The following is a 57,671-nucleotide window of genomic DNA, read 5'->3' on the forward strand; positions in this document are numbered from 1 at the left end:
GCTCCCATAGCTTTGGCTTCATCAATCGGCTTGTTCTCAATGACAACATCGAGGCCGCGCCAGATCTGGGCGTTCACGCGTTGTTCGATATCGCTGAGCTCCTCCGGAGTGATGGCTCCGAAATGCGAGAAGTCAAAGCGCAGGCGTGAGCCTTCTACTAAAGAACCTGCCTGGTTGACATGGCCGCCAAGCACTTCCTTCAGCGCTTTATGCAGCAGGTGGGTTGCCGTATGGTTCTTCACGATATCCTCACGCTCGGCACGGTTCACTTCCGCACGGACTGTATCTCCAACCTTCAGGTCCCCGGCTTCGACAGTAACCAGATGCACATGCTGGCCATGCGGAGCTTTGAAGAGTCCGGTAACCTTGGCAGTCACAGAGCCGCCGGTCAAAAGTCCGGTATCGCTCACCTGACCGCCGCTTTCAGCGTAGAATGGAGTCGTTTCAAGGATAACCTGGCACTGGGCGCCTTCACTGACGACATCAGCAAGTGCGCCGTCAACTACAATCGCCAGCACTTTAGACTCGGTTACCGTGTCATTATATCCAACAAATTCACTTTTAACCGTCAGCTCGGCAAGTGCTCCGCCCTGGATCTTCATGCTGGCGCTGTCCTGGCGGGCTGCTCTGGCGCGGTCACGCTGCTCCTGCATCGCAGTATCGAAGCCTTCACGGTCTACCGTAAGCCCCTGCTCGGAAGCGAAGTCCTCTGTCAGGTCGAACGGGAATCCGTAAGTGTCATAGAGCTTGAACGCATCAGCACCTGCAATAGCACTTAGGCCGTCAGCCTTTGCTTTGGCACTGATCTCGCCCAAGATAGCAAGACCATCGGACAATGTTTCGTGGAACCGTTCTTCTTCCAGGCGGATGATTTTGGCAATATATTCACGGTTCTCCACTACGGAAGGATAGTATACACCCATAACTTCGCCAACCGTCTCCGTCAGCTCGTGCAGGAACGGACGATCAAGTCCAAGTGTCTTGCCGTAACGGACTGCACGGCGGAGCAGACGGCGGATGATGTAGCCGCGTCCTTCATTGGAAGGAAGCACGCCGTCACCTACCGCAAAAGTAACGGTACGCACATGGTCGGCAATGACTTTGAGCGCAATATCCTGTTCAACATTATCCTTGTAGGTTACACCGGCAAGACCGGCAGTCTTCTGGATAATCGGCTGGAACAGGTCGGTGTCGAAGTTGGAGTCCACATCCTGCAGAATAGAAGCGAAGCGCTCCAGACCTGCGCCGGTATCAATATTCTTGTTAGGAAGCGGTGTGTAGCTGCCGTCCTTGTTATGATTGAACTGCGAGAACACGAGGTTCCACACTTCCAGCCAGCGTTCATTCTCGCCGCCCGGATACATCTCAGGATCACTCATATCACTGCCGTAAGCCTCGCCGCGGTCATAGAAGATCTCCGAGCAAGGGCCGCAAGGTCCTTCACCGATGTCCCAGAAGTTCTCGTCGCCCAGCTTGATGATGCGTTCTGCAGGCAGACCGACTTTTTCATTCCACAGCTTGAACGCTTCTTCGTCCTCTGCATACACGGTAACGGAAATCCGGTCGCCATCAAAGCCGATCCATTCCTTGCCGGTAAGGAATTCCCAAGCCCAGGTAATCGCTTCTTCCTTGAAGTAATCGCCGATGGAGAAGTTACCCAGCATCTCGAAGAACGTGTGGTGACGGCGCGTCTTGCCTACGTTCTCAATATCATTGGTACGGATACATTTCTGTGAGTTGGTCAGGCGGGGATTCTCAGGAATCTCCCGGCCGTCGAAGTAAGCCTTCAGCGGCGCCATGCCTGCGTTAATCCATAGCAGCGATGGATCGTTGTGGGGCACGAGCGAGGCGCTCGGCTCAATGCGGTGACCTTTACTCTCAAAAAACTGCAGCCATTTGGAACGGATTTCACTTGCTTTCATCATGTACAGCTCCCGTCTCATCATTTAATGCGGCACTTTGGCCGGAAAACTCATTGTTGCCCCAAAAAGTTACCCGAAAAATCAAAAACAAAAAACGCCCCTGAATTAGATTCAGGGACGATGATTATCGCGGTACCACCCTGGTTATCGTCTTGTTCCGTGAGAACACGGACTATTGCAGACGATCGCCTTGTGCGGCTGTTAACGGGTGCCCCCCGGCGGGATTATCCCCGCACTCCGAAACTAGCTTTCTGCCGGCCTGCCTTCAAGGTTCTCACAGCCAATTGCGGGGAATCCGCAAAGGAACCTGTTCTCTGATGGAGCCATTCTCCGGCGTACTTGTTTTCATCAACGTTTTATCCGATTTACATTTTAACATTTCAAGTATAGCCAGCGGCCTGATATCTGTCAATCTCGGGCAGGAAAATTGCCTGAGCGGGGCCGGTAAGCTGTGCCAAAAAGAATATTTACAGCGCTTACATACAGGCGTATAATTCAATTTGTTCAGTACGTCGAGACGTAGCTCAGCTTGGTAGAGCGCTTGCTTCGGGAGTAAGAGGCCGCAGGTTCGAATCCTGTCGTCTCGACCATAACTAATCTGCCAGCCCCCTTGATTGTCAAGGGGTTTTTTGCACGAATATCAGGGTCCTTCCCGGCATTCTTTCTCGGCAAGTGCCACCTTCTTGATGCCCATTCTGATCTGATTCTCGGATAAATTCGAATATCCCAGAATAAATGTAGGCTTCTGAGGCATATGCTCAAGAAAGTAATCGGATGCCGGATATATCTTCACTCCAAGCCCTAGAGCCTTCGCGGCAATCCACTGCTCATTCACCATTGTATCCAGCTCAATGAGCAGATGTAATCCAGCTTCGTCTCCGAAAACCTTGACCCGGCTGCCAAACTCATGTTGCAGCGCATTTACCAGACAGGAGCGGCGGGTAGCATATAATTTCCCCATTCGGCTTACATGCTTGGCATATTGTCCTGACTGGATGAAATCCGCAAGCGCTTCCTGCTCCAGCGTAGGGGTCATCCGATCCGTAATCCATTTGATTGCCAGAAAGGGCTTTATCAAGGAAGGTGGAAGAATGGTATAGCCAATCCGCAGTGCAGGAAACAGAATTTTGCTGAAGCTTCCCACATATACGACCCGTCCAGAGTTATCCAGCCCTGCGAGTGCAGATACCTTCTGCCCTACATACCGGTATTCACTGTCATAATCGTCTTCAATAATGAGTGCTCCAGACCTTCTTGCCCACTCCAGAAGCTGAATTCTCCGGTTAAATGACATCGTCACCCCCACCGGAAACTGATGCGAAGGGGTTACATAGATCAGCTTGGGGGTTGTTGACTGTCTTTTACTGTGAAGCGCTAGACATTCATCCATCTCCTGAACACATATTCCTTCCTGATCAACCCGTACGGGAATCACTTCACCCCCTGAGTAGCTGAATATTTCCCTGAGCACGTTATGGGTTGGGTCTTCAACCAGCACCTGATCTCCTTTACTCAGGCAAAGCCTGGCGAGAATATCCAGAGCTTGCGTAGCCCCTGTCGTAATCACAATTTGCTCCGGAAGCGCCGGAATGGAGCGGGTAGAACGAACTAGCCTGGCAATCTCCTCCCGAAGTGCCAGGGTGCCTTCTGCCGGTCCGTATGTAAGCATATCAGGCGTGGCCCTCCGGCAGACCTCCGTCAAGGCACGCTGCCACCGGTCCATCGGAAACATATCCCAAGCTGGCACACCATGACGGAAATCATAAGGAACCGTTGACGGTGAGGGAAGAGCCGATACGAATTTCGGTGCTTTGGTCGACACAGCGCAATAATTGCCCGTCATACTGCCGGGGTCTGTATCTGCGCCCGCTGCGTTGACGGCAACAAACGTTCCCGCTCCTCTCCTCATCTCCAGATAACCTTCCGCCCGTAGCTGCTCATAGGATTGAAGAATGACACTGCGGGAAACCAGAATCTGCTCTGACAACAATCGCGTGGCGGGAAGCTGGTCTCCGGCTCGCAAGCACCCGCTGTTGATTGCCTGCAAGATTTGCTCAAACACCTGTCTGGATAAGGATGTATCCAAAGTCTTATCTATTGTAATTAACAATTCAGATCCCAAGTATATCCCCCTCTATCCCCTATGCGATCTTTCTCTATAAATGGATTTAAGCCTCCGGGTTTTGAAACACCGAAGGCTTGCTGTATATAGCTCTTCCTATACTTCTTGCAGTGCCGGGCGATCCTGGAGCATTTCATAGACTTGAGCAACATCCTTGTCCCCGCGGCCAGAAAGACTAACCACAATAATTTCATCCCTGCTCATGGCTCCTGCAACCTTCATCGCATAGGCGACAGCGTGGGAGCTTTCCAGGGCCGGGATAATTCCTTCCGTCTTAGATAGGGTCAAGAAGGCATTCAACGCTTCTTCATCGGTAACCGAGACATATTCCGCACGCTTAATCTGCTTGTAATAGCTATGTTCCGGGCCCACACCAGGGTAATCCAACCCGGCTGCAATGGAATGGCAGTTCTCGGCATCGTTCATCACGTAGCATCTGAACCCGTGAATAATGTCCGGCTTGCCTGTACTAAGCGGAGCCGCATGGATTCCGGTCTCGATCCCTTTTCCTGCAGGCTCTACGCCCACTATCGTGACACCAGGATCATCCACGAAGGGATGAAACAGCCCAATCGCATTGGATCCCCCGCCTACACAAGCAGTGATCAGATCAGGAAGGCGCCCTTCCTTCTGCAGAATCTGCTGTTTGGCCTCTCTTCCAATGATAGCCTGAAAATGACGGACCATCAGCGGAAACGGATGCGGTCCAACAACAGAGCCGATGAGATAGTAGGTATCTTCATAGTTCTGTGCGAAATCATTCAGCGCTTCATCCACGGCTTCCTTCAGTGTTCTGTTACCGGACTTCGCAGCCACAACCTCTGCTCCCAGCATCTGCATACGGAATACATTGAGAGCCTGTCGTTCAATATCCACCTCACCCATATAAATGGTGCAAGGGATATTAAACAAGGCACATACGGTAGCAGTCGCTACACCATGTTGCCCTGCGCCAGTCTCTGCAATAATTCTTTTGGCCTTCATCCGGTGGGCAAGCAGAATCTGGCCGATAGTATTATTGATCTTATGCGCTCCGGTATGATTTAAATCTTCACGCTTGAGGTAAATTTTGGCCCCGCCCAATTTATCCGTCAGCCGCTGCGCATAATACAACAGACTTGGCCTGCCCACATATTCATTCAGGTAGTACTGGAACTCCCGCTCGAACTCTTCGTCGTCCTTATAACGCTGAAAAGCTTCGTCCAGTTTATTAAGCGCCGCCTTTAGCTCTTCCGGAACATAGCTTCCGCCAAACTGCTCCTGATCTTCTTCGCCAAATATACCATCCGCAGTTACCTTAATAATACTCATAGAGTAACCCCCTATATATTTTTAGGTGTGCCAAAAGAAGTTCTTATAAACGAGTCTCTCATTCTATACGGTACTGTGCAATCAAACACGACTTTTGTGGTCATGCCAGGCTTCGTAATCTGTGGGGACATGCCTGGCATTTGCGACGGGTCCAGATGGAAGCCTTCAAGTCCCGGGAAGGTAATAATGTCCACATCCGCCTGAAAACGGGTCGTCATGGCCCACCACACCTCCTCTTCACTGAACAGGTTCACATCCTCATCAACCAGGATCACCTGTTTGATCATACGAAAAGACCGAAGAATCATCGTTCCCGCGCGCCTGACAGCGAGATCGTCCTCGTCATTCATTTTATGAAATTGAGCAAATAACAGCAGTTGGCCTCCCCCGGCAGAGCTGCAATAAGCATTGGTAATCCGGGAGGTCACTTGATTGCGTACATACTGGAGGACTCCGGCTTCCATCCCCACCGCTAAAAGATTGGATTGCTCGTACCCTGGACCAATCACGGTTTGAAATATGGGATGAGCTGAGGATGTGATTCCCGAAATCTTCACAACAGGCAAATGGGGATGCGCCTGGCCGTCATATCCCAGAAACTCCGGCATGGAATGGCCCCCAGGCTCTCCTTCAGGAGCATACTCATGGGTGATTGCACCTTCCAGTACATACTCCGCTTCGGACAAGCAGTCTGCGGCAACAGATAAACAGGAGGAAACCTTGACTGGCTGTCCCCGTAATCCGCCTGCAATAGCCAGCTCATTGAACCCCTCGGGCGCTACAGCACCCGTGCAGCAGGAGGCAATGTATATAGCAGGGTCCAGACCGATATTGATGGAGATCGGAAGCGGCACGCCCATTTCTTGTGCTGCCAGGTAGAAGCCCTCCAAGTGGCGGCCCGGGACCATCCAGATTGTCAGCTCGTTGTTGCTTTTCACCCATAGCCTATGAATGGAAATATTACTGTCACCAGTGACAGGATGCTTAGCGATTACTAACCCGAGTGTAATATAGGGTCCCGCATCCTTCATACTCATGGTGGGGATTGGCAGCCGGGTGAGGTCAACATCCTGATGGATCACTTCCTGACAGGGCGGCTTCTCGCATTTTACGGGCTCAATTGGATGCTGTGCGGCATCCAGCAGGAAGTCCGCTATATATTGTTCTTGCGCCGCGAGAAGCATTGCACACCGTTTCCGGGTTCCAAAGATTCCCGCCAGCACCGTCTTGTTCACAGGCATCACATGTTCGAATAACATCGGTACTCCCGGGCCGGTTGGTGAAGAGACAGGAACCCCGCCTCCCTGGGCTGCATATAGAGCGGCTAACTCATATTTAGCGTCCACAGGCACCGTATACCGCTGGACTCCTTCACCATGTTCTTCCAAGTATACAAGGGCCGACTTCAGATCATGAACCGCGGTGCTCACACCGCTGGCTCGTCTGACTGCTCACGGCTGTGCAGATATTCAAGCTGCATATCCGTCAGAACCGTAATTAAAGTCTTGTAAGTAGCCGTAGCGATCTGTGGTTCAAGACCTGCATCCTCTGCCAGCCTGGCTACCTTATCTAGTACCTGCTGAACCCGGTCACAGGAACGGACAGACTCTTCATCCGTCTTCAAGACCATAATTTTCTTAACGACCCGGGTTCTTTCAGCGAGCAAAGCCACAATCTGCCGGTCGATGATATCAATCTCTTGACGATGAAGCGCAAGGTTCTCATTCAACATTACAAATCCTCCCTAGATAATTTGAGATTCATATGAGTATGATACATAGGTCGAAATGAAATTATGAAATATTTGATATCCGCTTTCAGTGCATACACTTTCAGGATGAAATTGAATAGATTCGATTGGAAATTCCCTATGCCGTACCCCCATAATATATCCATCATCCGCAGATTCTGCAGTGACTTCCAGACAATCCGGCAGCCCCTCCCGGCTCACGATCAGGGAATGATAACGCGTAGCCCGGAACGGATTATGGAGTTCTGTAAAACAGCCTTTACCATCGTGGATAATCTCACTGGTTTTGCCATGCATCAGATGTTTCGCCCCTATCACTTTGCCGCCAAAAGCAAGTCCAATCGCCTGGTGGCCCAGACATACGCCAAGGATCGGAAGACAGGCTCCATATTGCCGGATCAGCTCGATATACCGCGCATCAGCCGGATGGCCCGGACCTGGACCCAGAACTACAAAATCTGGAGCCATCAGCTCCACAAGACCCGAACTTAACTGATCGTTACGCACCACTTCAAGCTCTACTCCGGCTTTCATCAGATATTGGCAAATAATATATACAAAGCTATCATATGCGTCAACGACTAATGCTCTCATGCAGTACCTCCCTGCCTGTGACCGCCCAGAATAATGCACCCATTTTATGAAAAGTTTCACTCCATTCCTTCTCCGGCACAGAATCAGCCACCACTCCCGCAGAGGCGCGGATGGAATACGAATCAGGCTTCCGATGAACCGCTGTCCGAATGCACAGTGCCATATTTACATATCCGTTGAAATCAATGAATCCCATAGCCCCCGCATATGCCCCGCGGCGCGTGGTTTCAAGCTCTTCAATGATTTCCATGGCCCGAATCTTGGGGGCTCCAGTCATTGTGCCTGCCGGAAAAGTAGCCGCAATAATGTCATACATGTCCTTTGAGGCCTTCTGCGTTCCTCCTACACTTGATACCAGATGGTTCAAATGTGAGTACTTCTCGATCACCATCAGTTCGTCTACCTCCAGAGTCCCTGTTTCACAGACCCGGCCAATATCATTACGGCATAAATCTACCAGCATAATGTGCTCCGCTACTTCCTTTTCATCCCGCTTCAGAGCTTGTATGAGTCTCTCATTCTCCTCTGGAGTGGAACCCTTGGGGCAAGTACCCGCAATAGGCCTCATTGTGATGTTCCCACCCTGGATTTTAATATACAGCTCTGGACTGGCGCCGATCAGCGTCATCCTTCCAAAAGTGGCCAAATACATATATGGCGATGGATTACGCACCCGTAGTCTCCGATAAACGTCAACTGGAGTCATAAGACTATTAATATTAATTTGATTGCCTAGCTGGACTTGATAGATATCTCCGGCCGAAATATATGAGAGAGCTTTCTTCACATTATTCTGATACACCTGACGGTCTATCGTATATTCCACGGATAACGGCTCTACAGCATCTGCTAACGTCCGGTTTACCTGCAATTCACCCTTGTGGAGCATACGGCCAATCTCCGCCTTGGACAGGTCATCCCAGCCCTCAGCAGATTGGTTAAGAATCAGCCTGACTGTCTTGTCAACCAGACTATATTCAATTAACCCTTGGTAAATGGACAAGGCAAGATCCGGGACCGTTCCATCATTCGGAATCTGACTCGGCAGACTTTCAACAGACCACGCCGTATCATAGCCCAAGTATCCAAAAAATCCGAAATAGAAGGCTTCGCCCTGGTCCGGGACAGAAACGGTGAACTGGGACTGAACGAACCGCAGGAAATCCCACAAGCCCTTGCGGTCCCGCAAATGCAAAACCCCATCCCGTGAGACAAGCAGCCCTGCCTTCAGCCCTCCCTGGCTTACCCGCTCCATAATGGACTCTAGTCCTGTCAGTTGTATTTCTGTTGAGAACGCTGTAATCGTAAAAAGCGGTTTGAACCCTATAAAAGTACTCTGGGCACTCTTGGAAGACCCCGATAAGGTTTCCAGAAAGTAGGTGTTTTGCTCCCCCAGCTGTTCCCGTAAGGATAAATAGGTCTCAAAGGAATCGTGAAACGGAATATCATACACTTCAGTGTCTACTTGAATCGGATGCAAGATTCTTCACACTCCCCATCTGTATTAGTCCATTTCATCAAGAACAAACACCAGAGTCGGGTTACCTTCCATCCCCTGTGACCGATGCGGATCCCCATCAGGAATTACAAAACCCATTCCGGGACTGCAGGATACCTTTCTGTCCTCATAATGTATTGTGAATTCTCCCTGCAGCACATAACCCACATGCCCTTTCAGGCACCAATGCTCTTCATTGAATCCCGGAGGAAGCTCCAGCAACCGAAGCCGCTTATTGCCGATATAACTGATTTTCACACGCCCGTTAGCACCTGGCTTTTCCCAGCTTGTCCATTCCATGTTAGGAAAATCAATCCCTCCGAGAGCCTCCAGTTCCTTATTCGTCACAGCCATCAACCTCCACTTTTTATTTTTTAGTATATGAAAACCAATGATGGGTGAATCTTTTACACTAGCGGTGCTTGCAGACGACGAAGCTCGTTCTCGCATATTCTCCGCTCATTCTCTTCCTCACACTGCAAAAAGGAATGATTCGTAATCTGCGAATAATGCTTCATAGCTGAGATCATATCAATCATCCGGTTGATCATTCTCCGCACAGAATCCAGCCCCTCTAAATCACTGAATACCTCGCTTGCTTGTCCGGCATGCAGAAGGGCGGGGAAACCGCTCCCTACCAGGATCATGCGATTCAGCAGAATATTGTTCACAATCTGAGAATGAACATGCTGGTGATTGTAGCGCCGGCCTGTAATGATAGCTCCCCCGACCTTGTTCGTAAGGGGCCGCTCAAACCGGAGATAGCATACCCCTGAGCGTTCAATAAACATTTGCATCAGATGCCCCATGCCAAAACCATGAACAGGAACTGCATAAATGATCCCTTCGGCCTTCTGCATCATCTGTACAATGTACAGCATGTCGTCCGTCAGCCCGCAGGCCTTCTCCCGGTAGTTACAATCCCCGCAGGTCCCGGAAGGTGAGATATTATACTCTCTTAAATTAAGTACTGAGAGATTTGCTCCTCTGTGGATAGCTATTTCATTGCTATACTGCAGGATCTGGTCTGTATTCCCACCAATGCGGGTTGATCCGCATATCGCTAGCAGTTCTACCGGCTTAATATCCATAGGCGCATTTTCCTCCCATTCTTAATGGATTATAGAATTTCAACCAAAACAGCAACAGCGACAGAAGCAATGATGACACCAAACAATGGCACCTTTTTAGCGAGTACAAGAACAATAGCAACCACACCCGCTGCAATCCCGACCATCGGCGCCTCTTGATCCACCTGAAATATACCGGGAATAATTAACGCGCTGAGTACAGCCAGAGGAAGATTCTCCAGAAACCAGTTCTTTCGCTCCTCCATCTCTGCCTTACGCACAAGCAGCAGCGGCGCAATGCGGAATAAGAAGGTAAGCATGCCCATTCCCAGGATCACAATGATTGTCACATGACTTCACTCCTGACCTTTTCTTCTTTGGAAGGAAATATTCCGCCGACACATGCTCCTATGATCATCGCAGCCACTACAGTAGCTGTTCCTAACAAGGGCTGCAGCAACCAGGAGGAAGCAGCGGCTGAAATACAGATCGCCAGGTTTCTTTTGCTGAGCCGGATCTGGGGTATTACTAGTGCAATAAGCAAAGCGTACAGGGAAGTATTCAGCGCCGGCAAAATATTGGCGGGAATATAGTCTGCTAGCATAATCCCTGCATACGTTGCGATTAGAGTGACGGCATAGGGCGGGACCTCCAGCCCCAGCAGATAAGGAAGGGAATGATTCCCTGCTTCTCTGCGGTTTTTGTCGGACATCATACTGACCGCATACACCTCTTCTGTCAGCCCGAATCCAACAAATCCTTTGTAGAAGGGGCGTGTATTCCGGTTCATTCTGGAAGAGAATGACATGCTGATGAAAAAGTATCTTAAATTGATGACGAACGTGAGCAGCAAAATAATAGGGGCAGCGGTTCCCGCTGCGAGCAGCTTGGCTGCGATAAACTGGCTTGCTCCGGCGTAGACCACAGCGGATAGAAGGAAGACCTCCAGGTCGCTTAAGGAAAGGGCTTTGCCGACCAGGCCGAAGGTGATGCATGCCGGGATATACCCGATAACAATGGGAATGGAGTCAATAATACCTTTCTTCACTTGCCTCATGGGCTCTGTCACGATCCGCAAAAACCTCCCCGGTATGTAATTGAAAGGTATGCACAGGAGAATCCTTATGAATAAACGCCCATTCCGATCTCCCTGCTCCGGTAAATGGCTGCAGCAATTCATTTAAAAGAAACGTAGTGGCCTCTACAAGTACTCTAGCTTCTTTATGGACCGCTTCAATCGTAAACAGCATTTGTGAGGATTCGGCGGTTGTCTTAATATGATCGCTCTGTCTCCAGTTCCAGCGCCGGGAGTGTGCTCTCCCGGCATCATCTGCATAAATAATCTCACCGGCTGAAGGAAGCTCGCACTCATCCACTTTCCCAATCGGCAAGAACGGTTCATTCCCCGCAGCTCTTCTGATAACGAATTCTTGTATATCAGAGATATCGCAGGAAGCTATCGGTGTGCGGCATTTCAAAGAGATCGCATTGCATAAATTCACGAGCGTATGGATTCGGGCCAATGCCCCCTGTTCAACTACACGTCTTATGAGCGATTCTGCAGCGCAAGGATACCTTGCGGGCTTGACACCAAATTGACTATAGACCTTTCGCCAGGCTGCAATGGTCGGAATTTCACTTATTGATTCTTTTTGCAATCCTGAGTTCATGATTTCCTGTTCCATATGAGCAAGCAGCGCGTTCACTTCAGAATCCCTGTCTAAGTTTGCAATATGAGAGGTCGCGATCAACCCGACATGTAAATCAGGGGCTATCTCAAAAACGTCCTCCGAAAATTCCACTTTAAACGCTCTGCTGCTTTCTTCTTTCCCGGTATGGACTTGATTCATCTTAATCCTCCTTCGGAGCATTTCACTTCACCGCATTGCAGCGGTACATGGAATATTATACCTTATATACATTTTATTTATATACTACCAATTTTCGGACAATCCACCATACCAATTTTCTTTTTTGAACTGAAACGGTTTCTATACACAGAAACGGTACCGTCCTTAAATCGAACGGTACCCGTTAATGAAATCGACCTATATAATAGGCGTATAATGCGGATTGTTAAATCCTGTCGTCTCGACCATAACAATGAGTTAGATTGAGTGTCACTCTTTATCCAGCGGATGGCGGATATCATCCTTATAGAAATCGAAAATGAGTTGCTGCTGCGTTCCTCTCACTGCATAGAACACGTCGGAGATACATTTTCCTTTACGTCTTAGCTCGTTCTCCAGCCATTGTGTCGTAAGTCCGTAATTCTTCAGGTTATCCTCCATCACAATGCCATCCATAATTAATTCTACCGGGAAGGCTTGCGGGTGAGACGGCAGTTTCATATCCTTCTTCTGTACTCCCTGATATGCCTCCTTTTTCAGTACGGACAACCTTCCGTTATCTTCAAGAATGGCATAATCCACCTCTTCTATATTGAAAATATCCTTCTCCCGCAGCGACTGAGCGAGTGAATCCAGCGTATATTTCAGCTTGCGCATGTTGCCCTCCAATATCTTTCCTCCCTCAATCAGTACCGTGGGTGAACCGGAAATCCAAGCCCTCCACTTATGGCTCTTCAGCGCGATCAGCGACAGCAGAAACGACAAGGCGGCAACAACGACCAGTGCCAAAATCAAATAGACCGATTTCAGGCTCTCGTTAAACGCCAGATTGGCGGCTATCGACCCCAGCATAATGCTGGTGACGAAGTTATGTGCGGTCATGTTCGATATCATCTGCTTGCCCAGCAGCTTAGGGATAAACAGAAGTAGGATGACGGAAATTATCGTGCGGACCAGAATATCCATATAAGCATGCATAGCGCAATCCCTCCTCCCCCCATTCTTTCCAATACGATCCGAAACAAACTATTGGAACAGAGGCAAAGAGCCGGAAGCGGCGATCCGTGAACGCGTGCCCGTCTTTCCCAAAAATCTCAGAGCAAAAAACTTCCCGGCCGCCTTTCAAAATAGAAAAGCGAGAGGAGATACGTAACAGTAAGTACCGCCGCGCGTCTCACTCTCGCCTGATTAAAAAAACACACCTGATGAGCCCGCCTGCCAGCTCTTCATCATCTCTTGCGTTTTGTGCCGATGATGATTAATATCGCCCGGGCGAAGGGCTTCGCCGCCTACATCGGTGACGGAAGCAACCGTTGGCCAGCAGTTCATCGCCTGGATGCAGCGGTGCTGTACCGCCTGGCGCTGGAGTCTGCCCCGGCAGGCTCACGGCTGCTCGGCGCTGGCGATGAAGGCATTCCGCTCCGCGAGATCGCAGAGGTCATCGGGCGGCAATTGAGTGTGCTGGAGGTCAGCATAACAGCTGAAGCCGCCGCCGCCCACTTCGGCTTCCTTGGTGCCATCGCGGCAATCGACATCACAAGCTTGTACAACACTGCGCAGGCAAGCCTGGCAACAAGGGAGCTTCTGGGCTGGCAACCGGTTCAACCCCGACTGGTCGCCGATCTGGAAAACGGGCATTATTTCGTATAGATTGTTGCAGAAACTGCAAGAGTTCTCCCGTTAGGCCGCTTGGAGGCGCGAAAAATGCTGTCTCTCATACAACAATTCAGCGGAAATCGTTGATATAATGAAGAGAATGTTGTAAGCAGGACTAGAACCCGAGGAGGATACTGAATTGGACAAAATCATTCACTGGGGCATTATCGGCTGCGGGGATGTAACCGAGGTTAAGAGCGGTCCGGCCTTGCAAAAGGCCAGAGGATCGCAGCTCGCGGCCGTTATGAGGCGCAGCGGAGAACTTGCAGCCGACTATGCGCGGCGGCATGGGGTACCCCGCTGGTACGACGGGGCAGCCGGTCTGATAGCCGACCCCGGCGTGGATGCCGTGTATATCGCTACACCGCCGTCCACCCATATGGAGTACACCTTAGCGGCAGCGCAGGCCGGAAAGCCAGTCTATGTGGAGAAGCCTATGGGTCTTAATACGGCAGAATGCGAAGCCATGATTGCTGCCTGCGGACAGGCGGGGGTTCCGCTGTACGTCGCTTATTACCGCAGAGGGCTTCCGCGCTTTCGCAAGGTTAAGGAGTGGCTGGACACGGGAGCGATCGGCGAACCCAGGTTTGTGCGCACCCTGCATATGACTAAGCCGCTCGCAGCGGTAAGTGAGGAGAATTGGCGGGTGGACCCGGAAATTTCCGGCGGCGGGTTATTGCTGGATGTGGGCAGCCATACGCTGGATCTGCTCGATTTCCTGCTTGGCCCGATTGAAGATGTCAACGGACATGCGTCCAACTTTGGAAGCCCCTACAAACCTGAGGATACCGTATCCGGTAGATACCGCTTTGAGACAGGCGTTCATGGGACGGGCATCTGGTGCTTTAATGCCTTTACTAACGAAGACGTTACTGAAATCATCGGCAGCCGTGGCAGTATCACCTTCTCCACCTTTGCGGAGCAGCCGGTTATTCTCAGGACCGAAGATGGGGAGTACCCTGAATTCATTGCCCACCCGCCCCATATCCAGCAGCCGCTGATCCAGTCCATTGTAGATGAGCTTCTGGGATGCGGCACCGCTCTCAGCACCGGCAATACCGCTATCCGTACCAGCCGCGTGATGGATGAACTTGTGCGGAATTACAATGGACGCTGATTGCCAGCATATTTAAGAAGAACAATAAACCTGCAACATAAACAGCCAGCTTCCGGAAATCCGCCCGGCGGCTGGCTGTTGCTGCGCTCAATCAGAAAGAAAACTCTACGTACGAATTACAGCTTCCAGATCCGGTACAGAATGACCGCTGCTTCCGCACGGGTAAGAGTATCGTCCGGGGCAAGCCTGCCGTTTTTACCGTTCACAACTCCGTATTTCAGCAGAGCTTCCAGACTGTCCTTGGCGTAAGCGGAGATTCGCTCTGCATCCGCGTAAGCATCCAGAGTTCCGCTGCCGTGCGCCGCTATCCCGGCTGACTTCAGCGCGCGGGCAGCGATTACCATCATCTCCTGCCGTGAAATCGTGCTGTCCGGCTTAAAGGAGTTATCTGCATAGCCGGTGACAATGCCGAGCTGCTTCGCGGCGGCAAGCTCCTTGAAATGCTCAGCATGATTCCCGACATCGCTGAATCCAGCACCTGATTCTGCAGTAGCTTTGAGTTCAAGCACCTTCAGAAGGGATGCGGTGAGATCTGCTCTGCTCATTGGAACCGCCGGGGAGAAATTGTCGCTGGAGGTTCCCTGGACAAGATCACGCGCCGCCATGGCAGCGACAGCCTGCTTAGCCCAAGACAGATTCCCCAGATCCGTGAATGTCAATGGAGCATACGCCGCTGCAAAAGTGCCAAACTCTGATGTCTGGAACACAAGTGATCCGTTCGCCGCATCATAACGGCTGTTCACGACAGCAGTCCTATGGCCATCCTCACGGAGATAGCGCACCAGCAGTGAATCTGAGTAACCCAGCTCTTCCACTGCCGGCTTGTAAGGAATAGAAACTGTTATTGGCATATCCGCGTTGCTCCAGGCCATCTCCCGGCCTCCGGCCGACAACTTCAGCTCCACCACCGGACGACTGCCGGCTGCCGCATCCGGACTGGCCGCCGGGGACGCTTTTACACGAATGGAGATGTATTCAGTGTTTGCTGTAATGCCTGCCAGCTGCCCGCTTGGAATTGAGAGCGTTGCATGGTCGGTCTTGATCACAAGCACGAAGTTTGCCTGCCCCTTCAGGCTTTGCAGCGGCAGTTCAACTTCATATGAGGCTGCACCCGTCTGCTTCGGCAGGTCGATCACGATTTGTTTCATGCCGTCTGCTGCCGGGACTGCCTGCTCCAGCGCTTTGCGCAGAATATCGCCCGTAACCGCGGCCTTTGCCTCTCCTCCCTGATTCTTGACCTCCGGTCTGATCGTAACCACGCCGTCCTTGCTGTCCAGATTCACAGGCTTCGGCGTAGGGGTGCTATTGACATAGTTTGTTCCGCCAGATACCGGTGCCGGGGTCGGGGTTGGTGTAGCTGTTGGTTCCGCTGTTGGTTCTGTTGTTGCTGCCGGTGTCGGCGTTGGTGCCGTTGTCGGTTCCGGTTGTTCATCCCTGCTCTTGAGAGTCAATACGCCGTATACAGAGGTGTCCTGATAACCGTTCCCGGTGGTATCATTCCAGGCGGCAACACTTTGCCGGACGCCGCTCTTGGCATCGTTAATCTGAGTGTCGAAGCCGACCTTGGTGCCGCCGGCCGGGGTGATTTTTTTGAACGGAATCTTCATTTCAAGGGTATAGCTTGTTCCGGCTACCTTGGTTGCCGACACGAAGCCTGCACTGATGTCTGCCGGACTGAAGGAGGCTTCATTGTCATAATTGACCCGGAACTGTCCGTCATCGTCCTGATAGAAGGTGGTCCGGCCCAGATTCTCATCCAGGAAGACCTCGACAGAGTCTTGCTCCCACACATTCGTATTACTCTTGTCCAGCTGGGCATCGCTGACCTGGACCAGTACATATAGATTCTGGTCATCCCACAGCGCGCGTGCCGTTCCGCTTGCACCCTGCCAGGCCATCTGATACCGGTTCACTGCCATCTCAGGCGCCAAGGACCAGATTGCATCCGCGGTTCCGTCAATGACCGGTGTGCCGTAAACGGCCTCAGACACCTTAGCCTCTGTCGTGTTCGGTTGATGCTCTGCCATATATTTTGCCGGATCGATGACGCCGTAATATGCCGGTTTGGCCTGCAAATCCCTGTCGAACAGCAGCGGGCTTGAGGAGGCTCTCCAGCTCGTACGGTCATCCATTCCCCAGAAGGTAACACGTGCGATATTGGCGGCATGCGTCTTGTAGATATCCATCAATCTCGCATACAGATAGCCCTGGTCGACCAATTCCTTCTCCGTTTGCTTATTGTCGCTTCCGGCTTGAATATCGAGCTCGGTAATGCTCACCTCTACCCCAAGCGAGATGAATTTCTCCAGCGACAGCTTGACGTTATCGGGATTCGTGTTGATATTGTAATGTGCCTGCATCCCCACACCGTCAATCAGCAGCTTCCCGGGGTGGGCAAGCGCGTACCGGTCGTTAATCTCCTTGACCATACTGTATATGGCCTGGGCTTTGTTCTGGTTATCATCGTTATAATCATTATAATACAGCTTGATATCCCACTCTGGATGATCGTCCAGCACCTCTCTGGCCGCCAGGAAAGCCTGCTCTACATAGTCCGCTCCGATGGCATCCTGCCAGGGAGCTTGACGCAGAGCTGCTTGCCAGTTAGACGGATTGGACGGGTTATCATTCATCGCTTCATTGACCACATCCCAGGAAATTACCCTGCCGCCGAAATGCTCCATGACTCCCTGGATGTGGGTTCTCAGATTCGTTAGAGCTTCGGCACGCCCCAGAGGAACTTTATTGCCTGCTGCATCCGTGGTCAGGTTCATCCAGTCAGGCGACTGCTGATACCATACCAGTACATGCCCATGCATCTTCATCCCTTCAGCCAGCACCTTGTTCACCATGGCATCTGCCGCTGTAAAAGTGAAATTCCCCTTAGTCGGCTGCAGCGCATCCGGCTTCATGGCATTGCCTGCGGTAGCAACGTTGTGGTGCATCTTCAGCAGATCCAGCCGGACACCTTCCAGATCCTCGGCGGATAATGCGTTGCCGATCAGGAAGTCATTCTGATAGGCTGCTTTTAGAGGAACCAGATCCCTTTGAATATCCACCGGGCCGGTGCCTGTATGCTCAAAAGTGATATCGTCGATATAAAAGGAGGCTGCTGTGTTGTTGGAGCTCTCAATATAAAGAGTCAGATATTCGCCGCCCACACTGTTATAGCGGTAGCTGCCCTCAAATTTCACCCAGCCGTCAGCGGTGCTGATCGTCTTGGGGGACAGGGCCACATAACTCGCACCGCTGTCATTGCCCACCTGCGTAGACAGCTGGAGCTGCGCGCTTGCCGGATCGATCAGCTTCACCCAGGCAGAGAGGGTATATTCGCTGCCCTTGTCCACGTACTTCTCCACACGCAGGGAAGGCCCGTGCCAGGTAGATGTCCTGCCTTCCACCTTCAGTGCGTAGGCACCATCAGCCGTATGATTCTCTTCATTGGTCACCGTAAGCAGCTCGGTTCCCGCTCTGCCAGTGAAGCCGCCTGCTGTCTGGTCTTCAAAGGTGATCGTATTGAATGGTAAAGCCGGGTCCCGGACAGGTTCCTCCCCGCCGCCTGGAGCGCCCTCTTCAGTGAACAGAATATCTCCAAGGTAGAATGGCACTGCGGCCCCGGCCTCGTTGGAGTTGATGCGTAAGGCATAATCCTTCTTGCTGGTATCGACCGTAAATTTCTTAGTCAGGATTACGGATTCCCCTGCTTTATAAGGTACTGCTGCATCGTTGGTATAGTCGTCTACCGTCTGCAGAGCTGCATTGGCACCGCTGGGGAGCGCAACATTGGCGTCAACGTAGACGACCGCAGTGACGGTGTACGTTTGCCCGTTCTTGAGGCCGACATCCGAGAACTTAAAATCGACCGCATCCCAGTTATTTACCCGGTTGCTTACGTATAACGCTGCCCCATCGGCATTTCCGTCAAAAGGAACTCCCGTGACTGCACTAAGGCTGGCGCCTCCGGATTGGACAGCCTTGCCTATGCCGCCCCCAAAGGTTTCGTGATAAACCATGGCCGGGGCCTCTGCTGCCTGAGCAGCGGGAATATACCCGCCTGCCGGAAGAAGCAGGACGGCCGCCAGTAATACGAGAGAGACTTGCTTGATTATTCGCTTCATGCATTGCACTCCTCTGTATGAATTTGGATTTCTTTTGAGTTAAGCGCTTACAGTTGTATGAAAGCTGCCCCCTTCTCAACCCAAATCGTAGCACAATGCCAAAACCGCGTCTTACCCGAAACTAAAGATTGTACCGTGCTTTTTATAGTTCATTTCCTGGAGTGTCACAACTAAGAAGGACCGATCTATCACGTTATAAGTCGGATGCTATAGAGACCGGATTAATAGCAGTTGGATTTACTACACTTGCTGATAGGCGAATGTCCTCTGCTTAATCAACAGCAGTTGGATAAACAGCACTTAAATCATTCCATACCATTCAAAGTAGTGAAAACCAACCATGTTAGATGCTGTTTTTCCACTTGCTTCAGCACATTGCTTAGAAGTTGACGAATTAAGATACGTTTATCCACTTGCTTGCCTGAAGAAGCCGCTCCTACCGGAGAACACTTGGACCGCCTAACGTAGCTCGGCATCGTATCGTGCAGCCTTCATTACACCACCTGCAGGGAGTCTGTACACTATGCGAAAAACACAAAGCAGCGCTGCCTGGTACCGGGAGCAGCACTGCTCTGTTGTCTGTTTCATATATGGGAGATACGCCAGGGGACAGCCTTATCACCAGCAGCTATCATATCAGCTTGTGCGCAAACCATTTCTCGCCTCTGAAGCGCCATAGAAAAACAGCTCCGCGGACCGCCCACTCGCAGTTCATCGCCAGCCAGACCCCCAGCACACCGTAGCCGAGGACGATCCCGAGTATGTAACCGAATATAACCCGGAACAGCCACATCGACAGCATGGAGGTAATAGAGGTGAAGCGGGAATCCCCCGCTGCCCGCAGCGCGGACGGCAGAATGAAGCTGACCGCCCACAGCGGAATCTGGGCAATGGCATTCACCAGCAGGACTATAAACAAGTCGTCAATGATCTCAGGAGGCGGAGAGAAGATCGACACTAGCGGATGGAACAGCGGCATCAGGATCAGGGCGACCAAGGCATACGAGGCTGAACCGATCCAGAGGAAGGACTTGATGAATTTTCTGGCATCTGCCACATCCCCCCGTCCGATGCTTTGGCCGACCACCGTTACGATCGTCAGCGACAACGCACTGGCCGGAATCTGAAACACCATCGCCAGCGAGCCGGCAATAGCATTGGTCGCAATAGCATAGGTGCCCATACTAACAATAAATATCTGGGTCAGCAGCTTGCCGCCATTGAAGAACATCTGCTCTGCTGCAAATGGAACACCGATGAACATAATTCTGCGCAGCATGGAGAGCGGAACATGGAACAGGTCGCGGACCCGCACACGCAGTACCGTGTCAATCTTGAACAGGTACACCAGGGCAAAGATCATGCCCGCATACCGCGCGATGTTGACCGCCAGTGTCATCCCCAGCACACCCATATGCAGCAGGTTAATGAAGACTACGTTCAGGAGTACGTATAACAGATTCATGATCAGCGACAGCATCAGCGAAGCCCGCGTCCTGCCGACGCCACGCAGCGCACCGCACACAGCCTGAACCACCGCGATCCCCAGATAAGAAATACTGCTGCCGATCATGTAGATCCGGGCATTATCCAGCACATCGGCGGAAGCTGTTCCGAACAGCAGGTTCAGTATCGGCGTGTGGAAGCCCATAAGCAGAATTCCGATTCCCACGGCGATCAGCGATACCGAGGTGACCGAACCCGCCGTAGCCTGGGATACCATCCGGTCGTTGCCGCTGCCTTTGTACTGCGCAACGACCACTGTCCCGCCGGTAGCAATGGCAACGAACACGTTGATCAGGAAAATATTCAGTGAATCTACCATATTCACCGCACTGACCGCCGCCATGCCGGATGAGCTGATCATCGCAGTGTTTACCAGATTTAGCCCGATGATGAAAGCCTGGTCAATCAGGATCGGAATAAATAAAGCTATAATTTGCCGGTAATCCATCCCTTCCCCGGAAAGATACTTCTCCAGCCATTTTTTGGCCGGCAGTCGAGCCTGAAGCTGCATAAACATATCACATTCTTTTCTGTAGAATAATTGCGGGCAGACTGTACATTCCTTCCAGTTTACTACAAATCTAACTTCACGTCTGTAACCAGTGAGAGAAACCCGGAATACAAAAAAGCAATAAATCCGCAATTCTCCATTAACGAAAGAACGGCGGCTTTATTGCTGCTGTATATGAATTACTGCTCTTTATCCCGGCCAAGCAGTCCGCTGAGCGCTTCGGTCACATTCATACCGGTAAGCGTCTGGGTCAACTCAGGAACCTGGGCCATTATTTTGGCAATATCGCCGGTAATTTTGTTCACGCCTGAGGTAGCTCCATCCTGGGAAATCACTGTAATCTTATCCACCTTGGCGAGCGGGGAAGCAATTTTCTCAGCCAGCTCCGGCAGTATTTTCAGGAATTCCACGGTAAGCGCAGCTTGTGTGAACTGTTTGTACGCTTCGGCTTTCTTCTCCAGGGCTCCCGCTTCCGCCGCTCCGGCCAGCTGGACAATCTCCGCATTCGCTCTCCCTTTCGCCAGCTCAGCTTCTGCCGTGGCCAGTCCGCGCTTGGTGGTTGTCGCTGCCTCGGCTTCCGCCTCAAGAATCTGCCGCTGCTTGGCGGCTTCGGCTCTCATGATCGTAGCCTGGTTCTCCGCCTGGGCAGGCTTGATCACCGTTGCCTCCAGCTCCCGCTGTCTCAGCTCGACTTCGATTTCCCTGACTGTCCGGTTGGCCTCCGCTTCCATCTGCGTGATTTTGACCTGTTCGGTAACGAGCGATTGCTTAATTTTGTTCTGCTGCAATTCATACGCAAGATCCGCCTGAGCCTTCTTCACTTCTGTCTCCAGCTTGAAATCCGCCTGCTTAATGTTCAGTTCCTTCTCGTACAGGGACTCCTTCGCGCGGGCGGCGGTTCCCGCTTCAATGGTGGCCTGATGTGCATTGGCTTTGGCAATGGAGGATTCCTTCTCCGCCTCGGCCTGCTTGATCTGAATATCGCGTTCCGCTTCCGCCTTGGCAATGCTGGCATCGCGGCGGATGCGCTCAATTTCCGGAACCCCCATATTGTCGATGTACCCTTTGTCATCCGTAATTTTTTTGATGGTGAAGCTGACGACCTCAAGCCCCATCTTGTCGAGGTCCTCCGAGCAGGTCTCCCTCATCTTGCTGTTGATTTCATCAGGCGTCTTGAGGATGGATTCCACCGTCAATTGCCCGATTAAGCCGCGCAGGTGGCCCTCCACCGAATGCAGGATAATTGTCTCGCGGTCTTCTTCGGGCCGGTCGATGAACTGCTCACTGGCCGTCAGAATAGCGGTGGGATCGCTTTTGATTTTTATCTGGGCGACCGCCTCCAGGTTGAGCTTGATGCCCTGCCGGGAGAACATCGCCTGCGCTGGAATGACATCGAAGCTCATCAGCATCATCGAGATGGTCTTATTGTTCTGGAAGCCCGGGATGACGAACGTCCCGCCGCCCTGCACCACTCTTTTACCGCCGAGACCGTATACAATCATCGCCTGATTGGGCGGGACTTTTTTATAAGCGGTCACGATACTGAACAAAGCCAGCAGAATAACAACAACAATGCCCGAGATTAAATAAAGAATAACCATTTGGTCCGACACTCCCCGTCATTTATAATTCTCCGAATTCCCTCTCGAAGAGGGTTACTTCCGCCATTCCCTTATCCACCTTCAAAATAATCACCCTGTCGCCCTTCACGAGCTGCTGGCCGATTGCTGCCCGCACTCCAATGGAGCGCATCGTTCCGTGCAGCACATATTTCATTTCCCCGGCTGCCCCATCCGCTGCAGGTACACTGACGTATCCAAGCTGCCCTGCCTGCTCATAATCCAATTCATTCATGCTGCTGTCATACCGGGTCATCACCCGGGCCAGCACTGCATACATCAGACACCCTGTCAGCAAGGCTATCATGGTGCAGATCAGCACTACTGCAAGCACGCTCATTCCGCTGAAGCGGCTAAGCATATAACCAGCGCCGCCCCAGACTGTGACAAACACCATCAGCGGGAGTATAGGCACAAAGCCCGGCCCCCCGGCGTCACCGCCCCCCGCATGCAGATGACCCGCCAGGCCATGCCCATGAAGTCCGCCGCTGAGGAGCAGGAGCAGTCCGACCCAGAAGCACACGATAAATGTAGTTAAGATAACGATCACCTCCTTAGGCAGTTCTGATCACAATATAAATAAACTTTTCCCGTTGTTATATGAATTATCCGTCTTAATTCAGACCGTCTCCCCCTGCTGCCTGCACAGCAAAAAGACCACAGCAGCAGCAGGGCTCTCCGTGGTCGGTTAATCGATCATGGCGCTCATCCTCTCTCTTCGAGGCTTACGGGGTTAGCTGACGGATTCGGGCAGCGAGATTGCCCTACCTTGCCGGAGCACCGTTATACAGCATGCAGCAAGGATTCACCCCAGGTGTGCGGCCGCTATCTGAGCCTAAGCCGTAATCACCGTTGGTTCCCCCGTTCCCATTACTGGAATTCAGCCATTTGAGAACAGTTAAATTTCATTCGGTTGTTGATTTGAATCTTACGCCTGCAGCCATTTAATGTAAAACGCTGCGGTTGACAAAAGAAGCCAAAAATGCCGTTCCTGCACGAATGAAGGCGTATACTTTGCTTTCGCTCTTAAGCGGCCGATGATTTACTCCTTTTTGCTCCGTTTCTCTGGAGCAGTGCTGTTACATAGCAAAGAGGCTGACCACCTGCATTCCCTCTGCCGGGTGTAGTCTTTTTTATCGGATACTCGCTTCTGCTTATACGCCAGTCTTCTGTGCTTCATCCAGCTGCTGCAGCTGCTCTATCTGATGCAAATGATTAAGCAGCTGCTGATAGTGGTCGGCTTTTTGCTGGACGGTAAGCACCATCTTCTGGAACTGCCCTGCATCCTGTCCCGATTTCTCCAGAATACGCAGCAGATCGCCATTGATCTGCTCCACATCCTCCATGCTGCTCTCCTGCGATTCCTGAATCTTCTCCAGATGCTGGAATACCTCTTCCTCCGCTTCCACGATCTCGTTCATGTATACCGTGGACTGGCTGATCTTCGCATTCGTCTCTGTCATCGCCGTTGTCCCGTCACCGGACTTGCTGTGAAGCTGCTCCATCACCTGGGTCATCCCCGAAAGGGAGCCCATGATCTCCTTCACATGACTGCGCGTGCTGTCGGCCAGCTTGCGGATTTCTGTGGCAACCACCGAGAAGCCCCGTCCGTGCTCTCCGGCCCGCGCCGCCTCGATCGCTGCATTCAGCGACAACAGATTCGTCTGCTCAGCAATATCCGTAATGATCTTTGCCAGCTGCTCGATGCTCCGGAAATGCCCCCGCAGGTCCTCATTCAAGCTGACAAATTCAGTAAATACCGCCGAAGCCTTCTGCATTTCCGCCGAGATCTGGATATTGGCCTCTTTGGCGAATTCAATTTTATTGGAGGAAAAAGAGAGGCTGCCATACATTTCATTGATGAGATCTTCGGTCTGTCCGCTGTTGGTCTTCAGATGCTCCAGAAGCTGCTGGGTCCCGCAGATCTGGCTGATCAGCTCACCGCTGCCCGCCCGTAAAGCCGCAAACTCCTCTACCAGCTGGGCCTCTTCCTTAAGAATCTCGTCAGTTTCGCGGCGGATCTGTCCGGCCAGGGTATAGGCGTGCATCCCATAGGATTCAGTGGCTGAAGCGTCGTTAGCGGCAGCTGTCCTGCCAGTATTCTCTGGAGGCTCAGTAGCATTAGCCGCTGCTCCAGCTGTCTTTAGCGTCCCGGCTGATTGTCCGGAGCTGTCCGTTTTTTCAAGAACGGCTAATGTATTATGACTTTGAACAGCTCCGGCAGAGATGCTTTTGCCCCATGAAGTGCGTAATCTGGTTATCCACTGCATAATCAATCTACTCTCCCTTATTCAACCAGCAGCAGAATCATGGTCTGGTTGGCATGCTTTTTATAATATTGCTCTCCGTAGCTGATGAAACCTGTAGTGTTGCCGCAGAATCCGAGCATAGTCCTGTCAAAATCCGCCCACAGACCGTCCCGGATGAAGAGCTGGTCCCGCAGCGTACAGTTAATGTTAAGCACAAAGGAAGGCTTGTACGGGCTCCCGCCCAGCGTCTCCCCCAGCACAGCAAGCGGATCTGCTGCACTCAGCACCTCTACATAAGTACTAGACATAACCTGGCTGTAAAATGTGACAGAGCCATCCGGATTAATGGTCATCGGTGAGGCGATGATCAGATCGTCTTCGTATCTTTTGCCCAGCGGGCTGCTCAGGAAATGCTCTGCCAGCTCCGCCTCCGGGACACCAAGCACGCGCGCGTATTCTTCCGCAGCAGGACGTCCGTTGAAGGAATACACCGTTCTGCCGAACACATCGGCTTCTGTCACCAGCAGCGTTGTCCCGGTGGGAACATAAATATTTTCTTTAACCAGTGCAGTACGACCCGGCATATTGAAGAAAATCCCCAGGTTCTGCACCCGGCGGCTTCCTATGTAAATATAAGTCTCTCCATGCTCATCATCCGCTGCACTTCCCCCAATAATCTTGAACTCCGGGGCAATGAAAAATAGCGAGGAGAGGATCGTCTCCTCCATCGCGCCTGTACCGTCACATAGCAGCAGCAGAAAGGCATTAGAGTTGCCTTGTACTTTGTGATATGAGGCACTTAGCACATTGCCTCTAAGCACGGGCGGATGCAGGATCTCCACAATATCGGCTATCCCTGATTCGTATTCGAACCCAGTGACTACGCCGCTGCGGTAGCCCTGCGGGGTATATTCGCCTTTGGTTGAGCACAATACCGCCCGGGAGGGTGCATGCCGGGACAATTCGCTGACTGCCGCAGCGGAAGCGAACAGCACCAAGCCTCTGCTGCTATCCAGTTGTTCCAGATGCCGCTTGGCTTCGCCCAATGTGTTAAAAGATAAAGCTTTCATTATGTATATCAACCTTCCTCCGCGGGAGTTCCCCCTGCAAACGTTACTGAAAAATTAAGCTTTAATTTTCAATACTTCTTATGGTAAAACCAGAACCGGGCCTACTGTCTGTGAATAATGTCGCAATCCCCTCGCCAAAGCCTTATTTCCGGCGCAAAAATACGGCTGTCACGGGTGACTAAGGTTGAGCGGCTTACAGAAAGGCTGTATCATGAACATACTGTAGATGCGATGGATGCGATGGATACGATGGATACGATGCTCAGAGCCGGGCATCACATTAATAACAGAAAGGAAGTGTGAGGCCATGACTTATTCACAGCGTTCCAGTCACCCTGCTGCCGCATCGGACTACACCTATCTGGAATACCAGATCGAATTAGCTGCAGAAGAATTGGCTGTGGCAGTAAAGGCGCAAGACGAAGCGCGGGCAAAGGCCATCCGCGAGCAGATTGCCAAACTCGAAGACGAGCTGGCGCTGCTTGAGGATTAAGCCGGATTACACCTGATTAAGCCGATTAGTGTAGTACCCTCACTTCTCGATTCGATTCTATCTCTAACAATAGATCATGTGATAATGATTATCAATGACAAAAAGATGTAGATTCCAGCAGCGCCGCAGGAGCCAACTGTTTTCTCAAGCACCGATATTCATTCGGTGCAGGGCCGGGCTTCCGGCTGCTGTGGGGAATATGAGGCTGTGCTGGTATGTGCTGGGTGTGTGCTGGTATGTGCTGGGTGTGTGCTGGGTGTGTGCTGGGTGTGTGCTGGGTGTGTGCTGGGTGTGTGCTGAGCGTTCTGCCCGGCAGCGAATGAGTTTTTTGAACAAAGATTAAGCTTTACTGCCCGTCCAGGCAGAAATGTTGTACGGATTACAACTCTGCCCCCCTAGTTTACACGGAGTTTGAGGGGATTGTTGTATGAAATACAACAATTGTCAGGATAATCCGCTTGAAAGAGGGTAAATGTTGTATTTCACACAACAATTCACAATTATATACGGATATAGGAGAATCCCCCCACAAGAGTGGGGCTTGTGCTCGCTGACTACCACGCTGACTACTGGTTACCTCCTCCTTACCACGCTGAACACTGATTACTTCGCACCACGCTGACTACTGTTCACTTCGCTCACTACCACGCTGACCACACATCAACTCACTCACTACCACACTGCTGGTTACCTCATCCCTACCTCGCTGACCACTGATCACCTCGCTCACCAGCACATTCACTTCCTTGCGACTACTGATCACCTCGCTCACTACCACTCTCACTTCCTTGCGACTGCTGATCACCTAGCCCACCACCACACTCACTTCCTTGCGACTATTGATTACCTCCTCACAGCCACGCTGATCACTTAGGTACTTTGCAGGCACCCCAAAACAATAAATCACCTTATAAAAAAGAGGTTATCCCCGTCATTGCTGACACAGCGGGATAGCCTCTTATGGTTTATCTGTTTACCTTTTTACCTATGGACTTCCCAACCAGAAGCTATAGCTTAGCCCAACTTCACCAGGCTGTAGTTCTTCTTGCCTTTGCGGACGATGATGAATTTGCCGCCGATGGCAAGCTCAGCGGTAATCTCCGTCTCCAGCTCGTTGACGCGCTCGCCGTTAATGGAGATTGCACCTTTGGTAATATCCTCACGCGCCTGGCGTTTGGATGGCTCGATGCCCAGATCGACCAGCCAGTCGACAATGTTCTTCAACTCCTTAGTGGCGGTGAAGGTCGGCATTTCCTTGAAGCCTTCTTCGATTTCATCGGCAGTCAGAGAACTGATATCGCCGCTGAACAGCGCAGCGCTGATGCGTTTAGCCTGCTCCAGCAGCTCTTCGCTGTGGACGAAGCGGGTCATCTCTTCGGCCAGTGTTTTTTGTGCCTCGCGTTTATGCGGCTCCGTCGCCACCTTCTCAGCAAGCGCCTCAATTTCCTCCTTGCTCAGGAAGGTGAAGTATTTCAGGTATTTCACCACATCTCGGTCATCGGTGTTTGCCCAGAACTGGTAGAACTCGTAAGGTGTGGTCTGCTTCGGATCCAGCCAGATGGCGCCGCCGGCGGATTTGCCGAACTTGGTACCGTCTGCCTTGAGCATAAGCGGGATGGTCAGGCCGAAGGCTTTGGCTTCGTTGCCTTCTTTCTTACGGATCAGATCCAGGCCGCTGGTGATATTGCCCCACTGGTCCGAACCGCCGATCTGCAGCTGCACATCCTCATGCTGGTATAGATGCAGGTAATCCATGGACTGCAGGATCTGGTAGGAGAACTCGGTGAACGAGATTCCGCTGTCCAAGCGGCTGGAGACTACGTCCTTAGCCAGCATCGTGTTGATGCTGAAGTTCTTGCCGATGTCGCGCAGGAATTCGATGACGTTCATGTCCTTGGTCCAGTCGTAGTTGTTAACCATCCGCACCTGATTGTCGCCTTCAGTAATGAACAGCTTCTTCATCTGGGCCGTCAGCGCATCCACATTCTCCTGTACCTGCTCCAGCGTCTGCAGGGAGCGCTCGCTCTGGCGTCCGCTCGGATCACCAATCGTTCCGGTAGCCCCGCCAATCAGAATGACCGGACGGTGTCCCGCCAGCTGGAAGCGTCTAAGCATCATAAAAGGAATCAGGTGGCCGATATGCATAGTGTTGCCTGTAGGGTCCACGCCGCAGTACAGCGATACAGCCTTACTCTCTGTTAATTCGCGCAGTCCGTCCGCATCTGTCTGCTGGTTAATGGCGTCGCGCCACAGCAACTCGTCGATAATGTTCAACATGTACAGCCCCTTTGGTATGTTTTATGTGTAATTGGTATGCATTGATAAACAGCCAGCTTACCGGGTAACTCTGCAATTCCCGAATTTGGGCAACAAAAAATCGCCCCTTGTCTATATAGACACAGGGACGATTATAATTAACCGTGTTACCACCCAAATTGCACAGACATCACATTCAAACATGTCCGTACCACTCTTCCGCGAGTTATCGTTCGCTTAGCTCCGCTTGGCATTACCCAAGATACTCCCGAGGTGTAATTCGCAGTCCATTGTATATACCAAGGTTCCATCAACCCCCGGCTTTCTGGGAACAGGGACAAAGTCTGCTACTGGCTCGTTCAACGTATACCAACTATAAGATTACAGAAAGTATAGCCGCTTCTAAAATTGTTGTCAATGCGGAAGGCAGCACCAGCCAGGAGCTGCCTACTCCAAATCCGCTCCATTGCTGGCAATTGCCTTCTTGTACCAGTAAAAGCTCTTCTTCTTCTTCCGGTCAAGCGTTCCGTTTCCGTCATCCTCCTGGTCCACATAGATCACGCCGTAACGCTTGGACATCTCCGAAGTCGACGCGCTGATAATATCAATCGCCCCCCAGGCGGTGTAGCCCATGACTTCGACCCCGTCCAGAACCGCTTCCTTGACCTGAGTGATATGCTTGCGTAAATAATCGATCCGGTAATCATCCTGGATGGAACCATCCTCTTCGACCTTATCCTTCGCACCCAGCCCGTTCTCCACCACAAACAGCGGAAGCTGGTAACGGTCGTACAGCTCTTTCAGGACAATCCGCAGGCCAACCGGATCCAGCTGCCAGCCCCATTCAGTAATTTTCAGGTTCGGATTCTTCACGGTGCTGAACAGATTGCCGCCGGTCACGCCGTATTTCTCCGGGGTAACTGTGGATATAAGCGATGTATAGTAGCTGAAGGAGATGAAGTCCACCGTGTTCTCACGCAGGAGCTGCTGATCGCCAGGCTCAGTGGCTACCACAATATTATTCTCGGCAAAATAACGCTTCATGAATGGAGGATAACTTCCCCGTGCCTGCACATCGGTATGCATCAGGTTAAACTGATTATCGATCTGGGCCTGCAGCACATCCTCCGGATCACTGGTCGCCGGATAATGGATCATACGCGCAAGCATGCAGCCAATGCGGAATTCCGGATGAATCCGCTCGATCGTTTCACTGGTGACATGCATCAGCTCTTTGAGGTTGGTGTAATCTTTTTTCTTATAGTATGGCACCATATCTGCCGTAGATAATCCTTTACCGTCTGCGTCAAAAGCACCCTCTGCCTGGTTTGCGGCGATTGCTCCGCCCCATAGGAAGCCATGTGGAAAAGTCGTCATTTTGTCATCTCCTATTGTTCGTTATAAAAGGCAGGCCGTAACTGCGGGATGTTGGGACTTCCGGCCACTGTTATGTTTGGATTTCCTGAATTTATTCTGCTGTCAGCGGTAGAAATCCAAACATAGCTTATGCTTCCGATGCGAGCTTTCCTGCGGAAAGCTTTCAGGCGGACGCTATCGCTCCTACTAATAGCCTTTTGTTTGGATGAAGCGGATTCTGTAACCTTATAGCTCAGCGTTCAGCACCGGTTCGCCGAATGTTACTTCGCCCAGCTTAAGCGGCAGAATCTGCTTATAATCAGCCGTATTGGTAACGACCATAGCGGTTGTAATATCATAATTCTGTGCAATTTGCGCCAGATCGAAGGTGAGCAGCTTGTCGCCAGCCTGAATCGGATCACCGGCCTGCACATGCGCTTCGAAGAATTGGCCGCGCAGCTTCACGGTGTTGATCCCGACGTGGATCAGGAGTTCCATGTCGTCAGTGCCCCGGATAACCATAGCATGCTTGGTTCTGAAGACATTCATTACGGTACCGCTGCAGCCAGTTAATACCGCCGGACAATCCGTCTCCGACGAAGGTTCCCAGAGGTCCAATCGCGATCAGCTTATGCCCATAGCAGCGCTCTGTTTATGACTGGCAGGATGATGGCAGTGCAGCGGTGTGACCTCAATGACGTCTGTGACTGTTGTGACTTCTGTGACAGTGAATCCATTGCATAGCCAATATAGTAATAGAGAGGGATTTACTGGTAAATATTTCTTCATCCAAAGGAGTGTTACTTATATGCAGCTTAAGACAGGGGAAAATGCAGGGATTTTTACAGGAAAACGTATTTCAGCCAGGTTTATCGTTGGCCTTATTATTCTGGAGATTATTTTCGCGATGACGGTGAACCTCCTTTTCTTTGAAAAGGGGACCTTCGATGACATTAACCGGCTGACACACGGGTGGATAAATGCCACGTTATGCGCGGGACTGCTTGGTCTCATGGTAATTGTCATTATTTATTTATGGGCAATGGTCCGGATTCCGCTGCGGGATCTGGGACTGAGACGGGAGAAGCTGCTGGCCGGATGCCTATGGACATTTGTGTTCTGGCTGGCTGTCAATGTAATGAGTACCTGCATCAATCTCATTGCCGGTACAGCACTTACATGGAATCAGGACCTTGCCGACATTCCGAATCTGTTTCTGGGCGCTTTGCTTGGACAATTGTTCGGCAATGCCTTGCTGGAGGAGATCATCTTCCGCGGCTTCCTTTTTGTGCAGATCCATCATTGGTTGTCAGGAACGGGTAAGCCTTCCTCCCGCATAGTTAAGGCGATGCTCATCTCGCAAACAGTCTTTGCCCTCATGCATATTCCGAACCGGATTTACGGCGGACTTCACGGAATGGAGTTTGTGTATGATTTTATCCAGCTGGTTATTCTCGGGATGCTGTTTGCACTCCTCTATGTCCTGACCCGGAATCTGTTCATCGTAGTGGGCGTCCACTCGCTGCTGAATGTGAATCTGGTAATCTGGACGGGCAGCTACGCCACAACGGCTTCGCTTACCTGTATGGGCTTTGCTGTCGGAATTCTTCTGCTGCTGCGGAGAAAGAAGGTACATAGCCGGAAATCCGTGATACATTATTGAAGGTTTAATGTAAAAAAGCAAGACCTTTGCAGAAGAAGCCGCAGAGTCTTGCTTAATGGGTTCTAATTACCCGGGCGAACAGGCTCTAGTGCATTTATCTGGGATACCGCGTAAGTCAGCTAGGATTTGCCCCGTACGGCTTGTAAAGCTCCGTTCATCCGGTTCCCTAGATCTCGCTCCAGTTTCTCATCCTGCTGAGCAATGTATTCTTTGTAGCGGTCCTTTATAGTCTGAGGATTGTCACCAGAAATTCCACGCATTCCTTTGTACTGCTGATTCAAGAATATCCACATAAAAACGGATTTGATTGTACGTATCCAGAAGATACTTGATATTTTGCGATTCCACTTTCGGCTATCCCGACACTTGTGCAGACTTTTGGGTCAGGTGATTGCATTCACTTACCGGACGCTCCATATGGCCCTGGTCATCTGTGCACCAGGATTGCGACTGGAAGGCGAGGAACAGGCCGAGCCATTTGTCCTCCTGCTCAAAATGAATCACAATTCCGCCATCCTGCCAGATGCCGTCGTCTGCTCTGTATTTTTTAACGTTCCCTTGATTCATGTGGATATTGTGAATACCGCCCGGGAAAGGTTCGCCGTATACATAGATTTTGGCTGTTTCATCCTTGATGGCACGTTGCAGATAAGCATCCACTTTCTCATTCAAGTCATTATCCGGACCGTCTTCATTGTATCGAAGTGCGATCATCTTGGAGGGGTCAAACAGTCCGCCACGGATGTAGTCCAAGGCAAATTCATCACGGTTGGATTTACCAATTTTAGTAACCCCGTCCTTTAAACTCTGCAGGTGGGTAATCTGCTCAGAATTAAATTTATCTCCGACCAGATAGAGCAGCTCTGAAGGCTCCTCAGTGGATTGAACGTTGATGGCCAATTTGTATTCTCTGCCGGCAGCCTCGACTACTGCATGATAATGCGGGGTGCTGTCACCTGTGGGTGGTGCAGGTATTCCTCTGATGATCTTTCCTTTTAACACTCCGTATGGATTCAACGGCATAATAATCGCTCCTTTTTAGTGTGTAGTTTGTGTTGTATGTGCTTGCTTCAATCGGTCAAGTGCCCATTTGGTTTTGGACATATCCTGCTCGAGCAGCAGATTAGCCTCTTTGAATAGGGTCAAGGAAAAGCTTGAATTCAAAAGACATTCCTTCGGGCATGATTGAACCTCCTTGTCAGGGTGCGGATTATGACTATGGTTCAAATCCGGTTTATTGTTTCTCCAATACTCAGCCAGCAGCTCCGGTGCGGTCAGAAAGAGCAAGCCATTGCCTTCAGTTGCTTTGGAACTGCCCGGCGGCAAAGTACATCTGACAATCTGCGAATATAACTCACCTTCAGTTAACTTGCGGTTGAATTGGGATTCACTTTGATAATAGTTAAGCACAAGGGCTAATGCCTCGGCAACATAGGGAGAAGACATCGAGGTACCTGACCCATAAGAACTTCAAATCGGGCCCGTCCATTAAAACCATCCGCAAAGGAGCGGTTAAACATTGAGCATATCCTTCTACCACACGATATCGTGTGGTATCTTGGATGTAGATACACTGGTGCAACATCGTCACAAAGTTATTTTCAGATACTTAGGCAAAGGAGAGTCAGCATTATATGAAGAGTATCGCTGTTTTTTGCGGTTCGAATGACGGCGCTTCGCCCGTCTACAAAGAGTACGCTGTTGCTCTGGGCAAAGAGCTGGCTGCACGGGGCATCACGCTGATCTATGGCGGAGCTACTGTCGGCTTAATGGGCGCTATTGCAGATAGCGTCATGCAGGCGGGGGGACGCGTGATCGGGGTTCTGCCCTATTTTCTCAAGAAAAGAGAAATCGAGCATACCCGTCTGACCGAACTGATTATGGTGGACTCCATGCACGAACGGAAGCTGAAGATGTCTGAGCTTGCCGATGGATTCATTGCCATGCCGGGCGGGCCGGGCACGATGGAGGAATATTTCGAGATCTTTACGTGGGCGCAGCTCGGTCTGCATCAGAAGCCCTGCGGGCTGCTGAACGTCAACGGTTACTACGATCCGCTGATTGCCCTGTTCGGCAACATGGTCCAGGAGAAGTTCATGCAGGAGAAACAGCATTCCATCATGCTGAACGATACGACTGCGGAGGGAATTCTGCAGCAATTGGCTGACTATACCCCCTCTCCGGTGAAGAACTATCTCACGGATGAGCGGACTTGATTGTTTCCTTCCAGCTGCGGGCTTACCGCGCACCATATGGATTCATCAGAATTACAGCAGCTCCTTCACCGTCCAGGAGCTTGCTGATGCCCATAATATGAGCGTGTCCGGCTTGCATCATAAGTTCAAAGCCATTACGGCAATGGGACCGTTGCAGTATCAGAAGCAGTTGCGCCTCCAGGAAGCCAGACGGCTCATGCTGAGCGGTTCCATGGGTGCCACGGCTGCTGCCATGGAAGTAGGCTATGAGAGTGCCTCGCAGTTCAGCCGCGAATACCGCAGACTGTTCGGCCTCCCGCCGCTCAAGGATATCCAGGTTGTGCGAAGAAGCATCGACCCAGGTGAATTCTAGCAGACCATTGGGAAGTCTGGCGCTCCCGAAGTATACTAGAGAAGCTGGTCCCGTCTATTCTCATTATCCGCAGAAGCATCTATAGCGATATAGCCTGCACATCCTGCCAGAAAGAGGTTATTCACATGTCGTTGTCTTCTTATTCCGCTTATGATGCTCTAGGGCTTGCCGCTCTTGTCAAGGCACGCGAAGTCTCACCCCGCGAGCTCGTGGAAACCGCCTTCACCCGGCTCGATGAAATGAATCCGCTGCTGAATGCGGTGGTGCGTACCCGCCGGGAGGCAGCGCTGAAGGAAGCGGATGAGATGCCGGTCCCTGATGGCGACACTTCCCGGCCGTTTGCCGGCGTACCCTATCTGCTGAAGGATATCTCCCAGGCGATTGGCGGAGAACCGCTGACCTCGGGCGCCATGCTCATGAAGGACAATATTCCCAAGCGGGACTCTAATTACGTCGCCCGTATCCGCCGCGGCGGCTTCATCCCGCTGGGACACACGAATACGCCGGAATTCGGCCTCAAAAATATTACCGAGCCGCTGCTTCACGGCCCGGCACGCAACCCGTGGAACCCCGCCTATTCCCCCGGCGGTTCCAGCGGCGGGGCTGCGGCGGCCGTAGCCGCAGGGATTGTTCCGGCGGCCGGAGCCAGTGACGGCGGCGGCTCCATCCGCATACCGGCTTCGTTCACCGGCCTGTTCGGACTGAAGCCGACGCGCGGGCGCACGCCGGTCGGCCCTGGCGTCGGCCGCCAGTGGCAGGGCGCGTCGATCGACTTCGCCCTGACGCGGACTGTGCGCGACAGTGCCGCGATGCTTGATCTGCTGCAGGTGGTGCAGCCGGAAGCTGCTTTTCAGACCCCGCTGTATCCGGGGGTCTATCTGGATGATCTGCTGAAGCCTGCGCAGCAGAAGCTGCGGATTGCGTACACTACAGCTTCACCGGTGGGCACACCGGTATCAGAAGAAGCTGTACATGCTGTGATGAACACTGTAAAGTGGCTGGAATCGGAAGGCTATGCGGTCGAGGAGAAGCTGAGTCCGGTTAACGGGGTCAGACTGATGGATAACTACTATACGATGAATGCCGGTGAGGTATCGGCGATGTTCCTGTCGCTCGAGAGCGGTATGGGCCGCACGATTGCGGCAAGCGAAGTGGATATTGTTACCTGGGTGCTGGCCGAAGCCGGTAAACAGGTCTCAGCTGCAGAATTCGTTCACAGCCTGCATGAATGGGATGTGGCTGCCGCGCAGATGGCGGCGCTGATGGACCGGTTCGACCTGTACATCACACCTGCGAATGCGGATTCTGCACCGAAGATCGGAGAGCTGACCCAGACGTCTGAGGAGATTCAGCAGCTGCTGGAAGTCAGCAGTCTGTCCAAAGACGCTCAGCGCCGGATGATCTACGAGATGTTCGAGCCCAGCCTAACCTATACGCCTTTCACCCAGCTGGCGAATCTGACCGGTCAGCCGGCGATGAGCGTACCAGTGCATCTCACGGCGGAAGGCCTGCCGATCGGGGTTCAGGTCATGGCCTCCAAGGGACGCGAGGATCTGCTGCTTCAACTGGCCGCTTGTCTGGAACAGTCGCCGCTCTGGGTGGGCATGCAGGGCAATCCGCTGTTTGCCTGATAGGACTAGATAAGACTAAGTACTTAGAAAATAAGTTATAACACAAGCTGCAAGCTAATGCCTGATACTAGAAACAGGAGCTTAATTAGAAACCCGTATGCAGGGTTTGACGAAGAGTCCGAGGGATTAGTCCCTCGGACTCTCTCTATTGTACTTCCTTATTTCCATGAGTTTATTACGAATTTCAGATATTCTCACAGAATTACCTAGCATACACAGAGACATAACAGCATTATTAAAATCATCTTTTAGTTTAGCTTTATAATCATGTTCATTGAGCTCTTTCAGCACATAATCATAGATACAATTGTCCATATAACTTAATATAACTAGTTGCGGTTGATCAGTATTTTTAAGTTCGACAATGGCAGCTTTTAAACTGTCAATCTTTTTAACTTCCTTCAACTCATCTTTGATGAGCTTCAAAGGTATGCTTTTAAGAATATTAACGTACATAAATAGCAGAACATAATCTTCTTGAAGATGCGAATCTTTAATTAGAAAACGGACTGTCGAACTGACCCCATGTTCCTTCGCCCATGAGGTTAATACTCTTTTCTTCTGTTTTATCGACACTGCTTCAAACCATACGGTGAACATTTTCTCAATATCTTCTTTTGAATGCTCAATCAAAAAATCGTATTTGATATCCTCTTCAAAGAAATCTTTTAACTGTCCATTCAAAAGAGTTTTACCGAATTTGTGAGTATAAACTTCCCCCACTAAGCTCCAGTTTTTAATATCTTTCATCAGTAATTTGTAGACGGCATCCACTTCGGGACTGCTAGAAAGATCAACTAGCAATTCTATGATAAGAGAACGGTGCAGTTGATTCTGAAAAGGCTCTTTATATTCCTCATGAAAGTGAATAATTATAAATGAAAGTAGCCGTAATTTCCTTTCTACAGGAAATACAGCCATCCTTTCTTTAAGGCTTTTATTAAGTGCATAGCTATTACTTTTGCTGGACAAATTGTTATACACTTTGGCAATATCCAAATAAGGAAGATTCCGGTCTAGAGTATCATTTAAAGATTCGTAATCGGACTCGGATAGTTTTCCAGACGGTACGGAGTACATGAAATACGTCCAAAAGTGCTCAGGTGAACCCAACCTTTTTTGTAATATCCAGTCTGAGTTCACCTCCCCAGCAACGCCCACTAAAGGGAAAATTTTCTTTAAAAAAGAAAGATGTCTTGAATACTTACTCAAGTCATTAAAAATAGCATCTCTAACCTCTTTTGTTTTTACTTTCCCCAAGAAAAAATCCGCATGTTTCAAAATAAAGTCAAAAAGACCAGGTGTCGACACTTTAATCGTCAGTAAACTAAACAGATCTAGTTTATGAACATCGTTTCCCATGAGGGGCATATAAACCTTGCAAATATTACTTAGCCGCTGCAAATTTCGCGGGGAAGTCTCCATTTCAATTAAAATGTTCTTTATTTGCTGTTGATTAGCAGTACCCCATTCCTTATCCAGTACAGGCTCCAACAATTCCCAACCTAGATTTGCCAGAAGAATAGGATCTGGAGAAGGTATGTATAATGGAATTTGAATAAATTTTTCTAAATAGTTCTTTCCAACATCGGCACTGAATTCCTTTGAATACATTTGAGCTAGCGAATTCGTTACAATTTCTTCATCCATTGCAATCACATATGTTATTTTAGGAAAATCGGCAATCATACGGACAAGTTTGAATATCATTTGAATTTCTTTATTGTCTAGACGGTCCAAATCATCAATAAATACGATAAGCTTGATATCCGCAAGTTTCAGCCTCTCAATAATTTGCTCTCTCAGTTCTTCTGCCTCAGTGTACTCCTTACTGAACTCAGAATGACCAAAGAAATCCTTAAAGTTAATGATTAATCCTGGCGGGCGAAGACTTATTGGCGTAAGATATTTTCGATATGTTTTCAAAATTCGGATCAACCCAGGATCGTATGTAAGGGAATGCTCTCTTATAGCATCTATGAGCTTATTTAAAAATTCGGGAATTAAGTTCATATAATCCTTACCAAAAAACCAGGGCTGAAATCGAATGATAACCGGATTTACATCCTTTTCGGCAAATTTCCGTTCCATCATGTCAAAAATTGAAGTTTTGCCTGATCCCCACGGACCATACAAACCAATTGTCAATGAACCAGCAGTTTTTTGATCTGTGTGTTTTATAATTGCACTAGCAACATGCTCGGCAAAAGGCTCACGGTTCAGTACATCTTTTCCATTTATCCCCAAGGATGATTCAGTGCTAAATTTTTGTTCCTTCTGATCAGAGCCTACATCATTGCAATTCTTCTGATTTTCTCCCTTCACTTCACCTTTCTTTGATTTAGCTTCTATTAATTTCAAATAGTAAGTCCATATTTTAAATAATGCATAATTTACCAATTCGATAAATGCTAGAACCAATGACAACATACACAGCAAATTTGTTATATCATATAAATCTGAGAACAGAGGGCCAGTAAAATTTGAATGCTTATCATTAAAGGTGTGATCCACAACTACAGCGATAGCAATACTATTCAAGAGCAGAAAAGCTCGGTTTTGTAGCAAATTTTTCTTATCTCTCTGAGAATTACACAGCGTTTGACTATATCTGAATAGGCTAAGTACTCCTACAATAACAAAAGTTAATACAATAAATTCTTTAATATAGCCTGTATATTCTCTTGCGAATAAATGGGCTGCAGAGATTCTAAGGACCAGTAATACAAGGTAGGTGAACGCGGCAAAACCCATGGGGAACAGTAGATGTGCCCCAAACCATTTGATTTTAATATATTTTGATTTCAAGTAGAATCACCCTTTAGCAGCATTTGGCTATTACATTATGTAAAAAATCCCAGTCCTATTATTATAGGTTGCTTATTTCTTATTGGCTACCTACATCACGAAAGTAATACCCTAAAGCAAGAGTCCGCATAATCTTCATTGTCTGTAACAACCTTTTGAGAATTTCCATCCAGGAATGAAAAGCAAATTGTTAATAGCCTTAGGTTTAAATGATTTTAGTCATTCCGGCTCTCCTACACAAGAGTGCAATTGTTATTTAGCTCTTTGATCTCCTGCGGGTTCTTCCCCTTCAAATGTGATAAAAGTGCTTTATAACTCTCGAATATGTATCGTTCTTTTTCTATTTCGTCAAGGTTTCTTAATAAAGGGTGTCCCGGCAAGAATAATGGTGTAGCTGCCTTGCAGGATTTATTCTGTGACTTTGCTGACAATCAGTTGAATAGTGCGCGTTACATAATCCCCCGCAGACCAACCCGCTGATCCGGGACCGCGAAATACGCTTTTTAACATCTGCTTCATTACATCTACTTCCTCTCACGCTCATTGTCTTGACACCAGCTGCGCTCATTCAAAAAAGACGGCACAGGCGGATCTTTAAATGGATTCTCCATCCAGCCCTTCATTCCTCGCCGTCCAGAACTTCTTTGCAAAAATAAGTCCGTCCCTGCGCAGGCCTGTCAGAAATCAATCCCTTTTGATAAAAATCAGTGAAAATTAGATAAAACAATGTGAGAACCCCTGCAGGTAGCACGACAGCTCCCAGAACAACCGGAAGACTGATAAGAAACTTTCCCAACCCTAAATTTCTGTTCTCCATCACTTCACCGCCAGCCGCAGACATCTCATATTAGAGTACTCATAACCCGCAGCTTCATAAAAATGCAGCGCCCGCGCGTTCTCCGCATCGGCCAGCAGGGTGATCCGCAGAAAACCATGCTCCTTGGCGTAAGCAACAATGCCGTCCATGAAAAACCGGCCGCTGCCCTGCCCGCGCTCATCTGCCGCCACAATGAAATCCTCCAGTATGATTACCGGCCCGCCTTCAAACGTGCTGAACGCAAACACCAGATTCACCATACCAGCCACCTTATCTCCCCGCTTGAGCAGCAGCAATTGACCGCGTTCCGGATGCTCCAGAATCAGCCGCAGCCCTGCCCTCTGCTTATCCCGGTTAGCCGCACCGGCGAAGTCTTGCTCCATTCCAAACAGCTCCTGCAGCAGCAGACACATCTCTTCCAGATTCTCTGTGCCAGCTTCGGCTATCGTCAGCATAGTCCCGTTTCATCTCCGCTATTATTTTATTTAGCTTGGCTTAAAACCTCTGAGTTTGCTGATAATGCCGTGAAGGTTGAGCCCTTGCTCCCATCATAAATGCTGCTAATGGATTCAACTGTGACTTTTACCCTCCGCAAGAGACGGCTGCCCCGCCTAACAATGAATGATCTTGAAAGACCAAGGACCGGCTGATTGCAGAATGTACAACAGAAGCAGAGTAAAAGACTCCCCAAATCACATTCTATTGCATTAGGTACAGCAGAATTTAGGAAAACGTCCGATATGGGCTGAAATCCGAAAATCTAATGTACAGAATGCAATAGAAGGCAAAAATAGAGCCATTCCCCCTTATTCGGCTGTACAATATGCAATAGAATTCTGCCGGAACCAGAAACAGCAGGCGCCACGAACATTGTTTCGTCCATGGCGCCCGCCTTAATATCTGAAGTCATTCCAGTGCACTTGTTAATAGACGTTACTTATACGGGCCTAAGCGGCGCTTATCCCCACAGGACAAGTGATACGGCTTTGCAGTCTTTTTAAAGGGCGGTACCATTTCAAAGCACTCGGAATTCCCGCGGGGTCTGGCCAGTCATCCGGTGGAAGAGACGGGAGAAGTAATGGAGTGAGCTGAAGTGGTTTTTTGCGGCAATCTCGGTGATGCTCAGCGGGCTATGCAGCAGGTCTTCCTTGGCCCGGTTAATCCGGAAGCGGTTCATATACTCCACTGGCGAGACCCCGGTAGATTTGCGGAACAGCTCGAAAAAATGCCCTCTGCTCAGGTGAAGACTGCTGTAGTAAGCTTCGAGCGGCTTCGGTACATCATGCAGCAAATCCTGCTCCATCTGCTCCAGCAGTCCGCTGATCCTCCGGTCCGGAATCGGCTGGCCGCTCAGCAGCAGATGCAGCAGATCATCAATAAATTCCTGGAAATGACGCTGAATCGTCAGATTGCGGATGAAGGTCTGCTCATTGTCGAACTCCCCTGCCTTATAGAACTTCTGAAACCGCTCAGTCCACCCGCGCAGTAGCCCCACGTCCATGAACTGCGGAAGCGGATACGGGAAAAGAGGACCCAGCATCTCCTTCTGCAGCTGCTCCGGCTTATAACAGATCGGACAGGCCCAGTCAAAGCGGCCTTCCCGGTCCACATGATGCCAATCGAAGTAGCAGCACTGATGAACCATCGGATCGGCAGAGTCTGCCTGCCATTCATGAAGCTGACCGGGCGGAAGATGGATCAGCATTCCCGGACTTACCCGGAGCGTCTGCCCGCCGGTCAAGAGGATGCCGTGTCCCTCGCTGATCAGGTAGACCGAGCTCATATAGCAGATTCTCGGGGAGCTGGATTGTCCTTTGGCAAAAGGATAGCGGGTAGCCAGATAGACATACGGATGTATAGCGGAAAAGTTCATACCGTCTCCCCCCTTCCGCAGCGGTTACTCTGTACCGCCGGAAGCCTGCGCGGCTTCAATGGCAGCAGCGAGCTTCTCATAGGATGCCGTCTGCAGCAGCTTGCCGTTCACCATAAACTTCGGAGTACCGTTCACTCCGTAATTCCCCGCTGTTTTGAAATCCTCTTTGACCGGTAGCATATATGTATGGGCCTGCAGATCCTTAGCGAAGCGGTCATAATCGATGCCGCTGATATTGTCCTTCACAAAATCAAGCATAAACTGGGGTGTAGCCCAAATCTTCGTCTCATCCCCCTGCTGATCGTACAGCTTGCTCATAAAATCCCAGAATTTATTGTTGTCCTGAGCAAATACCGCTTCTCCGGCACTCGCTGCCATGATTGAATCGCGGTCAATGAAAGCAAAATTTGTGAAGAACAGCTCGGCTTTACCGGTATCGATGAATTCCTGTTTGAACCGCTCAAAATAGGTCTCCTTCCACTTCTTGCAGGCAGGGCATTTGAAATCGGCAAATTCGATCACCTTGGCTTTGGCTGTGCTGCTGCCCAAATGCGGCTGCTTCTCATATTTCAGACCGTTTGCATCGAAGTCCCCGCGGATTTCCGTATAATTGGGCAGTCCCTCCAGTCCGCCGGCCGCTTTGGACCGTGTCAGGAAGGCCACGGATACAATGAGCACCAGCACACTGATTACAATAACCGAGACTGCGAACCCGAAGCTTTTCTTTGTTTGTTTTGCCTTCATTTTAGCCATCGCTGTTTATCCCCCTAGAACAAATAGACACCGCTAATTGATAGCGCTTTCTGACCTGAATATAAGCCGTTGTCTGCTCATCGTAAAGGTACATTTGCGGCAGCAGCGTACCTTTCCCCTGTTCAGGCCTGGCCCAACAGCCCGGCACCAATTCATCCGCCGATCGTGCAAAAACCGGACCCTCCGCTAAATACTTTCCGGAGGGAATCGCCTACGATTTATGCAGGAAAACCATATAGATAGTTTGGCGTATTGGAAGTATAGGTGAGCACTGCTTGGAGGAGGCATAACTATTATGAAAAAAACTAAGGTACCACCGGTGCCAGAGGGTGCGGAAGCGGCGAATACAGAGGTGGTGGAGCTTGGGATGGCCGGGGCGGTGGCTGCTGCGGCAGTGAGTGCTGGGGCGGTGACTGCGGAGGCGGCAGATTCTATGGCGGTCACTGCGGTAGAGGCTAAGACGGAGGCTGGGGCGGCAGAGGAGAAACCTGGACCAGCAGCAGGTTATACAGCGGCGGGCGGTCAGATTCATGCCCAGGAGCAAGCCAGCCGTCATAATATTAACTTCCGCGGGCCGGCGGCAGATTTCTTCGAGGGGGCACTGCTTGGTAACGGCGGGCTGGGTGTGGTGGTGACCACCCGGCCGGATGCGGTTATACTGCACTTCGGACACAATAATGTCTGGGATATCCGCATTGCCGAGCATCACGCAGAAGAGATCATGACTTTCCAGGAAGTGTACGACCGCTTCACTGCGCTTCCCGCTGACCTTCCACAGCTTACGGACAACCCGTGGTACCGGGAATACTGCGAAATGGCCGGAGACAATTACAGCAAACCTTATCCGCGCCCGATGCCCTGCGGCTCGCTGCTGCTCCGGTTTGACCGGCGCCGGGCTGAGGTGCTGGGTCACACGGTGCATATAGGCGAGGGACGCTGCACGGTTGATTTTCTAGTCGGCGGTGAACCGGCGGTATTCGAGCTGTTCGTGGAGATGGAACAGGATAGGCTGTGGATGTCTGTCATAGATACGGCAACCGGGGCGCAGCTCCCTCTGTTCCACGAAGCCAGACTGATCCCCGATCCCAAAACGCCGCAGGAATTCCCTCCGGCACACTGGGATGATGCTGCGGCTGGCCGGCTGTCTTTTACACAAATTCTGCCGCATATGGAGTTTCCCGCTTCGCCCTATATTCCGCATGAGCGGGATAAGGCCTTCCGGCTGGCGCTCCGGCTACCGGGAGCAGAAATAATCAGCGGCAGTGACACTGCCCGCCTGGACATCTCAGCGAACTCCGGCGGATTCCTGGCCTGCGCAGAATTGCAGGAGGGCTTTGCAGCACAGATAGGGGCTGAAGGAGCGGGCGTTGAATCTACAGCCGCAGAGGCGGAGGATGCCGGACCTGCAGTTGAAGCTGGAACTACACCTGGAGCAGGACCACGAACAGTAACCGAAACTGGGCCTGAAACCGGACTCGGATCTGAAGCTGGCGTTCACCTTATGACTGACGTTGTACCTGTATTTGGAGCTCAGCCTGAGTCTGGAGCCCGGGCCGGAGCAGAACCAGTAACTGGAGTTGGTGTAGCAGCTGTTATGGGTTCACCTACACGCACCCAGTACAACACTGCACTGCTAGGGACCCGGGAAGCATGGCGAAATTACTGGGGACATTCGTTCATCGCCTTGGAGGATGAATTCCTGGAGCGGATCTGGTATCGTAATCTCTACTTCCTGAATTGCTCCGTCAAGGCGGGGATCACCTGCCCTGGCCTGTTCGCCAACTGGAGCTACGGTTCCATCGGCTCGGAATGGCACGGAGACTACCATATGAACTACAATACACAGCAGCCGTTCTGGGTGACATTCTCCAGCAACCATCTGGAGAAGCATCTGCCTTATGTAGACATGGTAGATCATGTACTGCCGGTCAGCCGCAAGTGGGCGCGTGACTATTACGGTCTGCCCGGTGCCTATTTCCCGCATTCAGCCTATCCTGTTGAAATGAGCATGATGCCTTACCCTGTTCCGCATTGGGGCTGGGAAATATGTGAGACCCCGTGGACTGTACAGAGCTTATGGTGGCATTATCTATATTCCATGGATAAGGAATTCCTACGCAATCGCGCCTTCACGCCCATCAGGGAAGCCGTCTTGTTCATGACTGCTTATATGAAACGTCCCGAAGTAAATAACCGTCTCCGGGAGGACGGCTGTTATCATATTTTTCCGACGGTGGTGCCCGAGCTGTATGAGATCACTCCGGGATTTGCCCGCAACAGCGATTGTCTGATCGACCTGACGCTGACCAAATTTATCTTCCGGGCGTTCATCAGCGCTTGTACAGTTCTGGGTGAGGATGAAGCAGAAGCAGCTCTGCTAACCGAAGTACAGGATATCCTGAATCACTTCCCGGTATATCCGGCAGCCCAATCCGCTGAAGGCCGTGTATTGGTGTCGGTGGCAAGCGAGGACCCGGAGACTGTCTACAACGTCCCGGTTCCGCTGACCACGGTATTCCCCGGCGAAGAGCACGGCCTGCATTCTCCGCCTGTAGAGTATCAGATTGCGGTGAATACTTACCGGAATCATCTGAATGAGGGCGGGAATGAGCTGGTGTTCCAGTCCCTGGCCGGAGCGCGGCTTGGTATCCTTGATCTGGAGCGCTTCAAGCGGCAGATCTCCTACTGCCTGCTGCCGAACGGCACCTGCACAGACAAAGTGCTGATGAGCGGCGGACGGTACTCCGACACTGACGACTTCAGCTACATGTCGCGTATGGGCATCTGGTTCGAGAATTTCGCACTGCCCGCCGTTATCAACGAGTGCCTACTCCAGAGCTATAACGGCGTGCTGCGCTTCTTCCCTAATTGGCCGGAGCAGCAAAGCGCAGAATTCCGTAGCCTGCGAGCGGTAGGCGGGTTCCTGGTCAGCGCGTCCATCCGGGCAGGTGAAGTGCAGCAAATCGAGGTGTTCAGTGAAGCAGGAGCTCCGTTATCCTTCTATATTCCTTGGGAGCAAGGGGCCGAATGCACCCGCTCCTCCGGGGAAGTGCAGACGCACACAGGTCCTACCGGTATGATGCAGACTACCGCCGGGGAAACGATCCATATGGTGAAGCGGGATCTGCCTAGATATCAAAGACAGAACGGAGACTAAGCTGACCGTATAGCTCTTCTGCTGTCCTGGAGCTGCTGAGAGCTTTCTTGGCAACTGTAACGGTTCTTGCAGCGCCGCCCGGCATGTCGAAATAGTTGTCGCTGAAGATGGCGTCCGTTTGCTTGAAATCCAGCGCTACAAACCGGGCATAAGCCTTGGATTTCACCGTGATGACGAACCTGTCTTTCTCCTCATTCCCCGTGTTGTTCTTCTGATGGGAATCCATCACAAAGGAGAAGATATTGCGGTCCTCCGGCAAGGTGAAGCTCTCGATCGTCTACAGGCCTGGAAAAGACTGAAGTCCGAACTCCGACATATAGCGCGGATAGAGCTTCCGGTAGTCCGTAAAGGGTTCCTTTCCGTGCCACACTCCCCAGTAGTGCATGTCGCCGTAATTCTCGTCATTCGGCTTGTCAAATCCGCCCTTGGAGGACGGCGAAGCCCGCCAGTAGAATGTATTCGGATCGATCTCCCGGGCAATCGCTGGTAGCAGCACCTCATATTGCTTGATATAATCCGCCTTAAGCTGTAGGGAGGTAACATTTTCCCAGTTCCATTCGTCCCAAGCCAATTCCTGCTCGTTGTTGCCGCACCACAGACCCAGCGAGGCATGATGGCGAAGACGCTTCATATTGTCGATGGTCTCATGGGTGATGTTCTCCTCGAATCCCTCGGTCAGCGCATAAATAAAGCAGGCATACAGATGATCCTGCCAGACGATGAGGCCATATTCGTAGCAGAGATCATAGAAATAATCATCCGGGTAATATCCGCCTCCCCAGACACGGATGGTGTTGAAATTAGCGACAACGCAGCTTTGCAGCAGACGGTCTGTCCGTTCACAGTTCGTGCGTGCCAGAAGGTTGTCTTCCAGGATATAGTCCGCACCCGTGGAGAATATAATCACCCCGTTCACCTCAAAAGCAAACGATTCTCCCCACTCGTCCTCTTCCTGCTTCACCGTAATCGTTCGGAGCTTGATCCGCAGCGTCTGCTGATCGAGTACTTTCCCTTGCTGGTTCAGAACAACCTCTACCCGGTACAGCGGTTGTCCGCCCAGATTATTCGGCCACCACAGCTCAGGCTGATCAATACCCAGCCCGATATGAAGATCTGTGCCAGCCTTCTCGGACACACGCTGCTCCAGGACTTCCCCCGATGGCGCGTGGACGCTGACCACAATCTCACGTTCGGCGGCAACCCAGCCCTCTGTTCTTACCCGGACATCCAGCGAGACCCGGCCCTCCCCGTGAGTTTGCGTAATATACACATCCTCGAGGCGGGCACTGTTATAGCCCTGGATGGAAATGCTTCTCCAGATGCCCATATCAGGCAGCTTCGGACCCCAGTTCCAGCCGAACATGGAATGTGCCTTGCGCAGGTGGGAGATCCCCTCGACCGCATCGGCACAATTGACCAGCTTCAGCTCCGCCTGTTTCCTAAGGGAGTATTCCATGGGGGAGCGGAACACCGCATGGATGGTATTGTCACCGGGAATCAGTGCAGCCTTGATATCCGTTTCATATGTCCGGTGCATATTGTCGCTGTTCAGAATCAGCATCCCGTTCAGGTACAGCTCACATAGGGTATCCAGCCCTTCGCACCGCAGCACCACACGGTCATGTGCCAGTATACCGGTATCGATCTGAAACGTACGCCGGAATTCATAATCGTAATTGGATAATTTCAGAACCCCGTACTCCTGCTCGCGGTAGAACGGGTCTGGCATTGCTCCTGCATTCAGTAAATCATGATAGACAGATCCCGGCACACTGGCTTCCAGCCAATGCGGACCCTCAAGCCGCCTCATTTTCCATTTGCCTTTAAGATCAACAAGCTGCATTTCTTAACCCTCCCTATATTAATTGAACTTAAATTTTTTAGAGCAAAGGAACTATCGCCGCTGCGGTGATAGTTGGACTTCCGGCCGAAGGTGCGTGCAGGCATATCGTCAATGGTGAGGTTCAGGTGCTCAAGGCCGGCTGTCTTGTATTCGTCAGGCCCGATGACACGCACAGATATGAAGCGGAGGGTGACGGGGATTGCCGTTTCTTGAACATTCCCTGCCGCCCGGGCCTGATTGGGGAAGCGCTCGCTTATCTGAATGAAGAAGAGTTTACGCGCGGAGTACTGGGCCCGGCGCTTCCCCGGATCGCCATGCTGTCCCGGCAGGAAATGGACGAATTCTTTCGTCATATCGAACGTTACCTTATGCTCTGCACGATCGACAGAGTGAAGGCAAGAATTCATCTGAAGGGCCTGCTCATCGATACACTGACCCGCTATTTCTTCTCACCGGAGACCGCCGGGCAGCCTGAATTTCCCCTGTGGCTGGAGCACGCCGTCTCCAAAATCCAGCTGAAGGAGAATCTGAACCAGGGTCTCCCGGCTCTGTACAAGCTGTCCGGAAGAAGCCCCGGCCATGTGAACCGGGCGTTCCGGCAGTATTTAAACCAGACGCCTACCGGATATATCAATCAGCTAAGGTTGAATACAGCCCGCAATCTGCTGCTCACTACCGAGCTTCGGGTCGTCGAGATTGCCCTCGAAGCCGGCTTTGAGAACGTCAGCCACTTCTACCATCAATTCAAGAAGTTCTACCGCCAGGCTCCGCTTGATTTCCGCAGGAACGGCCAGGAGAGCCGGCGGCTTCTCTGAATCTCCCAGCATTAATGTGACAACAAAGAAGGCTTCCCCTCCGCATGCGCGAGAGAGGAAGCCCTGAGATTCATTATGCTTTAATTGGAAGCCCACAGTTCCATACGTTCTTTGTACTTCTGGTTAATGATCTTTTCCACTTCCTCATCCCCGGCCTTCTTCATATCGGCAAGCATCTTGTCGAAGGTGGCGTTGGCAGCTTCCTCGGAATTGGCAATAATCGTTCTTGTGATGCTCTGATCCATAATATCCTTAACCTTCTGGGCAGTCAGCGCTTCGGGCGTTCCGCCGTCAGGATTGAGATTGTCAAATTCCGCTGTATCCCATACGGAATCCCCCAGGCTCTTGATCGCCAGCTCATCGCCTTCACTGCGCTGATATTTAACCGCCAAATCGTAAGGCTGGCCATTTGGATCCAGGCCGTTCTTAATGAACCACAGCCATTTGCGGACACCGCTCTTTTTCACCGTATCGTCCCAGTTATCCTTGAAGCTCTGCAGGAACGCCGGATCAGGCTGTCTTTTGCCGTCCACCATGGTGTACTGCTGACCTTCCAGCCCCCATAACAGCAGATGCTGTCCTTCGTCACTGGCCAGGAAATTGAACAGCTTCATGGTTTCTTCCGGATGCTTGTTGTTCTTGGTAATTCCGATAGCATCCCAGCCCAGCGAGCTCCGCGGTCCAAAGGTTGTCTGTGCCGGATCAATCCCTGGCGCAACCACCTTGTATGCAAACAGCTGGTTCTTCACACCGCCGTCTTTCTTGAGTGCCGCGTTTCCGTTACCCGGATCCCAATAGGCAGCCGGTGTGGCGAATACGGCCCCTGTGGCAAGCTTCTGAATCCAGGTCTGGGTTTTGCTGATGGCGAATTCCTTCTCAATCAAACCTTCCCGGTACAGACGGTTAATGTACATCATCATCTCACGGTACTTCGGATCCTTCACATCATATTGCAGCGTTCCGTTGTTATCATAGTAGGTTTTGAGACCCCACATTCCCTTGAACGTTCCCAGAATGGCACCCATATTCTCACCGTTCATGGCCATTGGAATCGATTCCTTACCGTCAATGGTCGGGTACTTCGCTTTGAAGCTCTTGAGCAGGGCTTCGAATTCATCCGTAGTGAACGGGGTGGAGCCGTCTGCCTTGTCCGGAGCCAGCTCCTCAAGCAGGTTCTGTCTGATATTCATCCCGAACACCGGATCGCTGTCCAGTCCGTACCAGTTCGCGAAATAATAATTCTTACCGTCTTTATAACGGGTTTTCTGTAAGGTGTCACCATACATGGCCTTCAGATCCGGGCCGAATTTCTCTATTAAATCATCGAGCGGAATGAATGCGCCGCTTGTAATGTATTTATCCAGAGAGGCATCTCCACGGCTCATGAGCACCACATCCGGATAGTCGCCGCTGGCAAGCATCAGGCTAAGCTTCTCCGTCGGATTTCCGGTCGGCTGCTGAATAGAGACCTGTATGCCGGTCCGTTTCGTAATTTCCTGGGCTACTGCATCCGTGAACGGTTCTCCCTTGGTATTTCCGTCAAACCAGGTTAACGTAATCGATTCCTGCTTCGTCTCTTCGCCTGCTGCTGTATTTGTATTTGTATTTGCACCAGCATTTTCTTTCCCGCCACCAGAAGCGCAGCCAGCCAGCAGTCCGGCAATAAGTGCCGCAGAGATCCCCGCATTCATCCATCTGTTTTTGTTTATCATTGACACCCTGATTCCTCCTATTAAATAAGAATTCATTAGTGCATTAAGCAGCAAGGCACAAGCTTCCGCCCACCTCCCTTCAGAATCTGTTTAACTATATTAACTTTTCACAGCCCCCAGTGTCATACCTTTGACGAAGTACTTCTGCAGGAAGGGATACACGAGAATAATCGGCAGGGTTGCCACCATCGTCGCCGCCATCCGGATTGTATCACTCGAAACCGCATTCCGCTTGGCGGAGTTGGCCAGCATCTGCGTCTGCGATACCATGCCTCCGGTCTGGAACTGGCTTAATATTTTGACGAGTACGGCCTGCAGGGTCTTCAGATCAGAGCTGTAGGTGAACGCATACGAATCGAACCAGGAATTCCAGTGCCCGATGGCCTGAAACAGACCCACTGTCGCCAGTACAGGCGTGGTCAGAGGCAGTACGATCCGGAAGAAAATCGTCAGGTCATTCGCCCCGTCTACCCTCGCCGACTCTTCGATCTCACCGGGCAGCTGTTCCATAAACGTGCGGACAATGATCATATAGAAAACATTCATCAGGCTTGGCAGGATAAATACAGAGAACGTATCAATCATGTTCAGCGCTTTGAGCACCATGTAATAGGGAATCAGACCGCCGCCGAAATACATGGTAAAGACGAAGTAGAGATTCCAGCCCTTGCGGCCTACCAGATTACGCCGGCTCAGCGGATACGCCAGCATCGTAATGACAAGCACCGACAGCGGAGCACCAACCACGGTCCGTTTGACCGTTACCCATAAACCGCTCATAATCTCGCTATCTTTGAGTATCTGATTATAGCTGTCCAGGGTGAGGACTCTGGGCCAGAAGTATACGCCGCCCCTCACTGTATCCTCTGCGCTGTTCAAGGAAAGAACGAGAATATTCCAAAAGGGCAGAAAGGTAACCAGCAGGACAAGGATAAGAATGGAATATACAATGAATCTGAAGATATGATCACCGAATCTGTCTAAAATCATTACAAGCGCTCCTCTCTATTTGTGTATTTAGAACAACGCCTGGTCGTTCACTTTACGGGAAATCCGGTTCACAATGACAACTAGGATGAAGGCAACCACAGATTTGAACATCCCCACGGCAGCCCCGTAAGAGAACATGCTGTTCTGCAGCCCGTATTTATAAGCATAAATGTCGATAACCTCCGAGTATTCGAGCACGGTGTTATTCTGCAGCAGGTATTGCTGTTCAAAGCCCGCATTCAGTATGCCGCCGACCGCCAGGATTCCCAGAATTACAATGGTTGGACGCAGCGCAGGCAGCGTAATATGCCACATCTGCCGGAACCGGCTGGCCCCGTCGACCCTCGCAGCTTCATATAATTCGGGATTCACCGCAGAGATTGCAGCAAGGTACATAATGGCGCTGAAGCCCATCTCCTTCCACATATTGGACAAGGCGATAATCCACCAGAACAGGGGGCCATTTTGCAGGAAAGCGACCGGTTCTTTGACAATTCCCAGCAGCACCAGGAGATTATTGAACATCCCGTCCGAAGCTAGCATCGTAATCACAATGTTGGCCGCGATAACCCAGGAGATGAAATGCGGCAGGTAGGAGACCGTCTGCACAAAACGTTTGAAGAATCCCTGCCTTGCTTCATTCAGCATAAGCGCCAGAATGATGGGGGCGGGGAACCCGAACAGCAGGGTCAGCAGGCTTGTCGCCAGCGTATTGCGCATGATCCGGTAGAAATCACCGGTGGTAAAAAAATATTCAAGCCATTTGAAGCCCACGAATTCGGCCCCGAAGAACTGGTGCAGAAATGTGCCTCCGCCCGGCTGGTAATTCGTAAACGCCATGTACATTCCAAACATAGGACCATACGAAAATAGCAATGTCGCAATAAAGGCAGGCAGCATGAGCACAAATAACCACTTTTGCTCCTTTAACCTGTTCCACAGGCTATTGCCCCTGACTGATTTGATAGCGCTTGCTTTATACATCAAATTCCCTCCCTTTTCCTCTACAGCAGCATGCCTGGCTACCTCTCAGTTCGACTTCATGTATTCATCTTAAATCTGCAGCGGGGTGCTTTCCATACTCCAATCCTCCGAATGATAGCGCTTTTTAAAGATGTTTCGGCACATCCGATTATTGGATTTCATTATTCCGTCTGCTATGATGAACTAGTCAATAACCGGTAAAGAAGGGGCTTCTCCGATGCGTCAATTGTATAGAAAGTATATTTATCTGCCTTTTGTCGACCTGAGCTTTCGCTCCAAATTGTTCCTGGTGTTCGTTCTGGTCACCATCATTCCGATGATGCTGCTGGTCTATTTCTCCTATGAACTTACCAAATCCAAACTCACCGAGCAGATCTATATCAATATGATGAGTTCAACGGCGCAGATTAATAAGAATCTCGAAAACAAACTGGACAGCTATGAACATATATCTGCTTCTATTTATCTGGATGACAGGCTCGCCAGCTATCTGACGGCTGAATACGTGGATGATCCTTCTTATCTGGACGTCTATAAGTATATTGGCAACCGCATAGATACGGTTATGGCGGCTTATCCTGATTTTGACAGCGCATTCATCTATTCCGATAATCCGTCTCTGCCCAAAGATAATTATTATATCAAACCCGTTACACCCGAAGTTCAAGCTACAGAGCTGTACAAGCAGCTGCAGCAGTCCCATGGAAATATCCTCTATCTGACTACTCCGCAAAGTGAAGACAGTCCCGCCATGTTCACTCTCGCCAGACTGCTGAACAACAACCGGAACGAATATCCCTACGGAACGCTGGTCTTCAGTGTCTCCGAATCGGTCATCTTTTCCCTGATGGAGAAGGAAGCCGGCGGCAAAGACATCTTCATTATCAATGACGAGGGCATTATTCTGTCGTCCGCCGACAAGAAGCTTCTGGATACAAGCCTGCCCGAAATGCTCAATCATCAGTTCGCAGGAGAAGCTTCCGGCCGGTTCGATACCACGTACAAGGGGGTTAAGGCTTTTGCCGTCTACAACACCCTCGCCAACGGCTGGAAGACCGTGTCAGTTGTCCCTTACGAGAGCATCATCAAAGACGCCAAGTCCTTGTCACAGCTCATTATCAAAATCTCGCTCGCCTTCATTGGCGTAGCCTTGCTTCTTATCTATATTACCGCGTCGCTGTTCAGCAACCGTATCCGGACCTTAATCCGGATGGTCCGCCGCATTGAGCGGGGCGACTTCAATACGCCTAGGGAAGAGCAGCTCGGCAATGACGAGATCGGCCAGCTGCACTTCGCCTTCAACCAGATGACCGGCCGCTTGAGCGGTCTGATTACCGAGGTGTCCCGGAAAGAGCTGCTCGGCAAGGAAGCAGAGCTCGACCTGCTGCAGGCCCAGATCAATCCTCATTTCCTGTATAACACGCTTGGCTCCATCTCCTCCCTTGCGGTTAAGCATCAGGACAGCCAGATCCAGGATATGGTGCAGAATCTGGCCAAGTTCTACCGGATCTCGCTCAATAAAGGGAAGAGTATCCTGACGATCAATGAAGAGATCAAACTGACCCGGAGCTATAATGCCATCCAGCTGATCCGCTTCAAGGGGCAGCTGAACATTACCTACACGATTGATGAGGCGATCCTGCCCTACTCTACAGTGAAACTGACCCTGCAGCCTTTTATCGAGAACTCGGTAATCCATGCCTCTTGGAATCAAGACAACCCGCTGAACATCCATATCAAAGGCGTCACACAGGACAATGACATTATCCTGTCTGTGATTGATGACGGCATGGGTATGAGCCGGGAGACACTGCAGTCGCTGATGGGAGAGAAGCCGGGCCGGGGCTATGGCATTATGAACGTAGACCGGCGGATCAAGCTTAAATTCGGTGAGTATTACGGGGTAAAAGTATACAGCCGGCTAGGCATAGGTACGGTCGTACAAATCCGGCTGCCGCAAAAGGCAGTGTAGTCCAGCAACCAATGAGGCGCGGCAGCTTGTAAAGGTACGAGGCCGGCGACTAGCAAAGTTATAAGGCCGGCAGTTGAAGAGGCGTATCCGGCCCAAGGCCCAAAAACTCAGCGATAGTTGTATTTAGTACATTTAAAAATTGTAAAAGGGTGCCCGCACAACTTTTAACTGCAGTCTGTACAACTAAACTGCATAAATCGGTTAAACCGGCCTATATCCGGCTTTTTAATTGTACGAAATACAACTAAAGGGATGATTGTCAGAAAAACAGATGATTTAGTTGTACGATGTACAGTTAAGCCGCAGCTGCCTTCAGGCATGCCAAACAGGAGAATCCCGGCCAGCCGTTCATGGCTGCGGGATTCTCCTGTTTCATGAGTGTAAAGCTTATTGGACAGCGAATAGCAGGTTATAGATCACTTGGGCCGCTTCTGCCCGGGAAGCGATCCCTTGAGGGGCAAACTGTCCCGGCCGCTCTCCTTGAACCAGTCCGAGTTCTGCTGCCTCAAATACAGAAGACTTCGCCCACGAAGACACGAGGTTCATATCGTCAAAAGCCGCAACAGAAGCACCAGCCGGTGCCTGGCCGTTCTTCAACGCATAAGCCTTCATCAGCATCACCGTCATTTCCTCACGGGTAATCTGTGCGCCGGGCTCGAATCTTGCCGTAGCTCTGCCGCTTACGATACCGGCTGTGTATGCGATGCAGACCGGCTCTGCATACCAGGCATCCGGCGCCACATCCGTGAAGCGTGATTCGCCTGGAGCCGTCAGTCCAAGGGAATGAACGAGGATGGAGGTGAATTCGGCACGGGTAACCGCCCGTCCCGGTTCGAACTTGTCTGCGCTGGTGCCTTGAATAAGCAGCTTCGCCGCAAGTTCCCTGATTACGGAGCCGGCCCAATGTGCGGCCGGAACATCGGCAAAGGTCCGGTCCAGTTCCAGAACGGCATAGGTGCTGAAGTGGCTGACCTTGGCCGTCAGTACACCATTGGTATAATCGGCCTTGATATATTCCAGCTTACCGTTATCGGTAATATAGTAGATGCCTCCCCGCTTAGCATCGAAGCCCTCTGCGGCTGCCAGGCTCAGCGTGACCGGAAGATTGAATGCGGGGAGCGTCTCCGTAGCCCCGGCTTTTGTGGTAACCGACAGGCTGAATGCATAGATATCCCCCTTCAGGGCAAGATCCGCACGGAGGGTTCCCGCAGCGGCGGCTACCACCGCACTTCCCTTACTGCCGAGCGGCACCATCTTCAGCGAAATCACGCTGTCTTCACGCTGGTTCTCCGGCAGCCTGTTCTGCAGCTGGCGGATCAGATCTCCCGGGATCTGCAGCGAGAGCTTGCCCGATTTCACTTCCAGCGTAAGATTCGCCAGCTGGCGGACTACAGCGGAAGACAGCTGCAGCTCCTGCACACCTCCCTTGAGCTTCACGGCCGCTAGTCCGGACGCATTGTCCAATTGGAGCATATCCGGCGTGAGGGCCAGAGTTCCAGCGGCATTGGCCGGGCTCACAATACTGCCGGAGACGGTGTTGTTATTACTGTTGCCATTGTTGCCATTGTTGCCGTTGTTTCCGTTGTTTCCGTTGTTTCCGTTATTTCCGTTATTTCCGTTATTTCCGTTATTTCCGTTATTTCCGTTATTTCCATTGTTGCCAGGGTTCCCAGGATTCCCCGGTCCTTCAGAAGCGGCAGCTGTGACCGTAACGTCTGCCTTGGCTGTCAATCCTCCGTCCACTGTCTTCACCGTAATCGTGGCCTTGCCGGCTCGAACAGCAGTTACCATTCCATCCGCTACAGTGGCTACGGCGGTATCACTGGAAGTCCAGATTACCGCTTTATGGGTTGCCGCTTCCGGGTTCACCACAGCAGTCAGCTTAGCGGTTTCACCTGCGGTAAGTGTAAGCTCCGCCTTGTCGAGGGTGACACCTGTTACCGGCTTCGGACTGACCGTCAATTTCACCAATTTCGATTCCGCCGGCTGCAGCGACACCGCCAAAGAACCGGTGATGGACGTAGTTTCTCCCGTCCACAGGTCTTGCATCGTGTAGGATTCCGCAGCATCCAGTCCGGCGCGGCCGAGATCAACCGTCTTATCCGCCGAAGCATTGGTGCTGAAGTTGAATACAGCCAAGTAATAATCGCTTCCTTCCTTCAGAACAAAGGTGTCGGCAGCATTGGCATTCGTGTTTCCTTCCAGCGGCTTGAACGCTTGCCCCTTCAGCGCCAACTGGAGAACGTCCGTGTTGTTATACAAGGCAGCCATGTACTCCTGTGCCTTAGTATCGTTCACATCATCCGAATCCAGCAGTACCGTTCCGGCAATGACGCCCGAGTTCACCCGGCTGCGCGCTTCCGTCAAGCTTGAAGCACGGCTGAGTGCGAGATGATCGGGGTCGGTATACGGATAGATTGTTCCATTTTGCCAAAAGCCGTAGGTCAATGAATTCAGCATATATTCTGTTTCATTGATCTTGCCGTAAGTGTCGCAGGAAATGCGCCGGCTGTGTGCATATTGGCTCGGGAAGATCGGAGCAATGGATTCGCTGATGAACATGGTTCCGTCCAGCTGCTCATTAACATAACGCATTCCTTCATTATATGCCTGGATTCCTGTCGTTACTTCCGGGTCATAATGCTGACCTTCCAGAGAGCCATGAGTCAGGAAATCCAATTTAATATACGTGAAGCCAAGACTCTTGAACTTGCCGAGGAAATAATTCATCCGCATTTGTGCTCCGGGGTGCGTCACATCCAGCGGATAGGCCCCATCCAGCGTCGGCAGCGGCTGACCTGCGGAATTCTTAAGCACAATATCTCCATACGTATACTGGTTATTGGTGCCTTCTACCGGCTGGCTCATATTATTGCCCCAGTATACAAACGGTGCCCAATAGATCCCGGCATGCTGGCCGTTGCCTTTAATTACGGATACGGCATCTGCAAGCTGCTGATCATTCAGATTGTCCCAGTAAGAGTCCATGTTGATGAATACATTGCCGTTATTGTTGAACTTCTGCAGATGCTCCTTGAAATAGTTGGAGACATCCACCACGTCCTGATACGACAGTGAGCTTTCATAAGCACCCCAGCTGTTCCAGCCGACCGGCACGCCTTGCGGCAGCGCCTGGCTAAGCTCAAGGGGAGGCGCAATGATGGCATTGGCTTTGCCGTATTCCTCCAGACCGGTACGGTAATCGCTGAAACCGCCTACCATAATCAGCGGCGAGGATACTTCTGTGCCCGTCAGGCTGCCATGAGGCTGGCTATCGCGGGTCACATCGCTGGCTGCACCGCCATAGACCGCCAGCTCATTGAGCTGGCCCGCTGAACCTTTCCAATCAATGCCGGTCTTCCAGGTATCATGGGTTACAGAGCCGAGCACCAGTCCGCTGCGGGTCGAGTTATTGAATACTGCCGTCAGCTCATAACTGGTATCCGCCCGGTTCATGGTCTGGGATTTATAACGGATCCAGGCATCGTTGTCAAAAGGCACCGTCAGCACCCGGTTATCCGCACTGGTACCAATATCCACACCACCCGTACGTTTCACGGTAACCGGCGACATATAATTGGTCTGAATCGCCGTATCGCTGGCTGCATCCAGGCGGGTAAGGAAATAGTCTTTACCCTCATAAAATTTGTAGACCTGCTTCAGTACTGGCTTACCAGCCGAAGTATGGACAAAAGTCAGCTCAATCCCTTTGCCGAATCCGTCCTGAATCTCCACGGGTGCACCGGCACTGGCATGACTCTCATAGCCTTTGCTCTCTATAAGAGTGCCTCCGAGCTTGATGCTGCTGTAAATTCCCTGCAGCTTCTGTCCGTCAGCCCAGCTGTAACCGGTGTACCCGGTCTTGGTATTCAAGGAGACCTCATAGGGTCCGCCTGATACCAGCTGGCCGTAAGTATAATCGGTAACCGTGATCGTCCCGTAGCTGTGCGATTCTCCCGCTGTCCCGAGATTGTCATCCTCTTCACCCGGATTCTCCGGCCCGGTGTTCGCCGCCGG

At 51.1% G+C, this 57,671-nt stretch carries 42 protein-coding genes, 1 tRNA gene, 3 pseudogenes and 1 riboswitch (2 of these 47 running past the window's edge); of the genes and pseudogenes, 11 read left to right on the forward strand and 35 right to left on the reverse strand.

Features of this window, described 5'->3' with window-relative positions; all coding sequences use genetic code 11:
- Positions 1 to 1,922: the 5' portion of an alanine--tRNA ligase gene (alaS, locus tag MKX70_RS30465; RefSeq protein ID WP_042234012.1), read on the reverse strand. The gene continues 712 nt to the left of window position 1, outside the view; the window shows 1,922 of its 2,634 coding nt (coding positions 1–1,922); it begins with the start codon at positions 1,920 to 1,922; its stop codon lies off the left edge, out of view.
- Positions 1,923 to 2,435: 513 nt separating this feature from the next.
- On the opposite strand from alaS, the gene MKX70_RS30470 reads away from it, so the two are divergent.
- Positions 2,436 to 2,512, forward strand: a tRNA-Pro gene (locus MKX70_RS30470).
- Positions 2,513 to 2,562: 50 nt separating this feature from the next.
- Here MKX70_RS30470 and pdxR read toward each other — a convergent pair.
- From pdxR to MKX70_RS30530, 12 genes are all read right to left on the reverse strand, one after another.
- Complete coding sequence (gene pdxR / locus MKX70_RS30475; RefSeq protein WP_340789237.1) at positions 2,563 to 4,044, reverse strand: MocR-like pyridoxine biosynthesis transcription factor PdxR; 1,482 nt, start codon at positions 4,042 to 4,044, stop codon at positions 2,563 to 2,565.
- A gap of 96 nt (positions 4,045 to 4,140) precedes the next feature.
- Positions 4,141 to 5,355, reverse strand: a complete 1,215-nt coding sequence (trpB, locus tag MKX70_RS30480; RefSeq protein ID WP_042234008.1) for a tryptophan synthase subunit beta — start codon at positions 5,353 to 5,355, stop codon at positions 4,141 to 4,143.
- A gap of 11 nt (positions 5,356 to 5,366) precedes the next feature.
- Entirely contained in the window at positions 5,367 to 6,785 is a 1,419-nt protein-coding gene (locus tag MKX70_RS30485; RefSeq protein ID WP_340841458.1) for a UbiD family decarboxylase, read from the reverse strand.
- Complete coding sequence (locus MKX70_RS30490; protein ID WP_042234005.1) at positions 6,782 to 7,087, reverse strand: chorismate mutase; 306 nt, start codon at positions 7,085 to 7,087, stop codon at positions 6,782 to 6,784. The genes MKX70_RS30485 and MKX70_RS30490 overlap by 4 nt, the downstream gene beginning before the upstream one ends.
- 12 nt (positions 7,088 to 7,099) lie before the next feature.
- Positions 7,100 to 7,699, reverse strand: coding sequence for an anthranilate synthase component II (locus MKX70_RS30495; RefSeq protein WP_042233999.1), 600 nt, complete (start codon positions 7,697 to 7,699; stop codon positions 7,100 to 7,102).
- Positions 7,680 to 9,179 carry an anthranilate synthase component I family protein gene (locus MKX70_RS30500; protein ID WP_052416128.1) on the reverse strand — a complete coding sequence of 500 codons (1,500 nt, stop codon included), beginning with the start codon at positions 9,177 to 9,179 and terminating at the stop codon, positions 7,680 to 7,682. Before MKX70_RS30500 ends, MKX70_RS30495 begins: the two co-directional genes overlap by 20 nt.
- A gap of 24 nt (positions 9,180 to 9,203) precedes the next feature.
- Entirely contained in the window at positions 9,204 to 9,545 is a 342-nt protein-coding gene (locus MKX70_RS30505; protein WP_042241927.1) for an AraC family ligand binding domain-containing protein, read from the reverse strand.
- 59 nt (positions 9,546 to 9,604) lie between these two features.
- Positions 9,605 to 10,288: a flavodoxin family protein gene (locus MKX70_RS30510; RefSeq protein ID WP_042233998.1), complete on the reverse strand. Its 684-nt coding sequence runs from the start codon at positions 10,286 to 10,288 to the stop codon at positions 9,605 to 9,607.
- 29 nt (positions 10,289 to 10,317) lie between these two features.
- Positions 10,318 to 10,617 carry an AzlD domain-containing protein gene (locus MKX70_RS30515; RefSeq protein ID WP_042233995.1) on the reverse strand — a complete coding sequence of 100 codons (300 nt, stop codon included), beginning with the start codon at positions 10,615 to 10,617 and terminating at the stop codon, positions 10,318 to 10,320.
- Positions 10,614 to 11,336 carry an AzlC family ABC transporter permease gene (locus MKX70_RS30520; RefSeq protein WP_197073054.1) on the reverse strand — a complete coding sequence of 241 codons (723 nt, stop codon included), beginning with the start codon at positions 11,334 to 11,336 and terminating at the stop codon, positions 10,614 to 10,616. Before MKX70_RS30520 ends, MKX70_RS30515 begins: the two co-directional genes overlap by 4 nt.
- The gene (locus MKX70_RS30525; RefSeq protein WP_052416126.1) at positions 11,296 to 12,117 is read right to left on the reverse strand and encodes a B3/B4 domain-containing protein; all 822 of its coding nucleotides are present in this window, start codon (positions 12,115 to 12,117) and stop codon (positions 11,296 to 11,298) included. Before MKX70_RS30525 ends, MKX70_RS30520 begins: the two co-directional genes overlap by 41 nt.
- A gap of 270 nt (positions 12,118 to 12,387) precedes the next feature.
- The gene (locus MKX70_RS30530; RefSeq protein WP_042233991.1) at positions 12,388 to 13,095 is read right to left on the reverse strand and encodes a DUF421 domain-containing protein; all 708 of its coding nucleotides are present in this window, start codon (positions 13,093 to 13,095) and stop codon (positions 12,388 to 12,390) included.
- Between the two features lie 366 nt (positions 13,096 to 13,461).
- Here MKX70_RS30530 and MKX70_RS30535 point away from each other — a divergent pair, with 366 nt between their 5' ends.
- Positions 13,462 to 13,767, forward strand: coding sequence for a nucleoside-diphosphate sugar epimerase (locus tag MKX70_RS30535; protein WP_231637805.1), 306 nt, complete (start codon positions 13,462 to 13,464; stop codon positions 13,765 to 13,767).
- 145 nt (positions 13,768 to 13,912) lie between these two features.
- On the forward strand, positions 13,913 to 14,890 hold the full coding sequence (locus MKX70_RS30540) for a Gfo/Idh/MocA family protein (RefSeq protein WP_042233990.1): 978 nt from the start codon (positions 13,913 to 13,915) through the stop codon (positions 14,888 to 14,890).
- Positions 14,891 to 15,006: 116 nt separating this feature from the next.
- On the opposite strand, the gene MKX70_RS30545 is transcribed toward MKX70_RS30540, so the two are convergent.
- From MKX70_RS30545 to MKX70_RS30570, 6 genes are all read right to left on the reverse strand, one after another.
- On the reverse strand, positions 15,007 to 19,008 hold the full coding sequence (locus tag MKX70_RS30545) for an endo-1,4-beta-xylanase (RefSeq protein ID WP_042233988.1): 4,002 nt from the start codon (positions 19,006 to 19,008) through the stop codon (positions 15,007 to 15,009).
- 631 nt (positions 19,009 to 19,639) lie between these two features.
- On the reverse strand, positions 19,640 to 21,025 hold the full coding sequence (locus MKX70_RS30550) for an MATE family efflux transporter (protein WP_442950506.1): 1,386 nt from the start codon (positions 21,023 to 21,025) through the stop codon (positions 19,640 to 19,642).
- 179 nt (positions 21,026 to 21,204) lie between these two features.
- Positions 21,205 to 22,626, reverse strand: a complete 1,422-nt coding sequence (locus tag MKX70_RS30555) for a flotillin family protein (RefSeq protein WP_042233984.1) — start codon at positions 22,624 to 22,626, stop codon at positions 21,205 to 21,207.
- A gap of 22 nt (positions 22,627 to 22,648) precedes the next feature.
- Positions 22,649 to 23,194 carry a hypothetical protein gene (locus tag MKX70_RS30560; RefSeq protein WP_156123025.1) on the reverse strand — a complete coding sequence of 182 codons (546 nt, stop codon included), beginning with the start codon at positions 23,192 to 23,194 and terminating at the stop codon, positions 22,649 to 22,651.
- A 157-nt stretch (positions 23,195 to 23,351) separates the two neighbouring features.
- Positions 23,352 to 23,540, reverse strand: a riboswitch (cyclic di-AMP (ydaO/yuaA leader).
- 258 nt (positions 23,541 to 23,798) lie between these two features.
- Positions 23,799 to 24,914: a methyl-accepting chemotaxis protein gene (locus MKX70_RS30565; RefSeq protein WP_340789270.1), complete on the reverse strand. Its 1,116-nt coding sequence runs from the start codon at positions 24,912 to 24,914 to the stop codon at positions 23,799 to 23,801.
- Positions 24,915 to 24,931: 17 nt separating this feature from the next.
- Complete coding sequence (locus tag MKX70_RS30570) at positions 24,932 to 25,963, reverse strand: FIST signal transduction protein (protein ID WP_340789272.1); 1,032 nt, start codon at positions 25,961 to 25,963, stop codon at positions 24,932 to 24,934.
- A 307-nt stretch (positions 25,964 to 26,270) separates the two neighbouring features.
- Between MKX70_RS30570 and MKX70_RS30575 the strand changes: the two genes are divergently transcribed.
- Positions 26,271 to 26,456 carry a hypothetical protein gene (locus tag MKX70_RS30575; RefSeq protein ID WP_042233978.1) on the forward strand — a complete coding sequence of 62 codons (186 nt, stop codon included), beginning with the start codon at positions 26,271 to 26,273 and terminating at the stop codon, positions 26,454 to 26,456.
- A gap of 1,014 nt (positions 26,457 to 27,470) precedes the next feature.
- Here the strand turns inward: MKX70_RS30575 and tyrS are convergent.
- The 4 genes and pseudogenes from tyrS to MKX70_RS30590 all read right to left on the reverse strand — a co-directional run bounded on the left by tyrS (position 27,471) and on the right by MKX70_RS30590 (position 30,686).
- A complete protein-coding gene (gene tyrS, locus MKX70_RS30580; RefSeq protein ID WP_340841719.1) occupies positions 27,471 to 28,730 on the reverse strand; it encodes a tyrosine--tRNA ligase in 1,260 nt (419 codons plus the stop codon).
- 429 nt (positions 28,731 to 29,159) lie between these two features.
- Positions 29,160 to 29,933 (reverse strand): annotated as a pseudogene (locus tag MKX70_RS30585) (family 1 glycosylhydrolase); the annotation flags it as partial.
- Positions 29,934 to 29,984: 51 nt separating this feature from the next.
- Positions 29,985 to 30,089 (reverse strand): annotated as a pseudogene (locus tag MKX70_RS33510) (family 1 glycosylhydrolase); the annotation flags it as partial.
- Between the two features lie 225 nt (positions 30,090 to 30,314).
- The gene (locus MKX70_RS30590; protein ID WP_340789274.1) at positions 30,315 to 30,686 is read right to left on the reverse strand and encodes a PTS sugar transporter subunit IIA; all 372 of its coding nucleotides are present in this window, start codon (positions 30,684 to 30,686) and stop codon (positions 30,315 to 30,317) included.
- A gap of 190 nt (positions 30,687 to 30,876) precedes the next feature.
- On the opposite strand from MKX70_RS30590, the gene MKX70_RS30595 reads away from it, so the two are divergent.
- Positions 30,877 to 31,731, forward strand: a complete 855-nt coding sequence (locus MKX70_RS30595; RefSeq protein WP_340841460.1) for a CPBP family intramembrane glutamic endopeptidase — start codon at positions 30,877 to 30,879, stop codon at positions 31,729 to 31,731.
- Positions 31,732 to 32,085: 354 nt separating this feature from the next.
- Here MKX70_RS30595 and MKX70_RS30600 read toward each other — a convergent pair whose 3' ends face one another.
- Together MKX70_RS30600 and MKX70_RS30605 are read right to left on the reverse strand one after the other, a co-directional pair.
- Complete coding sequence (locus MKX70_RS30600) at positions 32,086 to 32,754, reverse strand: YukJ family protein (protein ID WP_042241912.1); 669 nt, start codon at positions 32,752 to 32,754, stop codon at positions 32,086 to 32,088.
- 15 nt (positions 32,755 to 32,769) lie between these two features.
- A complete protein-coding gene (locus MKX70_RS30605; protein ID WP_340841461.1) occupies positions 32,770 to 33,177 on the reverse strand; it encodes a hypothetical protein in 408 nt (135 codons plus the stop codon).
- Positions 33,178 to 33,365: 188 nt separating this feature from the next.
- Between MKX70_RS30605 and MKX70_RS30610 the strand changes: the two genes are divergently transcribed.
- The 3 genes and pseudogenes from MKX70_RS30610 (at position 33,366) to MKX70_RS30620 (ending at position 35,930) form a co-directional block, all read left to right on the forward strand.
- Complete coding sequence (locus tag MKX70_RS30610; RefSeq protein WP_340841462.1) at positions 33,366 to 33,947, forward strand: LOG family protein; 582 nt, start codon at positions 33,366 to 33,368, stop codon at positions 33,945 to 33,947.
- 34 nt (positions 33,948 to 33,981) lie between these two features.
- A pseudogene (locus MKX70_RS30615) lies at positions 33,982 to 34,299 on the forward strand (helix-turn-helix transcriptional regulator); the annotation flags it as partial.
- A gap of 125 nt (positions 34,300 to 34,424) precedes the next feature.
- Positions 34,425 to 35,930, forward strand: coding sequence for an amidase (locus MKX70_RS30620; RefSeq protein ID WP_340841463.1), 1,506 nt, complete (start codon positions 34,425 to 34,427; stop codon positions 35,928 to 35,930).
- Between the two features lie 126 nt (positions 35,931 to 36,056).
- On the opposite strand, the gene MKX70_RS30625 is transcribed toward MKX70_RS30620, so the two are convergent.
- From MKX70_RS30625 to MKX70_RS30640, 4 genes are all read right to left on the reverse strand, one after another.
- Positions 36,057 to 38,738: a KAP family P-loop NTPase fold protein gene (locus MKX70_RS30625; RefSeq protein ID WP_042233965.1), complete on the reverse strand. Its 2,682-nt coding sequence runs from the start codon at positions 38,736 to 38,738 to the stop codon at positions 36,057 to 36,059.
- A gap of 816 nt (positions 38,739 to 39,554) precedes the next feature.
- Complete coding sequence (locus MKX70_RS30630) at positions 39,555 to 40,010, reverse strand: GNAT family N-acetyltransferase (RefSeq protein WP_340841464.1); 456 nt, start codon at positions 40,008 to 40,010, stop codon at positions 39,555 to 39,557.
- A gap of 560 nt (positions 40,011 to 40,570) precedes the next feature.
- Positions 40,571 to 41,428 (reverse strand): AraC family transcriptional regulator, encoded by an 858-nt coding sequence (locus MKX70_RS30635; RefSeq protein WP_340841465.1) that lies wholly within the window; start codon positions 41,426 to 41,428, stop codon positions 40,571 to 40,573.
- A 24-nt stretch (positions 41,429 to 41,452) separates the two neighbouring features.
- Positions 41,453 to 42,181 (reverse strand): DsbA family protein, encoded by a 729-nt coding sequence (locus MKX70_RS30640; RefSeq protein WP_340841466.1) that lies wholly within the window; start codon positions 42,179 to 42,181, stop codon positions 41,453 to 41,455.
- 295 nt (positions 42,182 to 42,476) lie between these two features.
- Here MKX70_RS30640 and MKX70_RS30645 point away from each other — a divergent pair, with 295 nt between their 5' ends.
- Complete coding sequence (locus tag MKX70_RS30645) at positions 42,477 to 45,338, forward strand: glycosyl hydrolase family 95 catalytic domain-containing protein (RefSeq protein ID WP_340841467.1); 2,862 nt, start codon at positions 42,477 to 42,479, stop codon at positions 45,336 to 45,338.
- Here MKX70_RS30645 and MKX70_RS30650 read toward each other — a convergent pair.
- Both MKX70_RS30650 and MKX70_RS30655 read right to left on the reverse strand, forming a co-directional pair.
- Positions 45,310 to 45,597, reverse strand: coding sequence for a glycoside hydrolase family 2 protein (locus MKX70_RS30650; protein ID WP_340789286.1), 288 nt, complete (start codon positions 45,595 to 45,597; stop codon positions 45,310 to 45,312). The genes MKX70_RS30645 and MKX70_RS30650 overlap by 29 nt on opposite strands.
- Before the next feature lie 18 nt (positions 45,598 to 45,615).
- Positions 45,616 to 47,181 carry a glycoside hydrolase family 2 protein gene (locus MKX70_RS30655; protein ID WP_340841468.1) on the reverse strand — a complete coding sequence of 522 codons (1,566 nt, stop codon included), beginning with the start codon at positions 47,179 to 47,181 and terminating at the stop codon, positions 45,616 to 45,618.
- Between the two features lie 65 nt (positions 47,182 to 47,246).
- On the opposite strand from MKX70_RS30655, the gene MKX70_RS30660 reads away from it, so the two are divergent.
- Complete coding sequence (locus tag MKX70_RS30660; RefSeq protein ID WP_340841469.1) at positions 47,247 to 47,996, forward strand: AraC family transcriptional regulator; 750 nt, start codon at positions 47,247 to 47,249, stop codon at positions 47,994 to 47,996.
- An 80-nt stretch (positions 47,997 to 48,076) separates the two neighbouring features.
- Here MKX70_RS30660 and MKX70_RS30665 read toward each other — a convergent pair whose 3' ends face one another.
- From MKX70_RS30665 to MKX70_RS30675, 3 genes are all read right to left on the reverse strand, one after another.
- Positions 48,077 to 49,708, reverse strand: a complete 1,632-nt coding sequence (locus MKX70_RS30665) for an extracellular solute-binding protein (protein ID WP_340841720.1) — start codon at positions 49,706 to 49,708, stop codon at positions 48,077 to 48,079.
- A gap of 99 nt (positions 49,709 to 49,807) precedes the next feature.
- Entirely contained in the window at positions 49,808 to 50,698 is an 891-nt protein-coding gene (locus MKX70_RS30670) for a carbohydrate ABC transporter permease (protein ID WP_042211426.1), read from the reverse strand.
- A 27-nt stretch (positions 50,699 to 50,725) separates the two neighbouring features.
- Positions 50,726 to 51,682, reverse strand: coding sequence for an ABC transporter permease (locus tag MKX70_RS30675; protein ID WP_042233951.1), 957 nt, complete (start codon positions 51,680 to 51,682; stop codon positions 50,726 to 50,728).
- 217 nt (positions 51,683 to 51,899) lie between these two features.
- Between MKX70_RS30675 and MKX70_RS30680 the strand changes: the two genes are divergently transcribed.
- Entirely contained in the window at positions 51,900 to 53,654 is a 1,755-nt protein-coding gene (locus MKX70_RS30680) for a cache domain-containing sensor histidine kinase (protein WP_340841470.1), read from the forward strand.
- Positions 53,655 to 54,041: 387 nt separating this feature from the next.
- On the opposite strand, the gene MKX70_RS30685 is transcribed toward MKX70_RS30680, so the two are convergent.
- A protein-coding gene (locus MKX70_RS30685; protein ID WP_340841471.1) for an S-layer homology domain-containing protein crosses the window boundary here: on the reverse strand, positions 54,042 to 57,671 show its 3' portion. The gene runs 1,281 nt beyond the window's last position; only the last 3,630 of its 4,911 coding nucleotides appear in the window; its start codon lies beyond the right edge, outside the window; it ends in the stop codon at positions 54,042 to 54,044.

Origin of the sequence: Paenibacillus sp. FSL R7-0312 (genome assembly GCF_038004445.1) — a bacterium.
In the GTDB taxonomy this organism is placed as follows: domain Bacteria; phylum Bacillota; class Bacilli; order Paenibacillales; family Paenibacillaceae; genus Paenibacillus_AQ.

Excerpts from the sequence above, each read along its gene's own strand:
- trpB (WP_042234008.1), bottom strand. The coding sequence starts at position 5,355 with ATGAGTATTATTAAGGTAACTGCGGATGGTATATTTGGCGAAGAAGAT.
- MKX70_RS30490 (WP_042234005.1), bottom strand. The coding sequence starts at position 7,087 with ATGTTGAATGAGAACCTTGCGCTTCATCGTCAAGAGATTGATATCATC.
- MKX70_RS30495 (WP_042233999.1), bottom strand. The coding sequence starts at position 7,699 with ATGAGAGCATTAGTCGTTGACGCATATGATAGCTTTGTATATATTATT.
- MKX70_RS30510 (WP_042233998.1), bottom strand. The coding sequence starts at position 10,288 with ATGGATATTAAGCCGGTAGAACTGCTAGCGATATGCGGATCAACCCGC.
- MKX70_RS30525 (WP_052416126.1), bottom strand. The coding sequence starts at position 12,117 with ATGAATCAAGTCCATACCGGGAAAGAAGAAAGCAGCAGAGCGTTTAAA.
- MKX70_RS30530 (WP_042233991.1), bottom strand. The coding sequence starts at position 13,095 with ATGCATGCTTATATGGATATTCTGGTCCGCACGATAATTTCCGTCATC.
- MKX70_RS30545 (WP_042233988.1), bottom strand. The coding sequence starts at position 19,008 with ATGAAGCGAATAATCAAGCAAGTCTCTCTCGTATTACTGGCGGCCGTC.
- MKX70_RS30550 (WP_442950506.1), bottom strand. The coding sequence starts at position 21,025 with ATGCAGCTTCAGGCTCGACTGCCGGCCAAAAAATGGCTGGAGAAGTAT.
- MKX70_RS30555 (WP_042233984.1), bottom strand. The coding sequence starts at position 22,626 with ATGGTTATTCTTTATTTAATCTCGGGCATTGTTGTTGTTATTCTGCTG.
- MKX70_RS30565 (WP_340789270.1), bottom strand. The coding sequence starts at position 24,914 with ATGCAGTGGATAACCAGATTACGCACTTCATGGGGCAAAAGCATCTCT.
- MKX70_RS30570 (WP_340789272.1), bottom strand. The coding sequence starts at position 25,963 with ATGAAAGCTTTATCTTTTAACACATTGGGCGAAGCCAAGCGGCATCTG.
- MKX70_RS30575 (WP_042233978.1), top strand. The coding sequence starts at position 26,271 with ATGACTTATTCACAGCGTTCCAGTCACCCTGCTGCCGCATCGGACTAC.
- MKX70_RS30595 (WP_340841460.1), top strand. The coding sequence starts at position 30,877 with ATGCAGCTTAAGACAGGGGAAAATGCAGGGATTTTTACAGGAAAACGT.
- MKX70_RS30600 (WP_042241912.1), bottom strand. The coding sequence starts at position 32,754 with ATGCCGTTGAATCCATACGGAGTGTTAAAAGGAAAGATCATCAGAGGA.
- MKX70_RS30605 (WP_340841461.1), bottom strand. The coding sequence starts at position 33,177 with ATGTCTTCTCCCTATGTTGCCGAGGCATTAGCCCTTGTGCTTAACTAT.
- MKX70_RS30610 (WP_340841462.1), top strand. The coding sequence starts at position 33,366 with ATGAAGAGTATCGCTGTTTTTTGCGGTTCGAATGACGGCGCTTCGCCC.
- MKX70_RS30620 (WP_340841463.1), top strand. The coding sequence starts at position 34,425 with ATGTCGTTGTCTTCTTATTCCGCTTATGATGCTCTAGGGCTTGCCGCT.
- MKX70_RS30630 (WP_340841464.1), bottom strand. The coding sequence starts at position 40,010 with ATGCTGACGATAGCCGAAGCTGGCACAGAGAATCTGGAAGAGATGTGT.
- MKX70_RS30635 (WP_340841465.1), bottom strand. The coding sequence starts at position 41,428 with ATGAACTTTTCCGCTATACATCCGTATGTCTATCTGGCTACCCGCTAT.
- MKX70_RS30640 (WP_340841466.1), bottom strand. The coding sequence starts at position 42,181 with ATGGCTAAAATGAAGGCAAAACAAACAAAGAAAAGCTTCGGGTTCGCA.
- MKX70_RS30645 (WP_340841467.1), top strand. The coding sequence starts at position 42,477 with ATGAAAAAAACTAAGGTACCACCGGTGCCAGAGGGTGCGGAAGCGGCG.
- MKX70_RS30655 (WP_340841468.1), bottom strand. The coding sequence starts at position 47,181 with ATGCAGCTTGTTGATCTTAAAGGCAAATGGAAAATGAGGCGGCTTGAG.
- MKX70_RS30665 (WP_340841720.1), bottom strand. The coding sequence starts at position 49,708 with ATGATAAACAAAAACAGATGGATGAATGCGGGGATCTCTGCGGCACTT.
- MKX70_RS30670 (WP_042211426.1), bottom strand. The coding sequence starts at position 50,698 with ATGATTTTAGACAGATTCGGTGATCATATCTTCAGATTCATTGTATAT.
- MKX70_RS30675 (WP_042233951.1), bottom strand. The coding sequence starts at position 51,682 with ATGTATAAAGCAAGCGCTATCAAATCAGTCAGGGGCAATAGCCTGTGG.
- MKX70_RS30680 (WP_340841470.1), top strand. The coding sequence starts at position 51,900 with ATGCGTCAATTGTATAGAAAGTATATTTATCTGCCTTTTGTCGACCTG.